The sequence below is a fragment of the Xanthobacter albus genome (genome assembly GCF_043194895.2).
Lineage (GTDB): Bacteria > Pseudomonadota > Alphaproteobacteria > Rhizobiales > Xanthobacteraceae > Xanthobacter.
The window spans coordinates 2,444,704-2,502,374 of sequence record NZ_CM195532.1 but is presented as its reverse complement, the minus strand read 5'-3'; the positions used below and the strand labels follow the sequence as shown (position 1 = coordinate 2,502,374).

42 protein-coding genes, 1 tRNA gene and 1 CRISPR repeat array (2 of these 44 only partly in view) are annotated in these 57,671 nt (G+C 69.3%); of the genes, 20 read left to right on the top strand and 23 right to left on the bottom strand.

Annotated features, from left to right (window positions below):
• Together cas1c and cas2 are read left to right on the top strand one after the other, a co-directional pair.
• Window positions 1-199 carry the 3' end of a type I-C CRISPR-associated endonuclease Cas1c gene (cas1c, locus tag V5F75_RS11045; protein WP_394034899.1) on the top strand. It extends 836 nt beyond the left edge of the window, so the window shows 199 of its 1,035 coding nt (coding positions 837-1,035); its start codon lies beyond the left edge, outside the window; the stop codon is at window positions 197-199.
• A 27-nt stretch (window positions 200-226) separates the two neighbouring features.
• Window positions 227-517 (top strand): CRISPR-associated endonuclease Cas2, encoded by a 291-nt coding sequence (gene cas2, locus V5F75_RS11040; protein WP_394034898.1) that lies wholly within the window; start codon window positions 227-229, stop codon window positions 515-517.
• A gap of 38 nt (window positions 518-555) precedes the next feature.
• A CRISPR array of direct repeats spans window positions 556-1,323; the repeat unit is 32 nt; unit sequence GTTTCTACCCACGCCTCCGCGCGGGAGGCGAC.
• 372 nt (window positions 1,324-1,695) lie between these two features.
• Here cas2 and V5F75_RS11035 read toward each other — a convergent pair.
• A complete protein-coding gene (locus V5F75_RS11035) occupies window positions 1,696-3,426 on the bottom strand; it encodes a Na/Pi cotransporter family protein (protein ID WP_394034897.1) in 1,731 nt (576 codons plus the stop codon).
• Window positions 3,427-3,647: 221 nt separating this feature from the next.
• On the opposite strand from V5F75_RS11035, the gene V5F75_RS11030 reads away from it, so the two are divergent.
• The gene (locus tag V5F75_RS11030) at window positions 3,648-5,678 is read left to right on the top strand and encodes a YgiQ family radical SAM protein (RefSeq protein WP_394034896.1); all 2,031 of its coding nucleotides are present in this window, start codon (window positions 3,648-3,650) and stop codon (window positions 5,676-5,678) included.
• A 40-nt stretch (window positions 5,679-5,718) separates the two neighbouring features.
• On the opposite strand, the gene V5F75_RS11025 is transcribed toward V5F75_RS11030, so the two are convergent.
• On the bottom strand, window positions 5,719-7,224 hold the full coding sequence (locus V5F75_RS11025) for an RsmB/NOP family class I SAM-dependent RNA methyltransferase (protein WP_394034895.1): 1,506 nt from the start codon (window positions 7,222-7,224) through the stop codon (window positions 5,719-5,721).
• 270 nt (window positions 7,225-7,494) lie between these two features.
• On the opposite strand from V5F75_RS11025, the gene V5F75_RS11020 reads away from it, so the two are divergent.
• Together V5F75_RS11020 and V5F75_RS11015 are read left to right on the top strand one after the other, a co-directional pair.
• Window positions 7,495-15,885, top strand: a complete 8,391-nt coding sequence (locus V5F75_RS11020) for an MBG domain-containing protein (protein ID WP_509212058.1) — start codon at window positions 7,495-7,497, stop codon at window positions 15,883-15,885.
• A gap of 4 nt (window positions 15,886-15,889) precedes the next feature.
• A complete protein-coding gene (locus V5F75_RS11015; protein WP_394036214.1) occupies window positions 15,890-17,698 on the top strand; it encodes a ShlB/FhaC/HecB family hemolysin secretion/activation protein in 1,809 nt (602 codons plus the stop codon).
• Between the two features lie 369 nt (window positions 17,699-18,067).
• Here the strand turns inward: V5F75_RS11015 and V5F75_RS11010 are convergent, their stop codons facing one another.
• The 5 genes from V5F75_RS11010 to V5F75_RS10990 all read right to left on the bottom strand — a co-directional run bounded on the left by V5F75_RS11010 (window position 18,068) and on the right by V5F75_RS10990 (window position 22,627).
• On the bottom strand, window positions 18,068-19,078 hold the full coding sequence (locus tag V5F75_RS11010; protein WP_394036212.1) for an ABC transporter substrate-binding protein: 1,011 nt from the start codon (window positions 19,076-19,078) through the stop codon (window positions 18,068-18,070).
• A gap of 23 nt (window positions 19,079-19,101) precedes the next feature.
• Window positions 19,102-20,262, bottom strand: coding sequence for an FMNH2-dependent alkanesulfonate monooxygenase (gene ssuD, locus V5F75_RS11005; RefSeq protein ID WP_394036210.1), 1,161 nt, complete (start codon window positions 20,260-20,262; stop codon window positions 19,102-19,104).
• Between the two features lie 126 nt (window positions 20,263-20,388).
• Window positions 20,389-20,835, bottom strand: a complete 447-nt coding sequence (locus V5F75_RS11000) for an RrF2 family transcriptional regulator (protein WP_394036208.1) — start codon at window positions 20,833-20,835, stop codon at window positions 20,389-20,391.
• Window positions 20,836-21,005: 170 nt separating this feature from the next.
• Window positions 21,006-22,241, bottom strand: coding sequence for an acyl-CoA dehydrogenase family protein (locus V5F75_RS10995; protein ID WP_394036206.1), 1,236 nt, complete (start codon window positions 22,239-22,241; stop codon window positions 21,006-21,008).
• Window positions 22,242-22,282: 41 nt separating this feature from the next.
• A complete protein-coding gene (locus V5F75_RS10990; RefSeq protein ID WP_394036204.1) occupies window positions 22,283-22,627 on the bottom strand; it encodes a DUF3088 domain-containing protein in 345 nt (114 codons plus the stop codon).
• 260 nt (window positions 22,628-22,887) lie between these two features.
• Between V5F75_RS10990 and V5F75_RS10985 the strand changes: the two genes are divergently transcribed.
• From V5F75_RS10985 to V5F75_RS10955, 7 genes are all read left to right on the top strand, one after another.
• The gene (locus V5F75_RS10985) at window positions 22,888-24,540 is read left to right on the top strand and encodes an ABC transporter substrate-binding protein (RefSeq protein ID WP_394036202.1); all 1,653 of its coding nucleotides are present in this window, start codon (window positions 22,888-22,890) and stop codon (window positions 24,538-24,540) included.
• 59 nt (window positions 24,541-24,599) lie between these two features.
• On the top strand, window positions 24,600-25,586 hold the full coding sequence (locus tag V5F75_RS10980; RefSeq protein ID WP_394036200.1) for an ABC transporter permease: 987 nt from the start codon (window positions 24,600-24,602) through the stop codon (window positions 25,584-25,586).
• Window positions 25,586-26,584: an ABC transporter permease gene (locus V5F75_RS10975; RefSeq protein WP_394036198.1), complete on the top strand. Its 999-nt coding sequence runs from the start codon at window positions 25,586-25,588 to the stop codon at window positions 26,582-26,584. Before V5F75_RS10980 ends, V5F75_RS10975 begins: the two co-directional genes overlap by 1 nt.
• A 1-nt stretch (window position 26,585) precedes the next feature.
• A complete protein-coding gene (locus V5F75_RS10970) occupies window positions 26,586-27,587 on the top strand; it encodes an ABC transporter ATP-binding protein (RefSeq protein WP_394036196.1) in 1,002 nt (333 codons plus the stop codon).
• Complete coding sequence (locus V5F75_RS10965; RefSeq protein ID WP_394036194.1) at window positions 27,568-28,518, top strand: ABC transporter ATP-binding protein; 951 nt, start codon at window positions 27,568-27,570, stop codon at window positions 28,516-28,518. Before V5F75_RS10970 ends, V5F75_RS10965 begins: the two co-directional genes overlap by 20 nt.
• Before the next feature lie 9 nt (window positions 28,519-28,527).
• Complete coding sequence (locus tag V5F75_RS10960; RefSeq protein ID WP_394036192.1) at window positions 28,528-29,616, top strand: aldo/keto reductase; 1,089 nt, start codon at window positions 28,528-28,530, stop codon at window positions 29,614-29,616.
• 124 nt (window positions 29,617-29,740) lie between these two features.
• The gene (locus tag V5F75_RS10955) at window positions 29,741-30,955 is read left to right on the top strand and encodes an LLM class flavin-dependent oxidoreductase (protein WP_394036190.1); all 1,215 of its coding nucleotides are present in this window, start codon (window positions 29,741-29,743) and stop codon (window positions 30,953-30,955) included.
• A 952-nt stretch (window positions 30,956-31,907) separates the two neighbouring features.
• On the opposite strand, the gene V5F75_RS10950 is transcribed toward V5F75_RS10955, so the two are convergent.
• The 7 genes from V5F75_RS10950 to V5F75_RS10920 all read right to left on the bottom strand — a co-directional run bounded on the left by V5F75_RS10950 (window position 31,908) and on the right by V5F75_RS10920 (window position 38,732).
• Window positions 31,908-31,999 (bottom strand) — tRNA-Ser (locus V5F75_RS10950).
• 209 nt (window positions 32,000-32,208) lie between these two features.
• A complete protein-coding gene (locus V5F75_RS10945) occupies window positions 32,209-34,338 on the bottom strand; it encodes a tetratricopeptide repeat protein (protein WP_394036188.1) in 2,130 nt (709 codons plus the stop codon).
• A gap of 150 nt (window positions 34,339-34,488) precedes the next feature.
• The gene (locus V5F75_RS10940) at window positions 34,489-35,202 is read right to left on the bottom strand and encodes a glutathione S-transferase N-terminal domain-containing protein (RefSeq protein ID WP_394036186.1); all 714 of its coding nucleotides are present in this window, start codon (window positions 35,200-35,202) and stop codon (window positions 34,489-34,491) included.
• Between the two features lie 243 nt (window positions 35,203-35,445).
• Window positions 35,446-35,847 carry a GNAT family N-acetyltransferase gene (locus V5F75_RS10935; protein WP_394036232.1) on the bottom strand — a complete coding sequence of 134 codons (402 nt, stop codon included), beginning with the start codon at window positions 35,845-35,847 and terminating at the stop codon, window positions 35,446-35,448.
• A gap of 65 nt (window positions 35,848-35,912) precedes the next feature.
• Entirely contained in the window at window positions 35,913-37,418 is a 1,506-nt protein-coding gene (locus tag V5F75_RS10930) for a glycosyltransferase family 39 protein (RefSeq protein ID WP_394036184.1), read from the bottom strand.
• Window positions 37,419-37,572: 154 nt separating this feature from the next.
• Window positions 37,573-37,875 carry an acylphosphatase gene (locus V5F75_RS10925; protein WP_394036182.1) on the bottom strand — a complete coding sequence of 101 codons (303 nt, stop codon included), beginning with the start codon at window positions 37,873-37,875 and terminating at the stop codon, window positions 37,573-37,575.
• Window positions 37,876-37,895: 20 nt separating this feature from the next.
• Window positions 37,896-38,732 carry an EipB family protein gene (locus V5F75_RS10920; RefSeq protein ID WP_394036181.1) on the bottom strand — a complete coding sequence of 279 codons (837 nt, stop codon included), beginning with the start codon at window positions 38,730-38,732 and terminating at the stop codon, window positions 37,896-37,898.
• A gap of 124 nt (window positions 38,733-38,856) precedes the next feature.
• Here V5F75_RS10920 and V5F75_RS10915 point away from each other — a divergent pair, with 124 nt between their 5' ends.
• The 4 genes from V5F75_RS10915 (at window position 38,857) to V5F75_RS10900 (ending at window position 42,251) form a co-directional block, all read left to right on the top strand.
• Complete coding sequence (locus tag V5F75_RS10915) at window positions 38,857-39,321, top strand: RidA family protein (protein ID WP_394036180.1); 465 nt, start codon at window positions 38,857-38,859, stop codon at window positions 39,319-39,321.
• Between the two features lie 23 nt (window positions 39,322-39,344).
• Complete coding sequence (locus V5F75_RS10910; RefSeq protein ID WP_394036179.1) at window positions 39,345-40,088, top strand: glycerophosphodiester phosphodiesterase family protein; 744 nt, start codon at window positions 39,345-39,347, stop codon at window positions 40,086-40,088.
• 73 nt (window positions 40,089-40,161) lie between these two features.
• Window positions 40,162-41,334, top strand: coding sequence for a GNAT family N-acetyltransferase (locus V5F75_RS10905; RefSeq protein ID WP_394036177.1), 1,173 nt, complete (start codon window positions 40,162-40,164; stop codon window positions 41,332-41,334).
• A gap of 131 nt (window positions 41,335-41,465) precedes the next feature.
• On the top strand, window positions 41,466-42,251 hold the full coding sequence (locus V5F75_RS10900; protein ID WP_394036230.1) for a proteasome-type protease: 786 nt from the start codon (window positions 41,466-41,468) through the stop codon (window positions 42,249-42,251).
• Window positions 42,252-42,365: 114 nt separating this feature from the next.
• Here the strand turns inward: V5F75_RS10900 and V5F75_RS10895 are convergent, their stop codons facing one another.
• The 6 genes from V5F75_RS10895 to ssb form a co-directional block, all read right to left on the bottom strand.
• The gene (locus tag V5F75_RS10895) at window positions 42,366-42,821 is read right to left on the bottom strand and encodes a peptidylprolyl isomerase (protein WP_393987280.1); all 456 of its coding nucleotides are present in this window, start codon (window positions 42,819-42,821) and stop codon (window positions 42,366-42,368) included.
• A gap of 84 nt (window positions 42,822-42,905) precedes the next feature.
• Entirely contained in the window at window positions 42,906-43,469 is a 564-nt protein-coding gene (locus tag V5F75_RS10890; protein WP_394036175.1) for a peptidylprolyl isomerase, read from the bottom strand.
• A 60-nt stretch (window positions 43,470-43,529) separates the two neighbouring features.
• Window positions 43,530-44,030 carry a pantetheine-phosphate adenylyltransferase gene (gene coaD / locus V5F75_RS10885; protein WP_394036173.1) on the bottom strand — a complete coding sequence of 167 codons (501 nt, stop codon included), beginning with the start codon at window positions 44,028-44,030 and terminating at the stop codon, window positions 43,530-43,532.
• A gap of 406 nt (window positions 44,031-44,436) precedes the next feature.
• Entirely contained in the window at window positions 44,437-45,048 is a 612-nt protein-coding gene (locus tag V5F75_RS10880; protein ID WP_394036171.1) for a LysE family translocator, read from the bottom strand.
• Window positions 45,045-47,798 carry a DNA gyrase subunit A gene (gene gyrA / locus V5F75_RS10875; RefSeq protein ID WP_394036169.1) on the bottom strand — a complete coding sequence of 918 codons (2,754 nt, stop codon included), beginning with the start codon at window positions 47,796-47,798 and terminating at the stop codon, window positions 45,045-45,047. The genes V5F75_RS10880 and gyrA overlap by 4 nt, the downstream gene beginning before the upstream one ends.
• A 207-nt stretch (window positions 47,799-48,005) precedes the next feature.
• A complete protein-coding gene (gene ssb / locus V5F75_RS10870; RefSeq protein ID WP_394036228.1) occupies window positions 48,006-48,566 on the bottom strand; it encodes a single-stranded DNA-binding protein in 561 nt (186 codons plus the stop codon).
• Window positions 48,567-49,051: 485 nt separating this feature from the next.
• Between ssb and uvrA the strand changes: the two genes are divergently transcribed.
• The 4 genes from uvrA (at window position 49,052) to V5F75_RS10850 (ending at window position 55,738) form a co-directional block, all read left to right on the top strand.
• Complete coding sequence (gene uvrA / locus V5F75_RS10865; protein WP_394036167.1) at window positions 49,052-52,162, top strand: excinuclease ABC subunit UvrA; 3,111 nt, start codon at window positions 49,052-49,054, stop codon at window positions 52,160-52,162.
• A 668-nt stretch (window positions 52,163-52,830) separates the two neighbouring features.
• A complete protein-coding gene (locus V5F75_RS10860; RefSeq protein WP_393987273.1) occupies window positions 52,831-52,995 on the top strand; it encodes a DUF1127 domain-containing protein in 165 nt (54 codons plus the stop codon).
• A gap of 229 nt (window positions 52,996-53,224) precedes the next feature.
• On the top strand, window positions 53,225-54,625 hold the full coding sequence (gene trmFO / locus V5F75_RS10855; protein ID WP_394036165.1) for a methylenetetrahydrofolate--tRNA-(uracil(54)-C(5))-methyltransferase (FADH(2)-oxidizing) TrmFO: 1,401 nt from the start codon (window positions 53,225-53,227) through the stop codon (window positions 54,623-54,625).
• A 9-nt stretch (window positions 54,626-54,634) separates the two neighbouring features.
• Window positions 54,635-55,738 (top strand): serine/threonine protein kinase, encoded by a 1,104-nt coding sequence (locus V5F75_RS10850; protein WP_394036163.1) that lies wholly within the window; start codon window positions 54,635-54,637, stop codon window positions 55,736-55,738.
• Between the two features lie 104 nt (window positions 55,739-55,842).
• Here the strand turns inward: V5F75_RS10850 and V5F75_RS10845 are convergent, their stop codons facing one another.
• The 3 genes from V5F75_RS10845 to secF all read right to left on the bottom strand — a co-directional run.
• Window positions 55,843-56,751 carry a phytoene/squalene synthase family protein gene (locus V5F75_RS10845; protein WP_394036161.1) on the bottom strand — a complete coding sequence of 303 codons (909 nt, stop codon included), beginning with the start codon at window positions 56,749-56,751 and terminating at the stop codon, window positions 55,843-55,845.
• Window positions 56,752-56,928: 177 nt separating this feature from the next.
• The gene (locus tag V5F75_RS10840; protein WP_394036159.1) at window positions 56,929-57,309 is read right to left on the bottom strand and encodes an Mth938-like domain-containing protein; all 381 of its coding nucleotides are present in this window, start codon (window positions 57,307-57,309) and stop codon (window positions 56,929-56,931) included.
• 75 nt (window positions 57,310-57,384) lie between these two features.
• A protein-coding gene (gene secF / locus V5F75_RS10835) for a protein translocase subunit SecF (RefSeq protein WP_394036157.1) crosses the window boundary here: on the bottom strand, window positions 57,385-57,671 show its end. 844 nt of this gene lie beyond the right edge of the window; 287 of the gene's 1,131 nt are visible here — the last part of the coding sequence; its start codon lies off the right edge, out of view — the gene reads right to left on this strand; the stop codon is at window positions 57,385-57,387.

Sequence of the window (57,671 nt, the reverse complement as noted above, 5' to 3'; positions counted from 1 at the left end):
GGGCGGCGCCGTCTTGCTCACGGATGAGGGCCGCCGCACGGTGCTGACCGCCTGGCAGGAGCGCAAGCGCGAGGCACGGCGCCATCCCTTCCTTGAGGAAGAGGCGCCCTTCGGCCTCGTGCCCCACCTGCAGGCGCAGCTCCTGGCGCGCCACCTGCGGGGGGATCTCGACGCCTATCCGCCCTGGATCTGGAAATAACCCCGCTATGCCTAGGGGAGGCCGCGCATGATGGTGCTGGTGACCTACGATGTGCGCACGAGCACGCCCGGGGGCGAACGCCGGCTGCGCCGCGTGGCCAAGGCGTGCCGGAATTTCGGCCAGCGGGTGCAGTATTCCGTGTTCGAGGTGGAGGTGGACCCCGCGCAGTGGACCACGCTGCGGGCCGAGCTGGAAAGCCTCATCGACCCCGCGCACGACAGCCTGCGCTATTATTTCCTCGGTGCCGAGTGGCGCCGACGCGTGGAGCACGTGGGTGCGAAGCCCGCCGTCGACCTGAACGGCCCGCTCGTGATCTGACCGGCGCGCCGGCCGGCACGCCTCCCCACGGCCGACATATGTCGCCCCACGCCTCCGCGCGGGAGGCGACATGTCACCGCGAGGCCGGCGCCAAGCGCGAGTGGTTTCTACCCACGCCTCCGCGCGGGAGGCGACCCGGGGCTGGACCCGGATGCGTTGCGGCGGGCCATGGTTTCTACCCACGCCTCCGCGCGGGAGGCGACTTGGATTCCGCGCTGGCCATCCACTTCGCGATGTTGTTTCTACCCACGCCTCCGCGCGGGAGGCGACCTCGCGGGCCTTGAGCATGTTGTGGGCAAGGTCCGGTTTCTACCCACGCCTCCGCGCGGGAGGCGACTCCTCGGCGCTGTTGTCGGACCCGTAAACGGCGGTTTCTACCCACGCCTCCGCGCGGGAGGCGACTGCCGCATGATCGTGGGATGATGTTCGGCCATCTTGTTTCTACCCACGCCTCCGCGCGGGAGGCGACTCGCAGGACGACTCACGAGAGTGCAGCACGCCGATGTTTCTACCCACGCCTCCGCGCGGGAGGCGACGGCGATCCGCACCGCCAATCAGAGTGACCTTCAGTTTCTACCCACGCCTCCGCGCGGGAGGCGACGGCGGGGATATCTCCCGCGCGAGCGCCACGAGGGCGTTTCTACCCACGCCTCCGCGCGGGAGGCGACGGATGCTTGGGCGCAAATCCACGATGACGCTCGTTGTTTCTACCCACGCCTCCGCGCGGGAGGCGACGGCCATCCGCGCCCTTCTGGCCACGCGTCCCGGGCGCACGTTTCTACCCACGCCTCCGCGCGGGAGGCGACCGCTTTCGGATAGCCGGTTCAGATCAGGTTGGAAATGGCGCTGTTTCCGCGAACCTTGGGTGCGGGGGCGTGTTTGATCGGTGGGGCTTCCAGGGGCGCGGGGCGGATTTCAGGCGTTCCAATGCTTCACGGGCTGGTGCGAACCCGCCGGGGGAAGCGGGATCGCTTCGGGTTCGCGCGGCGTCGGTCAGGGTCGCCTCCCCGTGCGGAGGCACGGATCGAACCCGACCTTGACCGCGGTCAAGGTTCCCGCCCCGCGCGGGCGTGGGGCCTCTCCTCTGGTGCACAGCAGGCATCGCTCAGAGGGCCCGGAAACAGAGCCGGACCCTATGGCCTGTCATCTAAAGCCGGCGCTCAAGGCAGCCCGGCGGCTCAAGGGGCGCGTTGGCCGCCCGGCCCGGGTGCATCTTCATTCCGCCCGCCTACGCCGTTCTCCGGCTGGGGCCACGGGGCCGCATCGCCACGCGCGCCGCAGCCGAGGAGATGCGCCGACGAACGCCAGGCATGATGCGCGATCCGGTCGAGCCGCCGGGCGGCGTCGATCCGCGCGAAGGCATCCGCGGCGGTCAGTTCTCCCGGAGCGACGGAGGCGAGGGTCGCGGCGCGATGATCTTTCTGGAGAGCGTGGAGGTCTCGCGTCGCGTCCTCCATCTCGGAGAGCGCGGCGGCGACCTCGGGCGAAACGCTCCAGGCAATGGGCGCGGCCTGCGTGCCGAGAGCGGATTCGGACGTGATCGAGCCGCACACCGTCCGGGCCCCGCGCATCGCCAGCCGGCACAGCTCGACGGCGCGAAAGCCATGGGGATCGGACGGCGGGCTTCCGAAGCCGCCGTCCGCCAGGGTGTCCACAAGCCGGGCGGCATGATCGAGCGCGTGCAGCGTGCTGGTCATGCGGAGCCGCTCAGCCTCCGTTTCGGGCGGCTCCTTCAATTCGGAGAGGAAATCCTGCACCTCCGCGAGTGCCGCCGCCGCGGGGGCCGGAGTGGCGGGGCCGGCCTCGCCCGACAGCGCGGAGGACACTGCGGCGGCGGTCCTCCCGAGGACATCGGCGACAACGCGCCGGGCGGTTTCGACCGCGATGACCGGATTGACGAGCGCGCTCGGATCGAGGGCGCGCTCGAGCGCCGTCTCCCTGGAAGGCAGGAGCCGCTCGACGATCCCGGTGAACCACCGCGTCGCGGGCAGCAGCACAGCGACCCCCACGACATTGTAGGCCGTATGGTAGGCGGCAAGGAGCGTCATCCCGTCGACGGAGACGGCGAAGGACTTCATCAGCTCCGTGGTGAAGGGAAAGGCGACGACCGCGATGATCGCCGCAATGACCTTGAACAGCACATAAGCAAGGGCGAGGCGCTTGGCCGTCACGCTCGCGCCGATGGCCGCCAATGCGGAGCTCGTCGCCGTCCCGATATTCTGCCCGATGATCAGCGCCGCGCCCTGCTCCAGGCTCACCGCACCGGCATAGAAGGCGGAGATGGTGACGGCGATGGCCGCCGTCGAGGATTGCATGACCGCGGTCATGGCCAGGCCGACGACGATCAGGGTCGCGAGGCCGCCCGCCCCCGCGATCCAGCCGACCCCCGGCATGCCCACCACCGCGGGCAGGTCGGAGGGATGCAGGCTCTCCGCGAGGCCGCCCATGCCCTGCTGAAGGGTCGTCAGCCCATAGAGCACCAGCGCGAAGCCCGCCAGCGCGCCGCCCGCGGCGGCGATCCGCCCGCTTCCCAGAAGCCTGGCAAGCGCGCCGGCGAAGATCATCGGCAGCGCGTAGGTCGAAAGCGAGACGCGCACGCCGATCAGCGCCACGAGCCAGCCCGTGCCCGTGGTGCCGACATTGGCTCCGAACACCAGGCCCAGCCCCTGCGGAAAGGTCAGCAACCCGGCGCTGACGAGACCGATCGTCGTCATCGTCACCGCGCTCGACGACTGCACGAGCAAGGTGACGATCGCGCCCCAGAAGGCACCCGAGAGCGGCGAGGCCGCCGCCTTGCCGAGAACGGTGCGCAAGGCCGACCCCGCCAGCGCCTTCAGGCCGTCGGTCATGACGGTCATGCCGAGCAGGAACAGCCCGACGCCGCCGAGAATGGCTATTGCTATCGACATGGGTCCTACCCCGCCTGCGCTTCGGGCTCGCCGTAGTCATAGCGCCGGCGGGCCCCTTGCCGATAGCCTCTGCCTGCGCCGCGGATGAGCCGGAGGCACCTTGGCGCGCGCATCCGGCGCCTCGGCGCGAAGCCGCCGTCCGGTCACGGTCGAGGGCATGTGTCCAGGGCCGGGGCCGGTTGAGTTGAATTTGCCGCAGTGGGGTCTTATGCGTGGAGCCCATGGATGCCCCAGCCACCGAAAAACCCTTGAATTCACTGCCCTGCCGCCGACCCCCTTCCGGCAAGGCGGCGCCGTTCCTGCCCATGAGCCGCGCCGAGATGGCGGCGCTCGGCTGGGACGCGTGCGACATCGTGCTGGTGACGGGCGACGCCTATGTGGACCATCCCAGCTTCGGCATGGCCATCATCGGCCGCCTGCTGGAGGCCCAGGGCTTCAGGGTCGGCATCATCGCGCAGCCCGACTGGCAGTCGGCGGAACCGTTCAAGGCGCTGGGCAGGCCGAAGCTGTTCTTCGGCGTCACCGGCGGCAACATGGACTCCATGGTCAACCGCTACACGGCCGACCGCCGGCTGCGCCACGACGACGCCTATACCCCCGATGGGGAAGGCGGCCGGCGGCCGGACCGCTCGACCATCGTCTACACGCAGCGCTGCCGCGAGGCGTTCAAGGACGTGCCGGTGGTGCTCGGCGGCATCGAGGCCTCGCTGCGGCGCATCGCCCATTACGACTACTGGTCCGACAAGGTGCGCCGCTCGATCCTGGCGGATGCCAAGGCGGACCTGCTCGTCTACGGCAATGCCGAGCGCGCCATCATCGAGGTGGCGAACCGGATCGCCGCCGGCGAGGCGCCGCGCGATCTCGATTCCATCCGGGGTGTCGCGCTGTTCCGACGCGTGCCCGCGGGTTACACCGAGCTGCACGCCGACGATCTCGACGCGGCTGACGAAGGCGCCGCGCGCCGCCCCGGCGATGTCGTGATCCGCCTGCCGGCCTACGAGCAGGTGGAGCAGGATCCTGAAGCCTATGCCCGCGCCTCGCGCGTGCTGCACCGGGAGAGCAACCCCGGCAACGCCCGCCCGCTGGTCCAGCGCCACGGCGACCGCGACATCTGGCTGAATCCGCCGCCCATCCCGCTGACCAGCGAAGAGATGGATTCGGTCTACGATTTGCCCTACGCCCGCGCGCCGCACCCCGCCTATGGCGAGGCGAAGATCCCCGCCTGGGACATGATCAAGTTCTCGGTGACCATCATGCGCGGCTGCTTCGGCGGCTGCACCTTCTGCTCCATCACCGAGCACGAGGGGCGCATCATCCAGAACCGCTCGGAAGGCTCGATCCTGCGCGAGATCGAGCTGATCCGGGACAAGACTCCGGGCTTCACGGGCGTGATCTCGGACATCGGCGGGCCCACCGCCAACATGTACCGGATGGCCTGCAAGGACCCGAAGATCGAGGCCGCGTGCCGGCGGCCGTCCTGCGTCTTCCCGGACATCTGCCCGAACCTGAACACCTCGCACGACGACCTGATCCGCCTCTATCGCAAGGTGCGCGAGGTGGAGGGCGTGAAGCGGGTGATGGTCGCCTCCGGCGTGCGCTATGATCTGGCGGTGAAGAGCCCGGAATATATCAAGGAGCTGGTGACCCATCACGTCGGCGGCTACCTGAAAATCGCGCCCGAGCACACCGAGCGCGGCCCGCTCGACAAGATGATGAAGCCGGGAATAGGAGCCTACGACCGCTTCAAGGAGATGTTCGACGCGGCCGTGAAGCAGGCCGGCAAGAAATACTATCTCATTCCGTATTTCATCGCCGCGCATCCGGGCACGACCGACGAGGACATGATGAACCTCGCGCTTTGGCTCAAGAAGAACCGCTATCGCGCCGATCAGGTGCAGACGTTCCTGCCCTCGCCCATGGCCACGGCCACCGCCATGTACCACACCGGCGTCAATCCGCTGCGCGGCGTGCGGCACGGGGCAAGCGACAAGGTGGTGACGGTGAAGGGGCTGCGGCAGCGCCGGCTGCACAAGGCATTCCTGCGCTACCACGACCCCGACAATTGGCCGCTGCTGCGCGAGGCCCTGAGGGAGATGGGCCGCGCCGACCTCATCGGCTCGCGCCCCGACCAGCTCGTGCCGGCGCACCAGCCGCCCGGCACCGGCAAGGCCGCGGGCACGCCGCGACCCGTGCGCCGCCCCGGCGGGACGCAGCGCTTCACCACGAAGGGCGTTCCCATGAAGAAGAAGTGAGCGGGCAGGCGGGGTGCCCCGCCCTCCCCCGCGCCCGGACTTACTCGGACGATGGCGTGTCTTCGGCCGATGGCGCGGCTTCCCGCTGCATGACGGCGGCGAAGAAGCCATCCATATCGTGCTGCGCGGGCGTCAGCGCCAGGTAATCCGGATGCGCCGAACCGGTTAGCTGCGGCGCGACCTCGCGCAGCGGCACCACATGGAATGCAGGATGCGCCGCCAGGAAGGCGGCCACCTGCTCCTCGTTCTCCTCAGCCAGCATGGAGCAGGTGGCATAGACGAGCCGCCCGCCGGGCTTCACCAGCCGCGCCGCGCTTGCAAGAATACGGGCCTGAAGCGGCAGGAGATTCTCAAGCCCCGGCCCCAGCACGCGCCAGCGCGCATCGGGATTGCGCCGCCACGTGCCGGTGCCGCTGCACGGCGCGTCGACCAGCACGCGATCGAAACCGCCCTTGTGGCGCTTCACCCAGCGATCCGTCTCGCTGGTCAGGGGCCGCGTCTCGATATTGTGCAGCCCGGCCCGCCGGAACCGCTCGGCGGCGCGCTTCAAGCGGGTGGCGAGGACGTCGCAGGCGATGACATGGCCCTTGTTCGCCATCTGCGCGGCGATGGCCAGCGTCTTGCCGCCGGCGCCGGCGCAGAAATCCACCACACGCTCCCCCGGCCGCGCGTCCACCACCATGGCGACAAGCTGCGAGCCCTCGTCCTGAATCTCGACCTCGCCGCTTTTCAGCATGGTCAGGCGGGCCAGTGAGGGGCGCTCATGCACGCGAATGCCGTAGGGCGCCATGGAGGACATCTCGGCCTCGAGGCCGAGATCCCGCAGCGCCCGCAGCATGGCCTCGCGCGTGGACTTGATCGGGTTGACGCGCAGATCGAGCGGGGCGCCCGTCAGAAGCGCGTCCATCTCGCGCCCGAAGGAATCCTGGAAACGCCGCCGCAAAGGCGCGGCGGCCCAGGATGGACACTCGAAGCGCACGTCGTCCGGCATGGCCGGATGGTCGATGGCGCAGCCCTGCAGCTTCACCAGCAGCGCGCGCTCGTGGTCCTTCAGGATGGCCGGCGCGAATCTTCCGCCGTTGAACAGGCCCTGGACCTGATCCGGCGTCTTGCCGCCATCGAGCGCGAGCCATGCCAGCAGCCGGTTGCGCGGCGTGTCCGGGCGTCCGTGCTTCGCCAGCCACCAGCCCAGCCGCGCGTAATGCCGGAGCAGGGTGTAGAGCAGTTCGGAAATACGGCCCCGATCCGCCTCACCGAGGTCGCGGTGGGCCCGAAACCAAGCCGAGACGACAGCATCGGCGGGGCGCGCGACACTTTCGACTTCATGCATCAGATCGAGAATAGCTTGCAGGCGTGCGGCAGGGGTCACGGAGAGGCGATCAGGCTGGGAAAAGGGGCGGCACCATAGAGGACGGCGCGGCTTTTGACCATTGGCTCGCAGTCTCGCCGGTTTCCCCAGCAAAGGGCACCACCGCGTGGACTTCCTCCGCGCAGCTCGCCAATCCGCCTCGCGCGACGATGGAGGGGGAAACGACCGATGGGGCACGCCCTCAACTCAACCTCAGGGTATCCCTCTACACGCGCTAGGGGAATGGCCACTCTAAATTGCGTCAGCTAAGGTATGAATCCTTACCATCCGGGGGATGGCGCGCGCATCGGGGGACAGGATGGTCGGCAGGGGGCCCGACGGTCGGGCATGTCGCGACGGCGCAGTGGCGCCGTTTCGTGTTTCTGGCACGCGCCCTGGCGCCGCCTGCCGGACGAAGCCCCGGCCTCGCGGCACGCGGCCCCTGGTCGAATCGGCACGAGACCTGACATGATCGGCATCACTTTTTTCGTGCCGGGCCCGGCACGCGTGATCCGCCGCCGGACCCTGGCACTGCTGTCGGGTTCGGCACTGGCCGTCGCCGCGCCCCACGCCTTCGCGCAGAGCGTTCTCCCCAGCGGCGGCGCGGTGGTTTCGGGCCGCGCGGCGATCTCGTCACCCTCCGCCTCCAGCCTGCTGATTACCCAGTCGTCGCGCAACGCCATCATCAACTGGGGCTCCTTCTCCCTCGGCGCGGGCACCGACGTGCGCTTCGAGAACGGCACCGGCGCCACCCTCAACCGCGTCACCGGCTTTTCCCCGTCGCAGATCGACGGCAGCCTTTCCGCCTCCGGCAGCCTCTATCTCGTCAATCCCAACGGCATCACCGTCGGCCCCACCGGGCAGGTGACCACCGGCGGCAGCTTCGTCGCCTCCACCCTTGATGTCTCCGGCGCCGAGTTCAATGCCGGCGGAGCCATGACCTTCCGCGGATCGAGCCCCGCGAGCGTGATCAATTACGGCACCATCGGCGCGCTGGGCGGTGACGTGGCGCTGATCGCGCGCCAGGTCGAGAACGCGGGCACCATCACCGCGCCCAACGGCACGGTGGGCCTCGCGGCCGGCTATGAGGTGCTGGTGCGGGACGCCGCCCTCTCCGACGGCAAGTTCGTGGTGAAGGTGGGCGGAGCGGACACCAGGGCCAAGACCTCCGGCGTCATCAAGGCGGCGGAAGTGGAGCTGAAGGCCAACGGCGGCAATGTCTATGCGCTGGCCGGCAATACGGACAGCATCACCAAGGCGACCGGCGTTTCCAGCAAGGGCGGGCGCATCTTCTTGACCGCCGGCGACGGCGGCACCGTCACCGTCGGCCAGAAGGTGTCGGCGCGGGCGGCGGCGTCCGGTGGCAAGGCGAAGGGCGGCCAGATCCGGGTTTCCGGCGGCACGGCGAAGGTGTCGGGAAAGCTCGATGCGGCCGGCGAGGGCGATGCCGGCGGCACCATCGTGGTGACGGGCCGGGACATCACGCTCGCCTCCGGCGCGAGCCTCGATGCGAGCGGCACCACGGGCGGAACCGTGCTGGTGGGCGGCGACTACCAGGGCGGTTATGACGCCACGACGAAGTATCTCGCCGAGGACGTGGCGACCGCGCAGACGGTAAGCGTGGACGCGGGCGCGGCGATCCACGTGGACGGCACGGCGGGCGCGGGCGGGCGCGCCGTGGTGTGGTCGGATGCGGGGACCATCTTCAACGGCACCATCACGGCCACCGGGGCGGGGAGCGGAAATGGCGGGCAGGTGGAAACCTCCGGCCATGTGCTTTCGCTCGGTTCCGAGGTGTTCATATCAACGCTGGCGGAGAAGGGCGCGACCGGGACGTGGCTGATCGATCCCTACAACGTGCTCATATCGACCGGCGCGAGCAGCAATGTCAGCGACAACCAGACCGGCTCCACCTCCACCTGGACGCCGATCGCCAGCGGCAGCACTATCAACACGAACAATCTGGAAATTGACCTAGCCACCTCCAATGTCATCGTGCAGACGAACGGCGCCGGGTCCGAAGCCGGCAACATCTTCGTCGTCGCGCCGATCACCTGGGGCAGCGGCAATACCCTTACGCTCAACGCCGACGCCACGAGCGGTGGCATCGTCATCGACGCTTCCATCCGCGGCCTGAACTCGGCCAGCAGCCTCGTGCTCAGCGCCGGTGCCGGAGGCATCTTCCAAACCGCGGCCATATCGGCCGGCACGGTGACCGCCACGGCCACGAACGGCGGCTCGGTCCATCTGGCCAACGGCGCCAACCTCGTCTCCACGCTCGGGGCCTCCGGCGCCGCGGGGTCGTTCGCCTTCACCAGCGGGCGGGCGCTGACCGTCTCGGGGCCGATCACGAGCGACGGCACGCTGTCGCTCACCACCACCTCGGGCGACCTCACCGTCAATGTGGCGCTCGCCGACAGCCACGCGAATTCCAGCCTCACGCTGTCGGCCGCCGGCAGCCTGATCATCGCCAGGGACATCACCCAGAGCGGCAGCGGCGCCGCCCTCAGCCTTTCCTCCGGCAGCGGCTATGCGCTGACGAACGGCGCGCGGGTGTCCCTGCCGGACAGCGGCGCCTCGCTCACGGTCAACGGCCAAGCCTACACGCTCATTCACGATGCCTCCGCGCTGCAGAGCCTGGGCGCTTCGGGCTTCTACGCGCTCGGCAACGACATCGACGCGTCGGCCACCGCGAGCTGGAACGGCGGCGCCGGCTTCGCCCCCGTGGGCACGCTTGCGACGCCATTCTCCGGCACATTCGCGGGCCTCGGCCATTTCATCGACAGCCTCGCCATCAATCGCCCCGGCACCAATGTGATCGGGCTGTTCGGCGCCGCGAATGGCGCCATCCTGCGGGATTTCACCCTGTCCAACATTGCCGTCACCGGGCAGGCGCGGGTCGGCGCGGTGGTGGGCGATGCCTTCAACTCGAATCTGAGCAACATCCACGTCACGGGCCGGGTCACCGCATTCCAGGAGGCTGGCGGCATCACCGGCTGGCTTGGGGATTCGACGCTCTCAAATTCGTCTTCGGCGGCATCGGTCTCGGCGACGGGAGACAGTATCGGCGGACTTGCGGGCTACGCCTATTATGCTTCGACGATCAGCAATTCTTATGCTACCGGCGCGGTGAGCGGCGCCAACAACGTGGGGGGTCTCATCGGCAGGAGCCTCGCGGGTTCTCCGCTCGCACTGACGAACGTGTACGCCAGCGGCCACGTCACCGGGACCAGCGGCGTGGGGGGATTCATCGGGGAAATCGACTCGGGCTCGGTGAACCTCGCCAATGCCTATTGGGATTCGAACTCCAGCGGGCAGCCCTACGGCATTGGCAGCGTTCCGGGTGCAACGGTGTCCGGCACCCTCACGGACATCGCCAGCGCGCCACGAACGCAAAGCAGCTACAACGGTTTCGATTTCGCCAGCACCTGGGTGCTGATCGCGGGCGAGACGCGGCCCATGCTGCGCAGCGAATATTCAACGGTGATCGCCACCCCGGCGGCGCTGCAACTGATGTCGCAGGACCTTTCCGCCAGCTACACCCTGGGCGCCAACCTCGACATGGCAAGCGCCCTCGCCGCGGGCGCCGGCGGCTATTATGGCGGACTCTGGGGGGCCTCGGGCTTTGTCCCGGTCGGCGACGGCGGCTCACAGTTCGCCGGCAGCTTCAATGGCCAGGGCCATGCCATCGCCGGCCTCGCCATCAATCGCGGCGGCACCGATTATGTCGGCCTGTTCGGCTACACGAGCGGCGCCACCGTCGGCAACGTGACGCTCTCCGGCGGCAGCATCATCGGTCGTGACGATGTGGGGCCGCTTATCGGCTACATGATGGGCGGCTCGGTGTCCTCCGCCTCGGCCAGCGCGACAGTGTCCGGGCAGGCCACGGGCGAGGCCAATACGGGCGGGCTCATCGGCGCCGTGAATGGCGGCGCCGTCAGCGGATCGTCCGCAAGCGGCAGCGTGACCGGCGCCGGATACCAGATCGGCGGCCTGGTCGGTTATCTGACCAATGGCGGCACCATCATCCAGTCCCATGCCACCGGCAGTGTGACCGGCACTTCCACGAGCGCCGGCAATGGCTATGTCGGCGGCCTCGTGGGCGCCAACGGCTTCAGCGGAGACGGCGGAACCATCTCGCAGTCCTACGCCGCAGGAACGGTCACCGGCATCTCGGGCCCAATCGGCGGCTTTGTGGGACATAACGAAGGAACGATCACCGATTCCTATGCCACAGGGCGCGTGATCGGCCTTGGGACCGCGAGCAATATCGGCGGCTTCGTCGGTGTGAATTACGTCAACGGTATCATCAGCAACGCCTATTCCACGGGCTATGTGACCGGCACCGCGACGGCCGGTGGCTTCGCCGGCTACAACAACAACAGTGCCTCGGCGATCACCAACGCCTATTGGGACACGCAGACCAGCGGCCAGTCGACCGGCATCGCAGGCGGCTCCGGCAGCGCCACCGCCCGCACCACGGCCCAGTTGCAGGGCAGCCTGCCGGCAGGCTTCTCATCCTCCATCTGGGGAACCGGCACCAACCTCTATCCTTACTTCACGTGGCGCTATTCCACGACGCCGGTGGCGATTTCCGGCATCGCCTATTGGGACACGGGAACGACAGCCCTGGCGGGAACGACGGTAACCGGCCTGTCCGCGGGCAGCGCGCTCGGCAGCGCGGTGTCGGGCGCCAACGGCTATTATTACATCCTCGCCCCGGCTTCGGCGCTCGCGGCCACTGGCGTGATGACCTATCTGGACAACGGCGCCGCCAAGGGGGCCGCCTTCTCCGACATCATCGGCACCAATGGCGTCCAGAACGTCTCCATCCATGGAACGGCCGTCCATGTCATCACCGGCGCGACGACGCTGACGGCGACGCAGGCCAATTACCTGGCGGCGCGCGGCAGCTATGCGGACAGCGATCTGTCGTTCCTCTCGTCCGCGTCGTTCGCGCCGCTGACCCTGAGCGCCGGCTACGGTGTTTATCTCAATGCCGCCGGCAACTATGCGCTCGACGCCAATCTCGGCGCCTCGGGCCCGCTGACCATCGACAGCGGCGGCGCGTTCAGCGTCAGCGGCGCGGTCACCCTGTCGGCCGCCGGCGCCCTCACGGTCGTGGATGCGGTGTCCTGGTCCGACGCATCGAGCCTGACTCTCTCCACCACCGGCGGCGGCAACATCAGCCTCGGGGGCGCCGTCAGCGGCACGGCGGGCTCGCTCGTCATCGCGGGGTCGGGCACGGCGACCTCGTCGAGCGCGGTCGATGTGAGCGTCTTCCGGCTCACCGGTGGCACATGGAGCCAGGTCGCGGCCACCCTGCCCGCTTTCGCCGCCACCAATTTCGCCCTCGGCAGCGGCGCCACCTTCCTGCGCGCCACGGGCGGCGACGGCGCGGCGGCGACGCCTTACCAGATCGCGGACCTCTACGGCCTGCAGGGCCTCGCCTCCAGCGGCCTGCTGGCGCAGAATTTCGTGCTGGTGGACGACATCAACGCGGCGCCGTCGTCCGGCTGGAACGCCGGCGCGGGTTTCCTCTCCATCGGCGACGCCACCACCGCATTCACCGGCAGCCTCGACGGCGCTGGGCACACCATCAGCGGCCTCGCCGTCAATCGGCCGACCATCTCGGCCGGCCTGTTCGGCACCATCGGCGGCGGCGGCAGCGTGAGCAACCTTACGGTAGCGGGCGCGGTGAGCGGCCTCGACGCGGGCCTGCTCGCCGGCACCAATGGCGGCACCGTCAGCAACGTCGCGACATCGGGCAGCGTCGACAATGACGGCGCGGCGAGCGCGGGCGCGCTGGGCGGCATCGCCGGCACGAACAGCGGCACCATCACCGGCTCTTCCTCCTCGGCTACGGTGAGCACCACGGACGCCAGCGCGGCCGGCGGCCTCGTCGGCACCAACACCGGCACGGTGAGCGCCTCCTTTGCGCAAGGCGTGGTGCAGGTGGGGGATGACGGGCGCGCGGGCGGCCTCGTGGGCTACAATTCCGCCGGCACCATCAGCGGCTCCCTCGCCACCGGCGCCGTCACGGCGGGCTTCGGCATCACCGGGACGGCCGGCGGCCTCGTCGGCGTCAATTCCGCTGCCATCACAAATAGCTACGCCACCGGCAACATCACCGGCGGGGCCACCGCGGGCGGCCTCGTGGGCGTGAACAGCGGCACGGTGGCGAACAGCTACGCGTCCGGCACCCTGCCCTCGGCCGCGGCGCCCTACGGCGGGCTCATCGGCAACAATGCCGGCACCGTGACGGCAAGCTTCTGGAACATGACCACCTCGGGCACCGGCCTTGGCGTGGGCGTGGGCTCGGCCAGCGGCGCCACCGGCCTCTCCTCCACCCAGATGACCTCACTCTCCACCTTCACCGCCGCCGGCTGGGATGTGGACGACGCGGGCGGAACATCCGCCGTCTGGCGCATCTATGACGGCTTCACCGCGCCGCTGCTGCGCGGCTTCATGGCCGGCCTGACGGTCACCGGCGGCAACGGCACCAAGACCTATGATGGCTCGGCCACCTCCACGGATGTCGGCACGCTCGTCTACAGCCCGGCGGGCTACACCACGGCCCTGGTGTCCGGCACGGCCGCCTACACCGCCTCCAGCGCCGATGCGGGCACCTATTCCGGCGCGGGGCTGAAGCTCTCGGGGCTGTATTCGAGCCAGTTCGGCTACGACATGTCCTTCGTATCCGGCACGCTCGTCGTCACCAGGGCGGCGCTTACCGTCACCGCCAACGACGCCGGCAAGGCCTTTGATGGCGCCGCCTATTCCGGCGGCAACGGCGTGACCTACAGCGGCTTCGTGGGCAGCGATACGGCGGCGAGCCTCGGCGGCACGCTGGCCTATGGCGGCACGGCCCAGGGCGCGGTGAACGTGGGCAGCTATTCCATCACGGTCTCGGGCCTGACCTCCGCCAACTACAGCATCGCCTACGCGCCCGGCGCGCTGACCATCTCTCCGGCCGCGCTCACGGTGACGGCGAGTGCACAGACGATGCATTATGGCAACGCCGTGCCGACGCCCACCTATGGGATCACCAGCGGGGCGCTCTATGGCGGCGATACCCTGACCGGAGCGCTGGCGACGCCTGCCTCGTCCACGTCCGACGTCGGCACCTACGCCATCACCCAAGGCACGCTCGCGGCATCTTCCAATTATGCGCTGACCTATGTCGGCGCGAACGTCACTGTCACGCCACGGCCGATCACCGTCACCGCCGACGCCAAGTCCATGATCTATGGCGACGCGGTGCCCGCGCTCACCTATGCGGTCGGCGGATCGGGCTTCGTGAACGGCGACACCCTCTCGGGCGCGCTGGCGACAGCCGCATCGTCCGCCGCCAGCGTGGGGGCCTATGCCATCACGCAGGGCTCGCTCGCGGCATCCTCCAACTATGCGCTGACCTATGTCGGCGCGAACGTCACTGTCACGCCACGGCCGATCACCGTCACCGCCGACGCCAAGTCCATGATCTATGGCGACGCGGTGCCCGCGCTCACCTATGCGGTCGGCGGATCGGGCTTCGTGAACGGCGACACCCTCTCGGGCGCGCTGGCGACAGCCGCATCGTCCGCCGCCAGCGTGGGGACCTATGCCATCACGCAGGGCTCGCTCGCGGCATCGTCCAACTATGCGCTCACCTATGTGGGCGCGAACGTTGCCATCGCCGCGCGTCCCATCACCATCGCCGCCGATGCGAAGAACATGATCTATGGCGACGCGGTGCCGGCGCTCACCTACACGGTCGGCGGATCGGGCCTCGTGAACGGCGACACGCTCTCGGGCGCGCTGGCGACAGCCGCATCGTCCGCCGCCAGCGTGGGGACCTATGCCATCACGCAGGGCTCGCTCGCGGCATCCTCCAACTATGCGCTCACCTATGTGGGCGCGAACGTCGCCATCGCCGCGCGTCCCATCACCATCGCCGCCGATGCAAGGAACATGATCTATGGCGACGCGGTGCCGGCGCTCACCTACACGGTCGGCGGATCGGGCCTCGTGAATGGCGATGCCCTCACGGGGGTGCTGGCGACAGCCGCATCGTCCGCCACCAGCGTGGGCGCCTACACCATCACCCAAGGCACGCTGGCGGCATCGTCCAACTATGTGCTGACCTATGTCGGCGCGAACGTCGCCATCGCCGCGCGTCCCATCACCATCGCTGCCGATGCGAGGAACATGATCTATGGCGACGCGGTGCCGGCGCTCACCTACACGGTCGGCGGATCGGGCCTCGTGAATGGCGATGCCCTCACGGGGGTGCTGGCGACAGCCGCATCGTCCGCCACCAGCGTGGGCGCCTACACCATCACCCAAGGCACGCTCGCGGCATCGTCTAATTATACGCTGACCTATGCGGGCAACTCCGTGACGGTGAACCCGCGCCCGCTTGTCGTGACCGCCGACAACCAGAGCCGGCGCGAGGGGGCCGGGAACCCGGTCTTCACCTACGAGCTGGGCGGCCTGGGCCTCGTCAATGGCGATGTGCTCACGGGCGCGCTCACGAGCCCCGCGGACGACACTTCGGCTGCCGGGCGCTACCCCATCCTGCAGGGCAGCCTTTCGGCGTCCGCGAACTATGCTTTGACCTATGTGCCCGGCACCTTGACGGTGGTCGGCACCACCGCGCCGACGCAGGCCCGGCCGGATTTCGTGGAGACGAGCGTGGCCGACCAGTATGTGGAGACGCTCGACACCTGGAGCCTGATCTCCGTCCTGGATCATCCGCAGCAGGGGCCGCAGCCATTGGCCTCGTGTGGCGGCTCGTCATCGGGCAACCCATGCGCCTTCCTGCCGACGCCGGACAATCTACCGGCCGGCCCGTGGCTGAGCTTCGGGGGGCGCTGAGCCGATGGCCGTTTCCGCACGCAAGATGAAGAGGCCCGGCGCGCTCGGCATGCTGGCCCTCGGCGGCATCTCCCTCAGCGCTCCCGCCCTCGCGCAGGTGATCGCGCCGGTGGAGCGCAACCTGCCGCCGGTGATGTCCGGCCAGGGGCGCCTCATCATCGGGCCGCAGGATCTCGCCGGCAGCCCCGACGATACACCCCTCGGCGTCGCCCTCTCCGGCATCAGCCTCATCGGGCCGAAGGAAAGCGTCGCCGGCAGGGCCGGGCGCGGCATCCGCATCGGCGCCGTCGGCGACATCGACCGCGTCGCGCTCGAGACGGCGCTCGCCCCCTTCATCGGCCAGCCCCTGTCGCGCAAACGCATCTCCGACATCCAGGCGGCCATCGCCAAGGTCTACCGGGCCGCGGGCTATCCCTTCGTCTCCGTCACCCTGCCGCCGCAGGAGGTCACCGGCGGCGTCCTCACGCTGCGGGTGGTGGAGTTCCGCACCGGATCGGTGAAGGTATCGGGCGCGGAACCAGGCACCGAGGCGGGCCTTGCCGCCCGCGTGCGCGCGGCACCGGGCCAGCGCATCGCCGCCGAAGCCCTGGATGAGGATCTCGCCTGGCTCAACCGCTATCCCTATCGCGCGGTCAATGGCGTGTTCGCGCCGGGTGATGAGCTGGGCCTCAGCACGCTCACCCTGGAGGTGACACCGCAAAAACCCTGGCAGGTGTTCGCCGGCTGGTCCAATACCGGCACCCACACCACCGGCTTCGACCGCTATTACGCTGGCTTCGGCGCCGCCGTGTTCGGCGTGCCGGAGAGCTTCCTGTCCTATCAGGTTACTGGCAGCCCCAATTTCTGGAGCGATCCCGCCTCGGTGGGCACCGGGCCGGACCAGCCCAGCTATTACAGTCAGGCGGCGCGCTTCGTCGTCTCCACCGGCGCACGCCAGGGCATCGAGATCGTGCCGAACTATGTGGCCACGCGCCAGAACGGTTCCGCCGGCCTCTTCGCCTATGACAACACCACGCTGGAGATCCCGGTCTATTACCGCACGGCGATCTCCAATCTCGCGCCCGGCCTCTATGCGGGCGACCTGATCCTGGGGGCCGCCGGCAAGACGGTATCGCGCACCAGCTATTTCACCGGCGAGAATATCGGCGGGGCGGACGCGGAGCTGTTCGAGCTGATCGCCGGCTGGTCCATCTCGCGCGCGGACCCCTACGGCACGACGAGCCTTGACCTGAAGCTCATCGGCAATCCGGGCGGGGTGATCGGCGGCAACACCGGCGCGAACTGGAGCCGCTATAGCGGCGGGCGCGTCACCGACGTGACCTATCTCTACGGCACCGGCGACCTCAACCGGGTGACGCGGCTGCCCGCCGGGTTCAACTGGGTGAGCGAGCTCTTCGGAACCGCGGCCGGCCAGCCCTTGCCGGATACGGAGCAATTGAGCCTCGGCGGGCTTTACGCGACGCGCGGCTACACGCTGGACGATGCCACGGTGGACACCGGCCTCGTGTGGCGCAACGAGCTGCGCGCGCCCACCTTCGCGCTGCTGTCCACCTTCGGCGCCGCGGGCGTCGGCGACCAGGTCTCGCCTTATGCCTTCGTGGACCTCGGCTGGGGCCGCGCCTATGGCTATGAGGGCGTGCTGGGGCCGGTTCCGCGGAACGACTATTCGCTGGCGGGCATCGGCCTTGGCGTGGACTACACGCTGGGCCGCAATTTCACCGCAACCCTCGTCGGCGGCGTCGCCCTCACCGACGCCACCTACACCCAGGCCGGCGACTTCACCTTCCAGGCGAGGCTCTACGCCAGCTATTGAGGGCGACCTGCCGGGACGCCCCGCGCATTTTCATCCGCGCGGCCGGCACCCGGCGGATGAGACGACCGCCCACCTGTTCCATATCGTCCAGCAGGCGCCGCAACGCGACGCCTTGAGCGCAAGCCCCTGATGGTCCGCCTTGTGGCGGCATCGCAGGGGCCGTGTCCGAGGCACAGCGCCCACGTCGCGCTTGCCCGCTCCAGCCGAGGCAGATCCCCCGGCCGTGGGGTGCAGCTCACTGTGCGTTTTTCGGGGCCACCTCACCTGCCCTCCTCCTCCACCGCCCCCCGCGTCGCCATGTCATCAAGCGTGCGGCCGCGCGTGGCGAACCCCGGAGGGCGTGGACTGCGGGCATTGATGAGGTGGGCCTCACGAGCCGGAGGCAGCGTGCAGGTCCGGGAAGGTGAAGTCCTTGAAGCTTTCAGGCTTCGCCTTGATGGCGCCGATGCTGTTCATGAAGTCCGCGAACTTCAGCGTGCCGAGCGGAACGAGAGTGTAGCGTGTATCCGGGTCCGACAGCACTTCCGTGACGAAGGCAGGGTCGAGCTTGGATTGCTCCGCCTTCACGTAGATCTCGGCGGCTTCGGCCTTGTGCTCCTCCACCCATTTCGTCGCCTCGGTGAAGGCATCGAAGAAAGCCTTGTAGGTCTTCGGATTGGCTTCGCGGAATTTCACCGTCGTGTAGGCGACGGTCGGCGTGATCGGGCCGCCGAAGATATCGTAGGAGGAGAAGACCTTGTGGACCTTGGGGTCCTTCAGCGCGCGGTTCTGGAACGGCGGATTGGACAGGTGCGCGGTGATCTCCGTGCCGCCGGCGATGAGCGCGGCGGTGGCGTCGGGATGAGGCAGGGTCACCATCAGGGGATCGAGCTTCCGGGCGTTGCCGGGGCCGAACGCCTGCTCCGCGGCAAGCTGGAGGATGCGCGCCTGCACGGAGACGCCGGCGGCCGGCGTCGCGATCTTGTCCTTCTCGGTGAAGTCCTTGATGGTCTTCACATTGGGATTGTTGGTGATGAGGAAGTTGGGCTGGGCTCCGAAGGCGCCGATGATCTTCACCTCGTTGGCGGTGCCGCGGGTGCGATCCCACAAGGTGAGGAAGGGGCCGATGCCGGCCGAGGCGACGTCGATGGCGCCGGAGAGCAGAGCGTCGTTCACGGCCGAGCCGCCCGAAAGGCGGGTCCAGTCCACCGTGATGTCGATGCCGAGCGCCTTGCCGTGCTTTTCGATGAGGCCCTTCTCTTTCATGACATGGAAGGGCGTGTAGAGGGTGCCGAACTGCTGGGCGATGCGCAGGGTGCCTTCGGCCACGGCCGGAACGGCCGAGACACCGAGGGCAAGGGCGAGCGCGACGAGACGGCCGAAGGCGCGGCGGGTGGTCATGGCGGGAATCCTTCTTCCGGTGCTCAGGAGGCGGCTGCGAGGTGCGGCTCTGCGCCGTGCGAGCCGACGGCGAATTCGTTGACGATGTTGTCGGAGACCTTGCGGCGGCGGCCGTCGATGCCAAGCTCGGGGAACAGCAGCTCCGCCGTGCGGTAGGCTTCCTCAAGGTGGGGATAGCCCGAGCCGATGAAGGTCTCGATGCCGATCTCCTGATATTCGCGAATACGGGCGGCGACGCTTTTCGGGTCGCCCACCAGGGCGGTGCCGGCGCCGCGCCGGACCAGGCCGACGCCCGCCCACAGGTTGGGCGCCACCTCCAGTTTCCTGCGGTCGCCCGGCTGGAGGGCGGCCATGCGGGCCTGCCCCACCGAATCCATCTCCTCCTTGAAGCGCTTCTGGGCGTTTTCGATCTGTGCATCGGAGACACGCGAGATGAGCTTCTCGGCCGCGGCCCACGCCTCGGACTCCGTCTCGCGCACGATGAAGTGCACCCGCAGCCCGAACTTGAGCGTGCGGCCCCGTGCGGCGGCGCGGGCGCGCACGTCGGCAAGCTTGTCCTTCAGCAGATGCGGCGGCTCGCCCCAGCTGAGGTAGACGCCGACATGCTCCGCGGCCACCTCGTGGCCCGCCGGCGAGGAGCCGCCGAACCACAGCGGGGGATGGGGCTGCTGCACCACGGGGAAGTCGAGCCGGCCGTGCTCGACCCGATAGTAGCGCCCGGTGAAGTCGACCTTCTTCCCGCCGACGAGATCGCGCCAGATGGTCAGGAATTCCGCCGCCTGGGCATAGCGGGCATCGTGGTCGAGGAAGATGCCGTCGGCGGCGAGCTCGGCCGGGTGGCCGCCGACCACCACGTTCAACAGGAGGCGACCGTCGGAAAGGCGGTCGAGCGCCGCAGCCTGCCGCGCGGCGAAGGCGGGAGAGGTGACGCCGGGCCGCAGGGCCACCAGGAACCGAAGGCGCTCTGTGGTGGTGGCGAGGCCGGCGGCGGTGATCCAGCTGTCTTCACAGCTCTGGCCGGTGGGCAGCAGGACGCCCTTGTAGCCGAGCCGGTCCACCGCCTGGGCGACCTCCCGGAAATAGGCGAATTCCGGCGGCCGCTGCCGCGTCTCCGAGCCGAGATAGGCGCCGTCGCCGTGGGTGGGAATGAACCAGAAGAAATCCGGGCTCTGGGAAACGCTCATGGGGGCAACCTCCGACCCTGGCGAGGATGCCGGCCTGAGGCGCATTATGTCAATTTATTTTATAGATATACTATATTCTATATCGATGCAGCCCTCTCCCTCCCGACGGAAGCCGGCGCCGCGCGATCAGATGTAGTCCACGAAGGCGGCCAGGGCCTCGTGGGAGAGGTCGCGCATCTGGGCGAGGGTGGTGGTGTCGAGCACGGTGCCGACGGCGTCGCGCACCTGCACCATCAAGAGGCGAACCTCGCAGCCCTCGACGTCGCAATCGGCGCACCGCTCGTAGGCGTCCCGGCTGGCGCAGGGGAATGCGGCGAGCGGGCCATCGAGCGTGCGGATCATGGCGCCCACGATGATCGTTTCGGGCGCCAGCGCGAGGCGATAGCCGCCGAGCTTGCCCTTGCGCGAGGCCAGGAAGCCCGCGTGTCGCAGCTCGCTCAGGATCACGTCGAGGAATTTCTTCGGGATGCGGTTGGCTCCGGCGATGTCGGAAACCTGCGTGAACACGCCCGGCGGCAGCCGCGCGAGATGAACGGCGGCCTTCAGGCCGTACTTGCCTTTCTTCGTCAGCATGCCGCGCTCCTTTCTCGTCCGTCGCAGCGGGGCCGCGGCGCGGGCGTTGCGGGCCCGATGCCGCAGGCGCCCGCGGCGCAGCCGATGGTTCGGCGGGCGACGGGGCGGGAGGCTGGGCACGGAAGGCGCGGACGCCCGGCCGGAGGCATGGGGGCTCTCTCCCGCCGGCGTCAGCTGCCTGCTGGCGCCGGGGCACCCACGCGGTAGGGCGCCGGTGGCGCGGCGCCGTTCACCGCGAAGTCACCGACGATGCGTTCGCGATAGATGCGCGGATTGTGGGAGGAGAGGGTGCGGGCATTGCGCCAGTGCCGGTCGAGACCGACGCCGCGCTTGGCGGACGATGCGCCGAGGGCGTCGAACAGAAGCGTCGTCGCGTCCAGGATGAGGGAGGTCACCACGGTCACGGCCTGGTTCACCTCCAGGTCGGCCACGGCGACGGCGGCATGGGGCCCCTCCGTCGCCTCATCCTGCCGCGTCTCATAGACACGCTGCAGGGCCTCGGCCGCCCTGAGCACGGCAGCGCCGGCACCGTAGGCGTTGGCGCGCACGCGGCCCACGACCTGCAGGATCTGCGGATCGTCGCTGACGCGGGCGGCATTGCCGTGGCTGAACACGCGCGTGCGGGCGCGGACCAGCCGGGCCACGTCGCCCGCCGCCGCGCGGCCGATGCCGGCGAGGGTCGCGAGGTGGACGAGCTGGTAGAAGGCCACGGAATAGCCGAAGCGCTGGCGCTGCGGGTTCACGTGATCGTCGGAGAGAAGCACGTCCTTGAATCGCGCGGTGCCGGACGCGGTAAGCTGCTGGCCGAAGCCGTCCCAGTCGTCGACGATGGTGACGCCGGGGGCGTCGGTGGGCACCTGGGCGAGGATGAAATCGCCATTCTCGTCGTCGGCGCCGAGATTGATCCAGTCGGCGAAGAGCGAGCCGGTCGTGTAGTATTTCTCGCCGTTGAGACGCCATGCGCCGTTCTCGCGCACGAGGCGGGTGGAGAAATGCCCCACCACGTTCTCCGCCTCCGAAAAACCGCTGCCGGCGGTTTCGCCGGCCGCGATGCGCCGGACCCAGCGGTCACGGTAGTCCTGGAAGGGCGAATTCAGCACCTCCTCGGTGAAGCCGAAATGGGCGCGCAGCGCATTGGTGACATTGGGATCGGCCTCGCCAAGCTCGATCAGCAGGTTGAACAGCTCCGGCAGGGTGGCCCCGAAGCCGCCCTCGGACTGGGGCAGGCGCAGGGTGGTGAAGCCGGCCGCCTTCAGCGCGGCGATCTCCGCGTGCGGCAGGCGGTGGGCCTGCTCGCGCTCCACCGCGCTCTCGCGGATGGTGCGGAAGAGGGGACGGAAGCGGCCCGCCAGTTCCTCGTAGCGCACCGAGGGGCCGGCGCCCCATGCCTCGTCGATCTGGGTCATGGTCTGGTCCTTCTGGGTGGGGCGGGCACCGAAATCCGGCGTCAGTGGGGGAAGGGCACGCCGTGTCGCTCGGCGATCACTTCCAGAATGCGGCGGGTATCGGCGACGAAGCGCAGCGCGCCATGGCTGAGGGCGTCGTCCGGCGGCGGCGCGCTGTCGCCGAGGAGCAGCACCGGCAGGCTCTGATTCTCTTCCCCGATGAGCGCCACGACCGGCGCACGCGGCCGGGCGAACGGCACGCGCACGACCTCGATCGCCTCGGCCAGCGCGGGATGGGAGGCAAGCACCCCCTCCACTGCGTTGCAGTGCGGGCAGAAGTAGGCACGGCCGGGATGGGCGGGGTCCTCGAAGCCGGGGGAGATCAGGAACAGGCGGTCGCGGCTCATGTCTGTGTCATGCCTTCGCGTGCGCGCCGGCATGGCGCACGCGCCCGCCGGACGGAGGAAAGAGCCGGACCCGCCTGCGGGCGGGGTCGGCACGAGGGGCCCGGTGGCGCGCCGCGGCGGCTGTCTCCGAACCGCGCGATCCAACGAACGCCTCATAAATACACTTAATGTATCGATTTTATATAAAATAAATTGACGAAATGGCCCGAGGTCCTATCGTCGGGGCTGTGATCCACCGCCGATGGAGATGGCGAATGCCCATGCCGACCCGTTCCGTGGAGCCCGATACGCCCCTTGGTGGCAACGGCGGAATTGCCCGTCGCTCGGTGCTCCTGGGCGCCGCTGCGCTGCTGCTGGGCGCCGGGCACCGGCCCGCGTGGGCGGCCGAGGCCGCGCCGGGCCCGGCCTCGGGGCCGGTGAGGGGCGGTGTCCTGCGCTTCCTGGTGGAGCACGAGCCCTCGACGCTGGTCACCATCGCCCACACCGCCGGGCCGACGCAGCGCGTCTCGCCGAAAGTGACGGAGGGCCTGCTCACCTACGATCTCGACTTCAACCCCCGGCCCGCATTGGCGACCGAGTGGAGCGTGAGCCCGGACGGCCTCAGCTACGTCTTCAAGCTGCGCGAGGGGGTGCGCTGGCACGACGGCCAACCCTTCACCGCCGAGGACGTGGCCTATTCCATCAAGCTGCTCAAGGAGGTTCATCCCCGCGGCCGCGGCACCTTCGCCGCCGTCACTGCGGTGGAGACGCCCGATCCCCACACCGCCGTCATCCGCCTTTCAAAGCCGGCGCCCTACCTTCTCACGGCACTCGATGCCAATGAATCGCCCATCGTGGCGAAGCACATCTACGAAGGCACGGACCCGCTCACCAACAAGAACGGCTCCGCGCCTGTCGGAACCGGCCCCTTCATCTTCCGGGAATGGGTGCGGGGCAGCCACATCATCCTTGATCGGAACCCCGATTATTGGGACGCGGGCAAGCCCTATCTCGACCGGGTGGTGCTGCGCTTCATCGCCGACCAGAGCGCGCGCTCGGCTGCGTTCGAGGCGGGCGAGCTGGACCTGGCGGGTGGCCCGCCGGTGCCCTATGCGGACCTGGCGCGCGTGTCGGCGCTTCCGGGCCTCGGGGCGGAGAAGCGCGGCTACGAATACGCCGCGCGGATGACCCAGCTCTACTTCAATTTCGAGCGGCCCCAGTTGCAGGACCGGCGGGTGCGTCTCGCCATCGCCCATGCCATCGACCTTCAGAAGCTGCTGGACGTCGTGTATTTCGGCTACGGCGAGGTCGCGGCCTCGGTCATCAGCCCCAATCTGAAGGCGTTCGTCGATCCGTCGATCAAGCCCTACGGCTACGACCTGAAGGCCGCGAACCGCCTGCTCGACGAGGCCGGCTATCCGCGCAAGGCGGATGGCACGCGCTTTCCGCTGCGCCTGTATGCCAACCCCTTCAACACGCAGGCGGCGGGCGATTTCGTGAAGCAGTCCCTGGCCAAGGTCGGGATACCGGTGGACTTCCAGTTCTTCGATTTCTCCACTTACATCCAGAAGGCCTATACCGGGCGCGACTTCGACATCACGCTGGAGTCCCTCCAGAACATCTTCGATCCCACCCTGGGCGTGCAGCGCACCCTGTGGTCGAAGAATTTCCGCGTGGGCCTGCCGTTCTCGAACGTCTCCCACTACGGCAATCCGGAGGTGGACCGCCTGCTGGAGGCGGCGGCGGTGGAGCCTGATCCGCAGGCGCGCCGGCAGCTCTGGTTCGACTTCCAGCGGGTGGTGCACGACGACGTCGCCGCCCTCGGGCTCATCGCCCCCGACGGCGTGACCGTCTACAACGCGAAGGTGAAGAACCACACCATCGGCGTGACCGGCGTCGATGCCTCCTTCGCCGACGTCTACATCGAGGCGTGAGCCATGACCCGCGACGCAGATCCCCGGCGCGGATGGCGGCCGGCCCGGCGGAGGCGGCCATGAGGCGGCTGCCACGCTTCCTGAGGGCCGTGCGCCGCACGGCGCTCCAGGCGGTGCCGACCGTCGTCGGCATCCTCATCCTCAATTTCTTCCTGCTGCGCCTCGCGCCCGGCGACGCGGCCGACGTGCTGGCGGGAGAGGCCGGCGCCGCCACCGTGGAGACGCTGTCGGCGCTGAAGGCGAAGTTCGGCTTCGATCTGCCGGTGTTGCAGCAGCTCGCCGCCTATCTCTCCAGCCTCGCCCATTTCAGCCTCGGGGTCTCGCCGCGCTTCAACCAGCCGGTGGCGGACCTCGTGGCCGCCCGCCTGCCGAACACGCTGAGCCTGATGGGCGTCGCCCTGGGCTTCGCGCTCCTCGCCGGCATCACCTTAGGCGCGGTGATGGCGAGCTTCGCAGGGCGGGTGCCGGACCGGGTGCTGAGCGTGCTTTCACTGCTGTTCTATTCCATCCCGAGCTTCTGGATCGGCCTGATGCTCATCGTCCTGTTCTCGGTGAAGCTCGGCTGGCTGCCGAGCGGCGGGGCGCAGACCATCGGCGCCGGCCTCACCGGCTTCGCCGCGCTCTGGGACCACGTGCGCCATCTCGTGCTGCCGGCGCTCTCCCTGGGGCTGTTCTACGTGGCCATCTATGCCCGCCTCACCCGCGGCGAGATGCTGGAGGTGCGTGCCCAGGACCATGTGCGCACCGCCCGCGCCAAGGGGCTTTCCCCGCTCGCCGTCACCACGCGCCATGTGCTGCGCAACGCGCTGATCCCGGTCACCACCATGGCCGGCATCCACCTCGCCGGCCTCATGGGCGGGGCGGTGGTGGTGGAAACCGTCTACAGCTGGCCGGGGCTCGGGCGCCTCGCCTATGAAGCGGTGCTGGGGCGCGATTTCCATGTGCTGCTCGGCATCCTCCTGCTGTCGTCGCTGCTGGTGGTGGCCATCAACGCGGCCATCGACATTCTCCAGGCCGCGCTCGACCCGCGGATCGAGGTGCGCTGATGCACGGCACCGATGCCCTCGCCTCCGCAGGCGCGCCCGCGCGGACCCATGCGCCGGATCTCCCGACGGCCCCCGCGGAGCCCGCGATCTGGCCGAATGTCCATGCGCCCGATGCCGCCCGCGCCGCGGCCGATGAGGTGCTGCGCCTCGCGCCGGCGGGCCGGCGCCGCGCGCTGCAGGCCTTCCTCGCCAACCCGACGGCGGCCGCCGGCCTCGCCATCCTCGCGCTGGTGCTGGCGGCCGCCCTCGCGGCGCCGCTCCTCTTCCCCGACGACCCGCTGGAGATGGCGGGCCGCCCGCTGCTGTGGCCGGGCCAGGACCCGCGCTTTCCCCTCGGAACCGACGCGCTGGGGCGCGATGTGCTCGCCGGCCTCGTCCACGGGGCGCGGGTGAGCCTGCTCATCGGCGCCGCCGCCACGCTGGCGGGGCTTTTCGCCGGCATCCTCGTGGGCGCGGCGGCGGGCTATTTCGGCGGCGCGGTGGACGATGTGCTGAGCAAGCTGGTGGAGATCTTCCAGACCATCCCCGGCTTCATCCTGCTGATCGTCCTGGTGGCGATCGCGGAACCGTCGGTTCCCGCCATCGCGCTCGCCATCGGCGCGGTGTCGTGGCCGCAGGTGGCGCGGCTGGTGCGGGCGCAGTTCCGGACGCTGCGGGAGAAGGAGTTCGTCGCGGCCGCCCGCGCGCTCGGCTACGGGCACGGGCGCATCATCTTCCGCGAGATCCTGCCCAATGCGCTGCCGCCGGTGATCGTGCTCGCCTCGGTGACGGTGGCGACCGCGATCCTCATGGAGAGCGCCCTGTCGTTCATGGGGCTCGGCGACCCCAACGTGGTGAGCTGGGGGTCGATGATCGGCGCGGGGCGCGAGCTGCTGCGCACCGCCTGGTATCTCTCGGCCATTCCGGGCCTTGCCATCGTGCTCACCGTGCTCGCGCTGAACCTGATCGGCGACGGGCTGAACGATGCACTCAACCCGCGTCTTTCGGCGGAGGCCTGAGATGAGCGCCCTCCTCGACGTGCGCGAGCTCACCATCGCCTTTCCGAAGGCGAGCCCGGTGCGTGGGCTCTCCCTCTCGGTCGAGGCCGGGGAGACCCTGGCGCTGGTGGGCGAGAGCGGTTCCGGCAAGTCGCTCACCGCCCTCGCCCTGCTGCGCCTGCTGCCCGAACGGGCGCGCATCGCCGGCGGCGAGATCCTGCTCGGCGGGCGCGACCTTGCCCGCCTCGATGACCGCGCGCTGCGGGACGTGCGCGGGCGCGACATCGCCATGGTGTTCCAGGAGCCGATGACCTCCCTCAACCCGGTGCTGAGCGTGGGCGAGCAGATCGCCGAGGTGGTGCGCCTGCACCAGGGGCTCTCGCGGCGGGCGGCGCGGGCGCGGGCGGTGGAGCTGCTCGACCTCGTGCGCATCCCGGAGCCGCAGCGGCGGGTCGACGATTATCCTCACGAGCTTTCCGGCGGCATGCGCCAGCGGGTGATGATCGCCATCGCGGTGGCCTGCTCGCCGCGCCTGCTCATCGCCGACGAGCCCACCACCGCCCTCGACGTGACCATCCAGGCCCAGGTGCTGGACCTGCTGGATGCGCTGAGGCGGGATCTGTCCATGGGGCTGCTGCTCATCACCCACGATCTCGGCGTGGTCGCCGAATGGGCGGACCGCGTGGCGGTGATGTATGCCGGCCGCAAGGTGGAGGAAGCCCCCTTCGCCCCCCTGTTCGCGGCGCCGCTCCACCCCTACACGCGCGGGCTGCTCGCGGCCTCGCCGCGGCTCGATGCGGGCCAGCATGCCTCACGCGGGCCGCTGAGCGAGATCCGCGGTTCCATCGCCTCTGCCGCCGGGCAGGAGGGCTGCGCCTTTGCGCCCCGCTGCCCGCTGGCGCAGGCCGCCTGCCGGGCGCAGGTGCCAGAGCTCGCGCGCGTCGCGCCCGGCCATTTCGCCGCCTGCCCGGTCACCACGCCCGTGCCCACGCCGGAGATCCGCCATGCCGCTGCTGTCGGTTGAGAACCTTCACGCCGCCTACGGCGCGGGCGGCAGCCGGCTGCGCGCGGTGGACGGGATCTCCTTCGAGGTCGAGCCGGGCGAGACGGTGGGGCTCGTCGGAGAGTCCGGCTGCGGCAAGTCCACCCTCGCCAAGGTGCTTCTGCGCCTGGTGGAGCCTTCCTCCGGCCGCATCGTCTTCGACGGCGCCGAGGTGGGCGGGCTGGCGGGCGCGGCGCTGAAGGGCTACCGCCGGCAGGCGCAGATGGTGTTCCAGGACCCCTTCGCTTCCCTCAACCCACGCCACACGGTGGCGGAGATCCTGACCGGCCCGCTGGAGGTGCACGGCATCGGCGACCGCGCGGCACGCAGGACGGCGGCCGAGGCGGCCATCCTGCGCGTGGGGCTCCCGCGCGAAGCTCTCGGCCGCTATCCGCATGAATTCTCCGGCGGACAGCGCCAGCGCCTCGGCATCGCGCGGGCGCTGATCCTGAAGCCGCGCCTCGTCATCTGCGACGAGCCCGTATCGGCGCTCGACCTGTCGATCCAGGCGCAGATCCTCAACCTGCTGTCGCGGATGAAGGCGGAGCTTGGCCTGTCCTACCTGTTCATCTCCCACGACCTTTCGGTGGTCCGCTATTTCGCGGACCGGGTGCTGGTCATGTATCTCGGCCGCATCGTCGAGGCCGGGAGCTGGCGGGAGATCTTCAGCCGTCCGCTGCATCCCTACACCCGCGCGCTGATGGAGGCCGTGCCCACGCCGGGGCGCCGGCGCCATGCCGCGCCGCTCTCCGGCGACCTGCCGAGCGCACGCAACGTGCCGGGCGGATGCCGCTTTCACCCCCGCTGCCCGCTCGCCACTCCCCTGTGCACGGAGGCCGACCCGGCCCTGCGCCCGGCCGGGGGCGGCCAGCAGGTGGCCTGCCACCACGCCCTGGAAGGCGCGCTGCAATAGAGGCCTCGCATGACCACTCCCGACTACCGGTATCTCGGCCGCAGCGCGCTCGCGGTGCCGCAGCTCGCGCTGGGCACCATGATGTTCGGCGGCCCCACCGACGAGGCCACCGCCCATCGCATCATCCACAAGGCGAAGGACGCGGGCTTCTTCTTCCTCGACACCGCCGACGTCTACCAGAAGGGCGCGACCGAGGAAGTGGTGGGCCGCGCCGTGCGGGCCGATCGCGACGCTTATGTGCTCGCAACCAAGCTCGCCAATCCGGGCGGAGAGGGGCCGAACCGCCAGGGGCTCTCCCGCAAGTGGGTGATCGAGGCGGCGGAAGCGAGCCTGCGCCGCCTGGGGACGGATTATATCGACATCCTCTATTTCCATCGCGCCATCTTCGATGCGCCGCTGGGCGAGGCGGTGCGGGCGGCGGCCGATCTCATCCACGCCGGCAAGGTGCGCTATTTCGCGGTCTCCAACTTCCGCGGCTGGCGCATCGGCGAGGTGGCCCATCTCGCCGACCAGCTCGGCATCGACCGGCCGATCGCCAGCCAGCCGCTCTACAATATCGCCGACCGCACGGCCGAGGTGGAGCAGCTTCCCGCCGCCGCCTTCCATGGGCTCGGCGTCGTCTCCTACTCGCCGCTGGCGCGCGGGGTGCTGACCGGCAAGTACCTGCCCGGCGCCCCGCCCGCCGCCGAGAGCCGGGCGGGACGCGGCGACCGGCGCATCCTCGAGACCGAATGGCGGGAGGCGTCCCTGGTCGTGGCGCAGAAGGTTGCCCGTCACGCGGCGGAGCGAGGCACAGACAGCGCCGCCTTCGCCCTGTCCTGGGTTCTGAACAACCGCCTCGTCACCGCCGCCATCGCCGGCCCACGCACGGAACAGCAATGGGATAACTACGTGGCGGCACTCGGCTATCGCTTCACGGCGGAAGACGAGGCGTTCGTGGACGCGCTCGTGCCCGAGGGGCATGCCTCGACCCAGTTCTACACCGATCCGAGCCACCCGGTAGAAGGCCGGACGCCGCGCACCGGTGGCGGCGACGCCGCCCTGCGGGTTGCCGCGCGGGCTCAGGACCGCGCCGCGGAGCGCTCCTCCGCCGCCTGAGGCGCCGCGTCCTTGAGCGGCCGCCTGCCTTCGCGCCCGCTCCGGGCCCGGCGCGCACCCGCCTTCCGTCCCGCCCCGCCGGGGGGAGGCGGGGCCTTCCATCGATCCAGTCACGAGGTTCGCCATGTCCGCAGGAGCCGCCGTTTCCACCCCTGACGTCACGATCAGCCCCGGCGCGGTCGCCGCCCCGGCGGCGGGGCCGGCGCTTCGCGGCCCGCTCGATTTCCCCGACAGCCCGCTCTCGCGCTCCGCCCGCCAGCCGCTCATGCTGGGGCTGTTCCTGAACCTCCAGGACATCCACTTCTCAGACCACCCCACGAGCAACAGCTGGACGTTCGACTATAACGCGGCCCTGGTGCGCAAGGCGGACGCGCTGGGCTTCGACATCGCCTTCTCCCGCACCCAATGGCTGCCGAAGGGCGGCTATGACGGGGAGGCTTCGCTGGACAGCTTCGTCGCCCTCGGGGCGATGGCCGCCCAGACCAGCAACATCCTGCTGATCTCCACCCTGCACGTGCTCTACGGCCCGTGGCATCCGCTGCACATCGCCAAGATCGGCGCCACCTTCGACCACATCTCGAAGGGCCGATGGGGCATCAACATCGTCACCGGCCACCGGGCGGTGGAGCATGAGATGTTTGGCTGGAACCGCATCGACCACGACCGGCGCTACGAAATGACGGCCGAGCTGTTCGAGGTGCTCCATCGCCTGTGGAGCGACACCGAGAACTACTCCCACGACGGGCGGCTGAACCCCTGGAAGATCGTGAACGGCTACATCACGCCCAAGCCGAATTTCGGGCGGCCCATCCTCGTCACCGCCACCGGCTCGCCGGCGGGCATCGATTTCGCCGCCGGCCACTCGGACCTCGTGTTCATCACCTCGCCGGGCGGCGCCCATATCGACAGCGCGCTGGAGACGCTGCCGCAGCACATCGCGGACATCAAGGCCCGCGCGCGGGCGAGGGGGCGCGAGGTGAAGACCATCATCAACCCCATCGTCGTGAGCCGCGACAGCGAGGCCGAGGCCTGGGCCTATGCACGCGCCATCGCCGAGGGGGTCCCCGCGCCCACCCACACCTCCTTCGGCCACCGCGGCTACGACAGCGATGCCGTGGCCTGGCGCGGGCGCAACGACCCCACGCAGAAGCAGGGGCTGAATCTCGGCGGCAACATCGAGATCATCGGCACACCGGAGCAGGTGGTGGACCAGCTCGCGGCGCTGAAGGCGACCGGCATAGACGGGGTGCAGCTCAACTTCTACGATTTCGCCGCGGATCTCGACCATTTCGCCGCCACCACCCTCCCGCTGCTGAAGCAGGCCGGCCTGCGGCTGTGACCTTCATGAGTCCGCTCCCGCGAAGGCCGCGGCGCGGCACAGGAGCGGATGGCGGTTCACGCTGGTGGAAGCGCCGGCTGCCGACGCATGCCGCAGAAGGTCGCCACCGCGTCATCCACGCCTCTGCTGCACCTCGTTCCGAGGTCGTGGGTGCAGGCGGTCAGGGTGACGTCCCGCAGGGCGCCGGCGCGTCAGTTAAAGTCCCGCCACGCCGTGGCAACGTCCAGCTCCCGCTTTGGTCGGCACCCATGCCAGCTTTTGCGAGCTTCGCAGGAGTGTTCGACGTGCACACGGCGTCTTCCGCTTTCCGGGCGAGGTCGTCGTCGATCGTAGAGGACAGGGAAAGAGGGCGTCGCCGGCGCGGGCGCAGGAACCGGTGACGAAGCCGCATCGGCTATCGGACGCGCGCCATGCACCCTGGCAAGCTGGGCCACGATGCGAACGTGGGGTCGTCCGTTCCGCCTCCCAAGCGGCTCCATGCGGAGCCCGCGCCACGCCCGAGCGTTTGTCGCGGGGCGCGAGACGAATCCCAATCGCTCCGCAGCGGCGGCCCGATGGCGCTCGTCCAGGGCCAGGTTCAGGCTCGGTGTCATCCGAGAACGGCCCCGGCAAGACGCCCACGCCCGAGGATTCCGCCTTGCGAAGAGCCACCAGTTCCGCGGCAAGCGACGCGAGGCTCCGCCTCATGAGGTCCCGATCGCTCCCCTGCCCCCAACATCTCCGTCGCCCGGCCCGCGAGGATACGAGCGCGACGGCGGGCTTCAAGGGCTTGCAGTCGACCAAGGAGAACACGGATCGGCGTCGGGCCGAGCCGGGCCACGAATCCCTTCGGCACATGGAATTGAAAGGTCCACGCCCCACCCCGCCGCCAGAAGTTCCCCATGTGTCGAGCAAGGTGTCGAACAGGGTCGGCGACAGAAAATTAATCCAGCAAAGTCAATGGCTTAAGGAGTGGCGGAGACGGAGGGATTCGAACCCTCGAGACCCTTTTGGGGGTCTGCTCATTTAGCAAACGAGTGCCTTCAGCCTCTCGGCCACGTCTCCCGCTCGCACTCCTATGCCGAACCAGAGGCGGCTTTGCAAGGCGGCAGAGCGCGTTTTCCAGCGAAACCGTCTCCGCAATCCGGCCGCCTGCCGCCACGCGGGCCGCGCCGGATCCGCATCTCACCGGCCGCGGCAGGGTTGATCCAGCGAGCGCCGGATGGCGCCGGGCCACCTGGCGCGGCGGCGGGTGAAATGACCGGCCTGCGGGCTTACGATGCCTCTTTCATCCGCAGCAGGTCTTCCACCGCCCCGGCGATGCGGGCGAAGACTTCGTCCCATTCGCCCGGCTTGCGCTGACGGAACAGGCGGACGCTCGGGTAAAGGGCGGCGCGCTCCCCCACGCGGCCCCAGCGCCAGTCGGGCACCACGCGCAGGGCGAGGAAGGCGGGGCGCCCACGGGCGCCGGCGAGGTGGACGAGCGCGCTGTCGCCGCTCACCACGAGGTCGAGGTGCTGCAGGATGCCGGCGGTATCCACGAAGGTACCGTCCGCGTCCCTGTCGGCCGCGAGACGAACAACGCCGACGCCGAAAGGCACGGCATCGAGCTGTTTCTCTGCCGCTCCGCCCTGCAGGCTCACCAGTTCCACATCCTCCAGCTCCGCCAGGGGCGCAAAGGCGGAGAGCGGGAGCGCGCGGCCGGGGTCCGCCGCAGGTTGGGAATCGTCCTGCCAGGCGATGCCGATGCGCAGGCGCGGCGGCCGGGGCGCGGGCGCTTCCTCCGGGGCCGGCTCGCCCCCCGCCGCGGAGAGGTCAGCTCCCGGTGGAGGGGGGGTGCCCTCCGGCTCCTGAGGCGCAATGGCGTCCGCGTCCGCCGGATCTGGTTCCGGCGGGGCCGGCGGCTCCGCGAGGCGCCATGTGCGCCAGCGCCCGACCCGTCCCGGATCGGCGGTGAGGTATGGCGGCTGCGGCCATGTGGCCGGATCGGGCGCCAAAAGGCCCGGCAGGCTCGCGAGCGGCACCCAGCGCAGGCCGGGCCGGGCAGGATCGAGCCCATGGAGATCGCTCACCACCCGCACCCGCGCGTCGATCCGCGCCAGCAGCGGCACATGTCCCGCCTGCGTGAGAAGACGGACGCGCAGCCCCCGGTCCGCCAGCACGCGCAGCAGCCGTCCGAAGTGGAGGAGGTCATCCATGCCCCGCTCGCCGAGCACGACCAGTTCCTCCACCGGCTCCTTCCCGTCCCAGCGCGGGAACGGCGGGAGCGGATGGACGGGCGGCAGCAGCCCTGCGCGGGCCTCGTAGAGATCCCAACCCTCGGCCCACCGCCCGTGGGCGAGATGCTCCATGCCGGCAAGGTAGCGGGCAGGCGGAAAGCCGGCGTCCGCGGCCAGAGCGGACGCGCGGGCGGCGGCGGCGCCCTCGGCATCGCCAAGGTCGAGCTTCAGCAGCGCGAGCGTTACCTGGGCGGCGGCCAGGGCGGGATCGAGGGCCGCGGCGGCCTCGGCATCCGCCAGCGCGCCGGAAAGGTCGCCCAGGGCGCGCCGCGCCTCGGCGCGTTCCTGCATCACGGCGGCGCAGGCGGGATCGCGCGCCAGGGCGGTGTCGCACACCGCCAGCGCTTCCTCCGGCTCGCCCTGATGGCGCAGCGCCCGCGCGAGATGGGCCGCCAGGGCAACCCGATCGGGCGCAGCCGCGAGCGCCGCGCCGAAGGCGAAGCGGGCCCCCGCCATGTCGGCACGGCCGAGACAGGCCTGTCCACGCAGGAAATGGGCATCCGCCGAGCCCGGATCGAGGCGAAGGGCCTCCGCGACCACCGCGCCCGCTTCGTCGAAACGGCCGAGTTCAAGCAGGGCGCTGGCCCGAGACAGCCAATGGCGCGGCTCCCACGGCTGCATGGCGGTCAGCGCCTCGCAGTCGCGCAGCGCATCATGCAGGCGCCCCTCGCGCGAGAGGGCGGCGGCGCGGTTGGAGAGGGCCTCCGCCGCGCGCGGGTCGAGCGCCAGCACGGCATCGAAGCGGGCCACCGCCTCCGCGTGGCGGCCCAGGGCCACCAGCACGTTGCCGGCGAGGTATTGGGCCTCGGCGAGGGCGGGATCCAGCGCGGCGGCGGCCTCATAGGCCGCGAGCGCCTTGTCCCAGGTGCGGCTCGCCTGGAAGGCCGCGCCCAGGAGCACATGGGCCCCGGCGAGAGCCGGAAAAGCCTCGCACGCGCGGCGCGCTGCCGCCAACGCATCCTTGAAGCGGCGCGTCTGCAGCAGAGCGAACACCAGGAGCCGCTGCACCTCGAACGCCGGGGTGGACTTGGCGAGCCGGCGGTAGATCTCTATGGCCTCGTCAAGCTTGCCCTGGCGATGGAGCTCGGTCGCCCGGCTGAAGGCAGCGCGTGCATCGGTCGACATGGCTCGGCGGCTCCAGACGGTGCGTGTGCGCGACTGTCTTAGAGCACCTTCCGGTTGGATGGAAACGCTATCCGCGCGTGGTCCCGCGGCCTCCGCCCGCGCCCCGGCGCGAGCGGCAGCGGGATGCAACCGGCTGCGGCGGGGGCGGCCTCAGCCGCGGGCGCGCTGGCCGAACAGGACCGCCTGGGCGTCCTTGTCCTTTGAGAGGTCGAAGCTGCCGCGCTCCTCCGCGCTCAGGGAGAGGCCGCGCTGCACCGCCGGACGCTCCAGCACGCGCGCGAGCCAAGCCTTGAAGTGAGGGAATTCCTCGATGTTCTGGCCCTGCCGTTCCCACAGCTTGGCCCAGCCCACGCAGGCGATGTCGGCGATGGAGTATGCGCCGGCCAGGAAGTCCCGGTCCTTGAGGCGGGTGTTCATCACGCCGTAGAGCCGGTGCACCTCATGGGTGTAGCGCTCGATGGCGTAGGGGATCTTCTCGGGCGCGTAGATGCGGAAATGGTGCGCCTGCCCCGCCATGGGGCCGAGGCCGCCCATCTGCCAGAACAGCCACTGGTCCACCTCCACCCGGGCGCGCTCGTCCGTGGGGTAGAAAAGGCCGGTCTTGCGGCCGAGATACTGGAGGATCGCGCCCGATTCGAACACCGAGATGGGCTGTCCGTCCGGCCCCTGCGGGTCGACGATGGCCGGCATCTTGTTGTTGGGCGAGATGGCCAGGAACTCGGGCTTGAACTGGTCGCCCTTGCCGATGTTGACGAGCCTCACCTCGTAAGGCAGCCCGCACTCCTCCAGCATGATGGAGATCTTCCAGCCGTTGGGCGTGGGCCAGTAATGGAACTCGATGGGCTGGGTCTGGACCTGTGCCACGATTCGCTCCCCGAAACTCTGTCGTTCCGGCCGATCATCGCGGCCGAGGGACGTGATCCGACGGCGATCGGGCGGAAGCCGCCATCTCGCCGGCTGCGTCTCGATCCTTCAAATCGGGACCTGCGCCCCTGGTTCCGGCTTTCCATCCTGCCGGCGGCGCATGGTTAAGACCTAACCATACCGCGCGAAATCGGCAAGAGCGGCGCGGTTGCGCGCAGACAGGCCGGGAAGCGGCGCCCGCCTTCAGAGATCGATCTTGAAGCCGAGGTGGGAGGGGGCGAAGCCCAGCTTCTCATAGAAGCGATGGGCGTCCACCCGCCGCTTGCTGGAGGTGAGGGCCAGCGTCACGGCGCCGGCGGCGCGCGCCTCGGCCATGGCATGGCGCACCATGCGGGTGCCCAGGGTCTTGCCGCGCAGGTCCGGCGCCACCTGCACCCCCTCGATGAGGGCGCGCGGAGCGCCCCGCCCCGGCAGGGCGCACACGAAGATAAGCTCGAACGTGCCCACCACCCGCTCCTGGAATTCCGCCACGTAGAGCCGGGTGGAGGGATTGGCGCTGATGGCGCGGAAGGCCTCCAGATAGGCGCCGTAGGCTTCCGGATCGGTGGTGTCGCCGTGGCCGCCCACGTCGTCGGCCGCGAACATGGCGATCACGGCCGGCAGGTCCCGTTCGCGGGCGAGGCGGAAGATCAGTCCGTCGGGATGCAGTCTTATCGGCACAGCGGGTCATCCGGAGGTAGCGGCGTGAACTGCCAGTCGCTCCAGCGATGGGGATTCATCAGGGGCGACGACCACTTCACGGACATTTCGATGGTGTTGCGGCCCGGCGGCGGCAGAAGGCGGAACGGCAGGCCGTTGGCGATGCCGGTGATGCGCGCGCAGCCGGTGCTGGGGCGCGCCGGCGGGCGATACTGCGATTCGCCCACCACCACCACGCGGGCATCGGGGATGGCGGCGCGCAGGCGGCCGGCGGAGGTGCGGTCGTCCGCCACCAGGGTCGGCGCGGGGCCGAGCGCCTGCATCACGGTGGGCGCCAGCCGGTGCAGCGGCTCGGCGGCCACGCAGCGCCCGCACAGGCGCGGGTCCGGCCACAGGGGTATGGCCACCCGCACCGCCAGCACCCCCACCGCGATGGCGAGCAGGATGCCGAGATAGGCCGCCACCCGCGGCCGCCACCCGCCCATGCGCTCCAGCTCGGCGAAGACATAGACCGGCAGCAGCAGCAGGAAGACGTGGAAATAGCGATCGCGCAGGTTGGTGGTGCCCACCGCGACCACCGCGATGAAGGCCGCCAGCAGGCCGATGATGATGACGTTGCGCAGCACCCGGCGGGCCGCGTCGCGGTGCCCATCCATGCCGACGCGCGCGCCTTCGCCCCGGTTCAGCGGCAGGAACACCAGCGCCGCGAGGGCGATGAAGGGCAGCGCATAGCCCACCAGCGCCACCACGTAGCTCTGCACCACGTCGTCCCAGGCGAAATCGGTGGCGCCGATGGTCTGGGCGGTGGCTTCCACCACGTCCTGACCCAGCACGTGCAGGGCAAGGCCGTAGACCGCGAGCGGCCCGGCCGCCACCAGCGCCGTGACGAGGATGCGCCTGTCGAGCAGCGCGCGGCGGTAAGAGGGCTCAAGCAGGCAGGAGACCACCAGCACCCCGAGGAAGGCCGCGAAGCCGAACTTCCCCAGCAGCCCCACCGCGATCCAGGCGCCCAGGCCCGCATAGAGCTTCGTGCTCGGCCGCCGCACGATGGCGATGAGCGTCAGCATCGCCCCGGCGATGGCCACGATCATCACGTTGGAATGGGTGAGGATGCGGTGGCTGTGGTAGCCGATCACCCACAGCGCCGAGAGCGAGTAGACCGCGGCCGCCTGGAGGCGGGGATCGCGGATGATCCGCTGCGCCACGCGATAGACCAGCGCCGCGCAGGCAAACAGCAGCGCATAGCGCAGGATGGCGAAGCCCAGCCGCCCCGGCCCCACGATGACCTGCAGGCCATAGAGCAGCCAGTCGAAGAACGGCGGGTTGCGCGGAACGTAGCTCAGCTCCAGCGACTGGACGAGATAGCTCTCGATGGCGTCATCGACATTGATGGCCGATTCGAGGAAGGCGCCGACGATGGCGTGCAGCACGCACCAGATGCCGACGATGACGAGAACGCTCTTCGGCCGCGCCCAGAACGGCAGCTTTCCCGCGCTGCCCGCAGGGCTATCATCCAAAGTCCCCGCGCCGGGGTCACGCGCTTGATTTTCCATCACGAGACTGACGCACTCCAGGAGACGGCGGCCTCGTTTCTATAAACAGCATTGGGCCCGCGGCGCCACCGAGGCGCCAGCCATCATGACGCATCGCGGCAAAGGTGGTGCAAACGGGTCACAGGGTGTCGAGGATGACGAAGGCCTCCTCGTCCCCGGCCGCCAGGGCGGCCTCGGAGGCGTCATGGATGAGCAGGTCGTCCACCCGTGCGCCAGGCGGGCCGGCGCGGCAGGCATCCACCATGGCGGCCACCAGCGCCTCGTCGCCCGCCACCACCGCTTCCACCGCGCCGTTGGCGCGATTGCGCACCCAGCCCCTGAGGCCGCGCACCTGCGCCTCGTAGGCGCACCAGGCCCGGTAGCCGACCCCCTGCACCCGGCCCCGCAGGGTGATGTGCACGACACGAAAGGCTTCGGCCATGGTTTCCTCCGGCGCTCCGCTCAGCGCTCGCAGGCCGCCGCGCCCGCCGGCAGCGCCTCGAACGAGGACATGCTGCCGATCAGCGCGAAGCGGCCGTAATCGATCTTCAGCTCGCCCACGACGCCGTTGTCATAGAGCGTGAAGCTCATGACATAGGCCGGTCCCTCGTCGATGGCGCCGCGGTCATAGTAGCTGACGGCCACCGGATAGGAGAGATGCCCGGCGAGGGCCGCCTCCGCCGCCGGGGCGAGGCGGGCGCCGCCGCTGCGCGCGCGGCCGATCACCGCCAGGGTGTCGTACACCTTCTGCGGGTCGCTGGAGCCGTCATAGACCTTGGCGGCGAGGGTGCCCTCCCCTGCCGCCGCGGCGGCGAGCACCTTCAGCACGTGCTGCGTGGGCATGAGGATGACGCCGTCGAGGGTGAAGGCGCGGTCATCGGGCTTCGTCACCGCCACGTTCAGGCGGTCCGCCCCTTCGCGGGTGACGGTCGCCTCCACCTCTGCTGTATCGTCGCCGGTCTCGGTGGTGCTCTCGAAGCGGTAGGATTCGCCGGAGCCCGCCTCCCACGACTTGGAGGTGACGGTCTGGGTCAAGGGCCCGTTCTGCCCGCCCCGGCTCTCGCTCGCCTGGCGGGTGAGCGTGCTGTAGCCGGCGCAGGCATCGCCGGTCATCTGGTATTCGATGCGCCCGCTCATGTCCTCGAGCTGGCCGGTGGGGCGCGAGCCGTCGAGGGTGAGGGTGTAGCTCGCGCGGTGGGGCAGCAGGGGAAAGGCCGCCGCCGGCCCGCAGAAGGCCGCCGCCAGGGCGATCTGCCCGCACGCGCCCAGGAGCGCGACCATGACCGATGGAAGCCTCATGCCCGCCTCTCCTCACCTCGCCGCCGCCTGCCCTGCCGCGTGGCGCTTGCGTCCCGCCCCGCCTTCGGCGAAGAGGAAGGCCCAATTGCGCACACCGTGTGGCAGGAACCCACAAGGACTTACCATGACCTCTTCCGTCGAACGCAAGCTCGCCGAACTCGGCATCACCCTGCCCACGCCCAACCCGCCGCTCGCAAATTACGTGCCCGTGGTGCGCACCGGCAACCTGCTGTTCATCTCCGGCCAGGTCTCCATCGACGCCGCCGGCAAGATCATCACCGGCAAGCTCGGCGGCGGGGTGGAGATCACCACCGGCCAGGACGCCGCGCGCCTGTGCGCCATCAACCTGCTGGCCCAGACCAAGGCCACCATCGGCGACCTCGACAAGGTGGTGCGGGTGGTGAAGCTCGTCGCGTTCGTGAACTCGACGCCGGATTTCGTGGACCAGCCCAAGGTGGTCAACGGCTGCTCGGACCTGCTGGTGGAGGTGCTGGGCGACAAGGGCCGCCACGCCCGTTCCGCCGTGGGCATCGCCGCCCTGCCGTTCGATGCGGCGGTGGAAGTGGAAGCGGTGATCGAGGTCGCCTGAGGCACCCCGCCGGAACTGCCCCTGTGAGCGACCTTTCCTGGCTCACGGCACGGCCGGTCGCCCACCGGGGCCTCCACGATGCCGCCTCCGGCATCGTGGAGAACACGCCCTCGGCGGTGGATGCGGCCGTGCGGGCGGGGTTCGCCATCGAGGTGGACCTCCAGCTTTCCGCCGACGGCGTGCCCATGGTGTTCCACGATTCGACCCTGGAACGCCTCACCACCGCCGAAGGCCCCCTGCGGGCGCGCACGGCGGCGCAGCTCCAGGCCCTGCCCTTCCGCGCCACCGCCGACCGCATGATGCGCCTCGACGACCTGCTGGCGCGCGTGGATGGACGGGTGCCCCTCGTCATCGAGCTGAAGAGCGCGCGCACGCCGGCAACCGCGCTGGCCGCCCGTGCCGCGGCGCGCGTCGCCGCCTATGGCGGGCCGGCGGCGCTCATGTCATTCGATCCGCGCCTGCTGGCCGTGGTGCGCCGGGAGGCGCCCGCCGTGCCGCGCGGCATCGTGGCGGAGCGGAACTTCGAGGGAGAGGACGAGCCCCCGCTCGGCGTGCTCCGGCGCCTCACCCTCGGCCACCTGCTCCATTGGCCGCGCTCGCGCTTCCAGTTCGTGGCCTACCGGGTGGCGGATCTCGACGCCCTCGGCCCGCGCATCGCCCGCCGGCTGGGCCTGCCGCTCCTCACCTGGACCGTGCGCACCGCAGCGGACCGCGCCCGCGCCGCCCGCCTCGCGGACCAGATGATCTTCGAGGGCTTCCGGCCCTGACCGGAGGGCGGCGAAGGGGTGCGACCGTCCGTCGCGCTTTTTGGGCGGCGGTGCGGTGCACACTGTAGGCTCCATGCCCGAAGCCCGCATTCGCATCCTCTCTTCCCTCTCCGAGATCCCGGCGGCCCGGTGGGATGCCTGCGCGGCGGGCGGGGCGGGGCGGCCGGAACCCTTCGTCAGCCACGCCTTCCTCTCCGCCCTGGAGGAGGCCCGCTGCGTCGCCGCCAAGACCGGCTGGATGCCCCAGCATCTGGTGCTCGACGGCACGGACGGCACGCCGCGCGCGGTGGCGCCGGCCTATCTCAAGAGCCACTCGCGCGGGGAATACGTCTTCGACCAGGGCTGGGCGGACGCCTATCAGCGTGCCGGCGGGCGCTATTACCCCAAGGTGCAGGTGGCGGTGCCGTTCACGCCCGTCACCGGCCGCCGCCTGCTGCTGCGCGACCCCGCCGACACCGAAGCCCGCGCCGCCCTCGCCGGCGGGCTGAAGGAGCTGGTGCGCCTGCGCGAAGCGTCCTCAGCCCATGTCACCTTCTCCACGGCAGAGGAATGGGAGAGCCTTGCCGCCCAGGGTTTCCTGCAGCGCACCGACCGGCAGTTCCACTGGACCAACACCGGCTACGGCAGCTACGACGATTTCCTCGGCGCCCTCGCCTCGCGCAAGCGCAAGGCCCTGAAGAAGGAGCGGCGGGAGGCGCTGGCCGCAGGCATCACCATCGAATGGCTCACCGGCCGCGACCTGACGGAAGAAGCCTGGGACGCCTTCTTCGCCTTCTACATGGATACCGGCGCCCGCAAATGGGGCTCGCCCTATCTCAACCGGGCCTTCTTCTCGCTCGCGTCCGAGCGGATGGCGGACCGCATCCTGCTGGTGATGGCGCGGCGCGCGGGGCGCTACATCGCCGGCGCGCTGAACTTCATCGGCGCGGAAACCCTCTACGGGCGCTATTGGGGCGCCGTCGAGGAGCACCCCTTCCTGCATTTCGAGGTCTGCTACCACCAGGCCATCGACTTCGCCATCGCGCGCGGGCTCAAGGTGGTGGAGGCGGGCGCCCAGGGGGAGCACAAGCTGGCGCGCGGCTACCTGCCCGCCACCACATATTCCGCCCACCACATCGTCCACCCCGGCCTGCGCGCGGCGGTGGCGCAGTATCTGGAGCACGAGCGCACCTATATGGAGGAGGATGCCGCCGTGCTCACGGACCTCGGCCCCTTCCGTCGCGGCGGCGAGGCCGAGCACGACTGAGCCGCCCCCGAAAAGCGCCCCCTGGCAGGAACGCCACACCTCTGATCCGAATGGCATTCCCGCCCCGCCCCACGTTGCGGGACGGGAGGGGCCATCGCTATAGTCCGGGCTCCCGCAACGAGGGGGTGGATATGACGTATTGTTGTGGAGTTCTCGTGCGCGACGGCCTGGTGCTGATCGCCGACACCCGGACCAACGCCGGACTCGACAACATCTCCACCTTCCGCAAGCTCCATATCTTCGAGGAACCGGGCCGGCATGCCCTCGGCATCGCCTCCGCCGGCAATCTCTCCGTCACCCAGTCGGTCATCAGCCTGCTGAACGAGGGGGTGGACGACGCCGAGACCGGCGAGCGCCACCAGCTGCGCGAGGCGCGCACCATGTTCCAGGCGGCGCAGCTCGTGGGCCGCGCCATCCGGCAGGTGCACCGCATGAACGGCACGGTGATGGAGCAGTCGAGCGCCATCAATTTCGATGTGTCCTTCCTGCTGGGCGGGCAGATCGTCGGCGGCCCCATGCGGCTCTACATGATCTACTCCGCCGGCAACTTCATCGAGTGCACGCAGGACACCCCCTTCCTCCAGATCGGTGAGCACAAGTACGGCAAGCCGGTGCTGGACCGCGCCGTCACCTACGAGATGGAGATCGCGGACGCGCTGAAGACCAGCCTCATCTCCATGGATTCGACCATGCGCTCGAACCTGGGCGTGGGCCTGCCCATCGATGTGATGGTGGTGTGCCCGGAGAAGCTCCAGGCCGAGCTGAAGTATCGCATCGAGCCCGGCGAGCCCTATTTCCACGACCTGCGCGAGCGCTGGTCGGCGGCGCTGCGGGCCGCGCACAGCTCCATCCCGCGCCCGCCCTACCTGAAGGACGTGCAGACCTACGTTCCGCCCAAGCCGACGGAAGAGGTCTGACACCCAGGCCGCGTGACGTGAGCGGTGCCGACGCGCCGGCAAGCGGGCCATGAACCGCACACATGAAAAGGGCGCCCCGCGGGGCGCCCTTCTTTTTCAACCGTCGCGGCCCGTTCAGGCCTTGGGCTCGAGCTTGGCGGAAATGATCTTGTCGGGATCCTTCACCGGCTCGCCGCGCTTGATCTTGTCCACATTCTCCATGCCCGAGATCACCTCGCCCCACACCGTGTACTGGCGGTCGAGGAAGCGGGCGTCCGCGAAGCAGATGAAGAACTGGCTGTCGCCGGAATCGGGATTCTGCGCGCGGGCCATGGAGACGGTGCCGCGCTTGTGCGGCACGTCGTTGAACTCGGCCTTCAGCTTCTTGCCCGAGCCCCCCATGCCGGTGCCGGTGGGATCACCGGTCTGGGCCATGAAGCCCTCGATGACGCGGTGGAACGGCACGCCGTTATAGAAGCCCTCGGACACCAGCTCCTTGATACGGGCCACATGGCCGGGCGCCGCATCGGCGCGGAAGGCGATGGTCACGGGGCCCTGCGTGGTCTCCAGGACCAGGATCTCTTCACTCACGGGGTCATCCTTTCAGTGGGTGAGGGGTGCGGCGACCCCGCCGGCTGCCGGCGGGGGCCGATCTCGGCGCGACGGGCGACGACCTCACTTGGCGTCGGCGGCCACCTGCATCTTCACGATGCGATCGGGGTTCGAAACCGTGCCATTGGCAGAGGCCGAGCCCTTCTTGATCTTGTCGACATACTCCATCCCGGAAACCACTTCGCCCACCACGGTGTACTGGCCGTTCAGGCTCGGGGTCTCGTCGAGCATGATGAAGAACTGCGAATTGGCGCTGTTCGGGCTGGAGGAGCGGGCCATGCCCACCACGCCGCGCTTGAACGGCACGTTGGAGAACTCGGCCGGCAGGTTCGGATACTTGGAGCCGCCGGTGCCGTTGCCATACTGCCCGTCGCCGGTCTGGGCCATGAAGCCGTCGATGACGCGGTGGAACGGCACATTGTTGTAGAAGCCGTCGCGGGTGAGCTGCTTCAGGCGCTCCGCGTGCTTGGGCGCGAGATCGGGCCGCAGCGCGATCACCACCCGGCCGTAGGGCGTGTCGAGATAAAGCGTGTTCTGCGGATCGCTCTTCGACTGCGCGGCCGCCGGCAGGGCGAAGGCGAGCGCGATGAGAAGTCCGGCACAGAGACGGCCGAAGACGCGCAGCATGAGGTTCTCCTCGAAATGGCCCCGGAAAAGGGCGGAAACTTCGGCGAAGGCCGGTTGGGCTCAGCGCTGGAAGCGCGCCCTGAGGCGCGCCAACACCGCCGCCGGCACGAAGGCGGAGACATCCCCGCCCATGGCCGCGATCTGCCGCACGAGCGTGGCGGTGATGGGGCGGACGGAAGGGGAAGCGGGAAGAAAGACGGTCTGGATCTCCGGCGCCATGGCGGCGTTCATGCCCGCCATCTGCATCTCGTAGTCGAGGTCCGTCCCATCGCGCAGCCCGCGGATGAGCAGGCTCGCCCCCACATCGCCCGCGGTGGTGACGATCAGCCCGTCGAAGGTGATCGCCTCGATGGCCGCACCTTCCGCCGCCGCCACCGGAGTGCAGACCTCCACCAGCATGGCGAGGCGCTCTTCCGGGGAAAACAACGGCGTCTTGCCGGGGTGGACCCCCACCGCGATCACCAGCCGGTCCGCCATCCGGCAGGCGGCGCGCACCACGTCGAGGTGCCCGTTGGTGAGCGGATCGAACGAGCCGCCGTAGATGGCCGTGCGGTCTTTCATGAGCGCCTGCCCCCAGTTCCTGCCCTATGAATGCTGCCGCGATCAGCGCCAATGGGGCGTGCGGCCTTGGTGGGGAAGGGTTAGCGGCCCCGCGCCCCCAACGCAACCGGGGCCGTCCGCCGCGCGGGCCGCCGCCCGCCGCGAGCCGATGAAAATGCTGATGTCGAGCCTGTCGCACCCTTTCCGCCAGGGGCGCCGCCCCCTTCGCGAAGCCGCCCTGCGAATCGCGCGCCGCGCGCCATCACCAACGCCTGCGTCACGACGCACGAACCAGCGTGCGACCGCGCGTCATGCGTCGAAGCGCAAGCCGAGGCATTGCCGAGGGCTCGACATGAGTGAAGCACCCATCTCCCCTGCACAGGGGGAGCACATGCACCGCGAGCACGGCCCGGAGACTCGCCCCGCCCTATCGGCGCCCCGCAGCCAGCAGCACCGCCGCGCCGCCCACCAGAATGCCCGCCGAAACCCGGTCCGCGATCTGTGCGAAGCGCCCCGACAGGGCCGCGCGCGCCCTGTCCGCCGCCAGCGCCCACAGGATGTCGCCCGCCAGGGCCACCGCCGCGAACACCACGGCGAGAACCGCAATCTGAGACAGGGGATTGGCCGTGTCGGTCACGAACTGCGGCAGGAAGGCCGCATGGAACAGCAAGGTCTTGGGATTGGCGAAAGCCACGGCGAGCCCCCGCCCGAAGGCCGCGTGGGCCGAAGGCGCGGAGGTGGCGGGCCCGGCGCCGGCGCTGCGCCACTGGCGAATGGCGAGCCACACCAGATAGGCCGCGCCCACATAGCGCACGAGGTCGAAATTGTGGGAAAAGGCCTCCACCAGATAGGCAAGACCCGCCGCCACGACTGCAAGCTGGGCGATGAGCCCCACATTGACCCCGGCGGCGGTAAGGATGCCCGCCCGGTGGCCGTATCTCAGGCTGGTGCCGACGATGAGCGCCACGTTCGGCCCCGGCGTCGCCGCCAGGGCGAGGCACGCCAGCACGAACAGCGCGAGGCTGTCGAGCGGGATCATGCCTCTGGCGCCCCGTCTTCGCCTTCATCCTCCCCGGCGACCGCGTCCTCGCCGGCGGTATCGTCGCTGATGTGCTCCACCGAGACCACCCGCTCGCGATCCGCCGTATTGAAGACGATGACGCCCTGGCTGGCGCGCCCGACGATGCGGATGCCGTCCACCGGGCAGCGGATGAGCTGGCCGCCATCGGTGACCAGCATGATCTGGTCCGCGTCCTCCACCGGGAAGGAGGCCACGAGGCGCCCGTTGCGCTCGTTCACCGCCATGGCGACGATGCCCTTTCCGCCACGCCCGGTCACCCGGTACTCGTAGGAAGAGGTGCGCTTGCCGTAGCCGTTCTCGGAGATGGTGAGGATGAACTGCTCCTTCGCGCTCATCTCCGCGTAGAGATCCTGGCCGAGCTGCCCGTTGCCGCTCGCGCCTTCCTCCTGGTCCGCCTCCACGCCCTCCGCCGATTCGCCGCGCAGGGCCCGGCGCATCTTGATGTAGGCGAGCCGGTCGTCGGCGCTCGCCTCCACGTGGCGGATGATGGCCATGGAGATGACGCGGTCATCCTCCTCCAGCCGCAAGCCGCGCACGCCCACGCTGTCACGCCCCTTGAACACGCGGACGTCCGTCGCCGGGAAACGGATGCAGGCACCACCGGCGGTGGTGAGCAGCACGTCGTCGTCCTCGGTGCAGAGTCCCACGTCGGCGATGGCCTCGCCCTCGCCCAGCTTCATGGCGATCTTGCCGTTGCGGTTCACCTGGGCAAAATCCGAGAGCGCGTTGCGCCGCACGGTGCCGGAGGTGGTCGCGAACATGATCTGCAGGCGCTCGTTCTCGGCCTCGTCCTCCGGCAGCAGCACCACGGAGGTGATGCGCTCGTCGGATTCGAGCGGCAGGATGTTGATGAGCGCCTTGCCCCGGCCCTGCGGCGCAGCCGCCGGGAGGCGCCACACCTTGAGCTTGTAGACCTGCCCCTTGGAGGAGAAAAACAGCACGGGCGCATGGGTGGAGGCCACGAACAGCCGGGTGACGAAATCCTCGTCGCGGGTCTGCATGGCCGAGCGGCCCTTGCCGCCGCGCCGCTGCGCCCGGTACGTGGAAAGCGGCACGCGCTTGATGTAGCCGGCGTGAGAGACGGTGACCACCATCTCCTCCCGCTGGATCAGGTCCTCGTCGTCGAGATCTCCGAAGCCTTCGACGATCTCCGTGCGGCGGGGGGTGCCGAACTCCGCCTTGATGGCCAGAAGCTCGTCGCGGATGATGCCGCGCATCCGCTCCCGGCTCGCCAGGATGTCGAGATAATCGGCGATCTCGGCGGCGAGCTTGTCGAGTTCGTCGGCGATCTCATCCCGCCCGAGAGCGGTGAGGCGCTGCAGGCGCAGATCCAGAATGGCGCGGGCCTGCTCCAGGGAAAGGCGATAGGTGCCGTCCTCCTGCAGCTTATGGCGTGGGTCCGCGATCAGGGCGATGAGCGGCGCCATGTCCTTCGCCGGCCAGTCCCGCCCCATCAGCGCCTCGCGGGCGCTGGCCGGGTCCGGCGCGGTACGGATGAGGCGGATCACCTCGTCGATATTCGCCACCGCGATGGCGAGACCCACCAACACATGAGCGCGGTCGCGCGCCTTGCGCAGCAGGAATTTCGTGCGCCGACTCACCACTTCTTCGCGGAAGGCGATAAAGGCGGTCAGCGTATCGTGCAGGGTCAGCACGCCAGGCTTGCCGCCCGAAAGCGCGACCATGTTCACGCCGAAGGAGGTCTGAAGCAGCGTCAGGCGGTAGAGATTGTTCAGCACCACGTCCGCCTGGGCGTCGCGCTTGATCTCGATCACCACGCGCAGGCCGTCGCGGTCGCTCTCATCGCGGATTTCGGAGATGCCCTCCACCCGCTTGTCCCGCACCAGCTCCGCGATCTTCTCGATCATCGTCGCCTTGTTCACCTGGTATGGGATCTCGGTGACGATGAGCGCCTCGCGATCCTTGCGCAGACTCTCGATGGCGACCTTCGCCCGCATCAGAATGGAACCGCGCCCGGTGAGATACGCCTGGCGGATGCCGCTGCGGCCGAGGATGAGCCCGCCCGTGGGAAAATCCGGCCCCGGCAGCAGATCCAGGAGCGCCTCGGGCTCCATGGCGGGATCGTCCATGAGCGCCACGGTGGAGTCGATCACTTCGCCCAGATTGTGCGGAGGAATGTTGGTCGCCATGCCGACGGCGATGCCGCCCGCGCCGTTCACCAGCAGGTTCGGAAACTTGGCGGGAAGAACGCTCGGCTCACGCTCGGTATTGTCATAGTTTTCCTGGAAGTCGACCGTGTCCTTGTCGAGATCGTCCAGCAGCGTGTTGGTGATCTTTTCGAGACGCACCTCGGTATAACGCATGGCCGCCGGCGCATCGCCGTCCACAGAGCCGAAATTGCCCTGGCCGTCCACCAGCGGCACCCGCATGGCGAAATCCTGCGCCATGCGCACCAGCGCATCATAAACCGACTGGTCGCCGTGCGGATGATACTTACCGATGACGTCGCCAACCACGCGGGCAGACTTACGATACTGCTTGTTCCACTCGTAGCCGTTCTCGTGCATCGAGAATAGGATACGCCGATGCACCGGCTTCAGGCCGTCGCGCACGTCGGGCAAAGCGCGCGCGACGATGACGCTCATGGCATAGTCGAGATAGGAGCGAGACAGCTCCTCGGTGATGGAAACCGGCGTGATGTCCGAAGGCAGCTCGCTGCCGGGCTTCGGCGTCTCGGGCTCAGCCAAAAGTCGATACTCTCGTGGTGATTTTCGCTACCGACTTTTAGCCGATTCACGCGCCCGACGCCAGCGAAACACCATCCCGAGAGTGATTTTTTACCTCTTTAAATCAATAACTTACAGAAGCCCTACGGGGCACTGGAGAACATTCAGCCCCTTTTGTGTCGAAATGGCCGCCCGCAGGCGGAATGCCGGAGCGGCCAAGACAGGACGTCAGAACGGGATTTCGTCGTCCAGATCGTTGGAGGGGCGCCCGCCACCCGAGCCGCCGCCGGAGCCGGAGCCGGAGCCGCCTCCGCCGGACCGTCGCGCACCGCCCCCGCCATAACCACCGCCGTAACCGCCTCCCGCGCCTCCGCCCATGGGGCCCTGGGAGCCGAAATCGGAGCCGCCACCACCGAAGTCCTCTCCCCCCTCGCCACCGGCGCGGCCATCCAGGAGCGTCAGCTCACCGCGGAAGGGGCGCAGCACCACCTCGGTCACATAGACGTCGCGGCCATCCTTCTCATATTTGCGGGTCTCAAGCTGGCCTTCGAGATAGACTTTCGAGCCCTTCTTCAGGAAGCGCTCGGCCACATTGACGAGATTTTCGTTATAGATGGCAACCGCGTGCCACTCGGTACGATCCTTCCGCTCGCCGGAAGCCTTGTCGCGCCAGCTCTCGGAGGTGGCGATACGCAGGTTGCAGACTCGGCCACCGCTCTGGAACGTGCGGATTTCCGGATCGCGTCCCAGATTGCCGATCAGGATCACCTTGTTGACACTGCCGGCCATCGCCTCGCCTCCTGCTTCTGCCTGCGCGCGTTGCACGCCCATCTTGCCGCGCACCCTAGCCGGCATGCCGCGACATGCGAGGCCCAACCCATGTTGTCCACCGCAAAGACTTGGCGCCACCTCAAGCCCCGAACCAGGAACCATACCCACAGCAGACCGGCGCGTCGACGCTTGTTCTTGTTACGTTCTATTCAACCAATCCCGCCCAGGCAAGCGTCATTTTTCACGCAGCCCTTGAATTTTTGACTCGCACCACATTTAAGTTCTCGATATGTTCCCTTCCGCAATGCAAACGCTGCACTAAATTCGAGCCGTGGCCATGAGTGAAACTCCCGAGGCGGAATGGGCGAGCGATACGCGCACACCTGAGGTTGCCGCCCGTTCTTCCGGTTTCTGTATGACCCTCACCCGCGTCTCGCCGATGGCGGTCGCCTCCCTGCCCTGAATGTTTCGCGCCGGCGCCTGGCCGCGCGTGGTTGGATTTCATGTCGGATCGCGCTTCTTCCCTCAGGGGTACGGCCCCTTCTGCATCGCCCGTGTCCGAGACCGCCGATCGGACAGCGGGGCGGCGGGACGCTCGCACGCTCTCCGTCCGCGGCGCGCGCGAGCACAATCTGAAGAATGTGGACCTAGACGTTCCGCGCGATGCGCTGGTGGTGTTCACCGGCCTGTCTGGCTCGGGCAAAAGCTCGCTCGCCTTTGACACCATCTATGCCGAGGGGCAGCGCCGCTATGTGGAGAGTCTTTCCGCATACGCCCGCCAGTTCCTGGAGATGATGCAGAAGCCGGACGTGGACCAGATCGACGGCCTCTCACCGGCCATCTCCATCGAGCAGAAGACCACCTCCAAGAATCCGCGCTCCACCGTGGGGACGGTCACCGAGATCTACGACTACATGCGCCTTTTGTGGGCGCGCACCGGCGTGCCCTACTCGCCGGCCACGGGCCTGCCCATCGAGAGCCAAACCGTGTCGCAGATGGTGGACCGCACGCTCGCTTTGCCCGAGGGCACGCGGCTCTTCCTGCTCGCGCCCGTGGTGCGCGGGCGCAAGGGCGAGTACCGCAAGGAACTCGCCGAGTGGATGAAAAAGGGCTTCCAGCGGGTCAAGATCGACGGCACCTTCCACGAGATCGCGGACGCGCCCGCCCTCGACAAGAAGTTCAAGCACGATATCGACGTGGTGATAGATCGCATCGTCGTGCGCGCGGATCTTGCCCAGCGCCTCGCCGACAGCTTCGAGACCGCCCTCGCCCTTGCCGACGGCATCGCGGTCGCCGAGTTCGCGGACGAGAAGGACGAGACGGGCGCGCCGCGGCGCATCCTGTTCTCGGAGAAGTTCGCGTGCCCCGTCTCCGGCTTCACCATTCCGGAGATCGAGCCGCGCCTGTTCTCCTTCAACAATCCGTTCGGCGCCTGCCCGGCCTGCGACGGGCTTGGCGTGGAACAGACCATCGACGCCGACCTCGTGGTGCCGGACAGGATGCGTTCATTGAAGCAGGGGGCCATCGCACCCTGGGCGAAATCCACATCTCCTTACTATGGGCAGACGCTGGACGCCCTTGCCAAGCACTACCAGTTCAAGCTCAACGTGCCGTGGTGCGACCTGCCGCAGAAGGCGCGGGACGTACTGCTCTACGGCTCCGAGGGTGAGAAGATCACCTTCTCCTACAATGACGGCATGCGCGCCTACGACACGGAGAAGTCCTTCGAGGGCGTGGTGCGCAACCTGGAGCGCCGCTGGAAGGAGACCGATAGCGACTGGGCGCGCGAGGAAATCTCCAAATATTTCTCCACGGTGCCCTGCTCCGCCTGCGGCGGCTACCGGCTGAAGCCGGAAGCGCTCGCGGTGAAGGTGGCCGGCAGGCACATCGGCCAGGTGGGCGAACTTTCAGTGAAGGCCGCGGCGCGCTGGTTCGAGGCGCTGCCGGGCGAGCTGACGGACAAGCAGAACGAGATCGCCGGGCGCATCCTGAAGGAGATCCGCGAGCGGTTGCGGTTCCTGCTGGACGTGGGCCTCGAATATCTCACCCTGGCGCGCGCCTCCGGCACGCTCTCGGGCGGGGAGAGCCAGCGCATCCGCCTCGCCTCACAGATCGGCTCGGGCCTCACCGGCGTGCTCTATGTGCTGGACGAGCCCTCCATCGGCCTCCACCAGCGCGACAATGCGCGCCTGCTGGAGACGCTCAAGCACCTGCGGGATCTCGGCAACACCGTGATCGTGGTGGAGCATGACGAGGATGCCATCCTCGCCGCCGACTATGTGGTGGATGTCGGACCCGGCGCCGGCATTCACGGCGGGCGCATCGTCTCCCAGGGCACGCCGGCGGAGATCCTCGCCGATCCCGCCTCGCTCACCGGACGCTATCTCTCCGGCGCGCTCAGCGTCGGCGTGCCGGCGCGGCGGGCGCCCGATCCCAAGCGGATGCTCCGTCTCGTGGGTGCGCGCGGGAACAACCTGAAGAACGTGACCGCCGAGATCCCGCTCGGCCTGTTCACGGCCATCACCGGCGTTTCCGGCGGCGGCAAGTCCACGCTGCTGCTGGAAACGCTCTACAAGGCGGTGGCCCGCCGCCTCAACGGCGCCAGCGAGGCTCCGGCCCCGTTCGACCGTCTGGAAGGGCTGGAGCACCTCGACAAGGTCATCGACATCGATCAGTCGCCCATCGGCCGCACGCCGCGCTCCAATCCCGCCACCTATACCGGAGCCTTCACGCCCATCCGCGAGTGGTTCGCCGGCCTGCCGGAGGCCAAGGCGCGCGGCTACGGGGCCGGGCGCTTCTCCTTCAATGTGAAGGGCGGACGCTGCGAGGCATGCCAGGGCGACGGCGTCATCAAGATCGAGATGCACTTCCTGCCGGATGTGTATGTCACCTGCGACGTCTGCAAGGGCAAGCGCTACAATCGCGAGACGCTGGAGGTCAGCTTCAAGAACAAGTCCATTGCCGACGTGCTGGACATGACGGTGGAAGAGGGCGCGCAGTTCTTCAAGGCGGTGCCTTCCGTGCGCGAGAAGCTGGAGACGCTGGAGCGCGTGGGCCTCGACTATGTGAAGGTCGGCCAGCAGGCGACCACTCTTTCCGGCGGTGAGGCGCAGCGGGTGAAGCTCTCCAAGGAGCTGTCCCGCCGCGCCACCGGGCGCACGCTCTACATCCTCGACGAGCCCACCACGGGTCTGCACTTCCATGACGTGAAGAAGCTGCTGGAGGTGCTGCACGAGCTGGTGGAGCAGGGCAACACAGTGGTGGTGATCGAGCACAATCTGGAGGTCATCAAGACCGCCGACTGGGTGATCGACCTCGGCCCCGAAGGGGGCGATGGCGGCGGCGAGATCGTCGCGGCCGGCACGCCCGAGGCGGTGGCCGCCAGCCCGCGCTCCCACACCGGGCGCTTCCTGGCCGAGGTGCTGGAGCGCCGCCCCAATCCCGATGCGGCGAAAGTGGTCACGGCGGCGACGCGCCCCGGCTCCAAGACGGCGGGCAAGCCGCGTGACACTGAGGCCAGGACCGATGCCGCACCGGCGGAAGCCACCGCTTCGGAGGATTCGGAGCAGGCGAGCGCCCGCCCCTCCCGGCGGCGCATCCGCCGGACATCATGAGGCGCCGGGCCCGCTGAGGACAAGACACACGGGAAGGCCTTCGGGAGGGGTTGGTGGCGCCGGCCAAGCCTGCCCGTGCGCCGCCTCTTGGCGACCATCATCGGGAAGGTCGGGCAAGCCGCCTTTTGCAGCGCCCTCCATCAAACTCGCCTCACCGGAAGGTTCACCTGATACCACCAGCTCCACGCCCTGACCGAAGCTGGGTGTGTATCATTCAAACGCCCGGCGGGCTTGAGCAAAGACCATGAGGCAGGCGCATAGGCCGTTGCCATGACCGCGTGCACGCGGTCGCCGCTTCGCTCGACTATGCCGTCAGATGGAAACCGCAGATTCACCATGGCGAGCTGCCCCCATGGGTGGGTGCGCATTCACGCCGGTGCCCGGCTTCGCCATTCCCTGAATGGGCCGAGCGCGGAAGCGGCAGGTGGCGGCAAGGCAGCGATCAAGATATGAGCATGACGCTCACATCATAGGCGCATATCACTGCAACACATTGCGCTTGCTGCATTCATGAAAAGGGCCGCACGACGACTTCTGCATGTGACTTACGCATTGCTGCAATGCAGCGTCCCCCATTTTCCGATGTGTGGACCGCGTCTATGTTCACGGCAACCATCGGGGCGCGCCCTGCGGCGCCAGCCCCGGAAGAGTATCCAAGGAGATCAATCATGTTTCTCTGGGGCCTTCTTGCGCGCCAGATCCGTCGTTGGCAGGTCTACAACCGCACCGTGACCGAGCTGTCCGAGCTCGATGACCGCAGTCTTGCCGACATCAATGTCGCCCGCAGCGAGATCCGCGCCCTGGCGCGCGAGGCATCTCTTCGCGCCGCCTGATCCGGCACGACACGTCGTTCCTGTCACGCAGATGGCCCCGCACCGGGGCCATTTTCGTTTTTGCAACCGTGCGCGAGGCCCATATTCGTGCCGCGCCGCCGCCCACGGTGTCTGTGGGCTTGAAGCCGGCTTCCCGCCTGTGGCACACACGCCGCTCTGCGTGCCCGCCGGCGGTTTTCCCTGCGACGGCGCGGCGCGCGTTTCCCGCCACGCAAAAGGAGAAGGGCGCATGGAAGCCGTTCATGTGATCGGCGCCGGGCTCGCCGGTTCGGAGGCCGCCTGGCAGCTGGCCCAGCGGGGCGTGCCGGTGGTGCTGCACGAGATGCGCCCCCTGCGCTCCACCGAGGCGCACCAGACCGACGGCTGCGCCGAGCTCGTCTGCTCCAACTCCTTCCGCTCCGACGATCCGCAGGGCAATGCCGTGGGCGTGCTCCACGCCGAGCTGCGCCGCGCCGGCTCGCTCATCCTTTCCGCCGCCGACGCCCACCAGGTGCCCGCCGGCGGCGCGCTGGCGGTGGACCGGGAAGGCTTCTCGCAGGCCGTCACCCGCGCCCTCGCCGAGCACCCCCTCATCGAGATGCGGCGCGAAGAGATCAGCGCCCTGCCGCCGGCCGAGTGGGACAAGGTCATCATCGCCACCGGCCCCCTCACCTCCCCGGATCTGGCTGCCGCGGTGCTGGAGCGCACGGGCGAGGATGCGCTCGCCTTTTTCGACGCCATCGCCCCCATCGTCCACTTCGATAGCATCGACATGGAGAAGGCGTGGTTCCAGTCCCGCTACGACAAGGTGGGCCCCGGCGGTACCGGCGCGGACTACATCAACTGCCCTCTCGACGAGGATGCGTACAACGCCTTCGTGGATGCGCTGCTCGCCGGCGAGAAGGCGCCCCTGCGCGATTTCGAGCGCAAGACCCCCTATTTCGACGGCTGCCTGCCCATCGAGGTCATGGCGGAGCGCGGGCGGGAAACCCTGCGCTTCGGCCCCATGAAGCCGGTGGGCCTCACCAATCCGCACACCCCCGGCGTGAAGCCCTATGCGGTGGTGCAGCTGCGCCAGGACAACAAGCTGGGCACACTTTATAATATGGTGGGCTTCCAGACGAAGCTGAAGCACGGCGAGCAGGCCCGCGTCTTTCGCACCATTCCCGGTCTGGAGCGGGCGGAGTTCGCGCGGCTGGGCGGCCTGCACCGCAACACCTATCTCAATTCCCCGCGCCTCCTGGACAAGACCCTGTGCCTGAAAGCGGAGCCGCGCCTGCGCTTCGCCGGGCAGATCACCGGGTGCGAGGGCTATGTGGAAAGCGCGGCCGTGGGGCTGCTGGCCGGGCGCTTCGCCGCCGCCGAACGGCGCGGCGAGAGCGTAGTGCCGCCGCCCCCCACGACGGCGCTGGGCGCGCTGCTCGGCCACATCACCGGTGGGCACCTGGAGGCGGAGGGCGAGGGCCCGCGCTCGTTCCAGCCCATGAATGTCAATTTCGGCCTGTTCCCGCCCCTGGCGGAGGCCCCGAAGGGCGAAGGCGGCAAGCGGCTGCGCGGCGCCGAGAAGGCGCTCGCCAAGAAGAAGGCGCTCGCGGCCCGCGCCCTCGCCGATGTGGCGGCGTGGCTCGACTCCACGGCCGCGGCGGCTTAAGAGGCGGACATGGCGCGCACCATTCGTCCCGTTCCGCCCGTGGAATACCATGCCGACCCGTCCCGCTTCGTGGTGGACACGGTGCTGAAGCGCGACGTGTTCTCCGTGGTGGAGCGCGGCACCTGGACCGACTCCGCCGGACGCGCATGGCCGGCCGTGCGCCGGTGCTGGAACGAGGTTTCGCCCTGGCTCGCGCTGCTGGCGCGCCAGCTTGCGCACCACGAGGTGAAGGCGCTGGAGCAGGTGACGCGCACCGGCGTCACCACGCCGCTGCTGGCGGTGGGCCACCGCTTCCTCGTGCGCGGGTGGATCGAGGGCGTGCCGCTGCAGATCGCCCGCCCTGTGGGTGACAGCCATTTCTTCCATTCCGCGCGCAAGGCGCTGCGCACCCTGAACGCCGCCGGCTATGTTCACAACGATCTCGCCAAGCAGCAGAACTGGCTGCGCGGGGCGGACGGCGAAGCCTGGCTCATGGACTTCCAGCTCGCCCTGCCCATCAGCCGGCGCTGGAAGCTCGGCCGTGTGCTCGCCTATGAGGACCTGCGCCACCTGCTGAAGCACAAGCGCACATATTGCCCCGACGAGCTGACCGCGCGCGAGAAGGCGATGCTCGCCAAGAAGAGCGTGCCCACCCGGGTGTGGATGGCCACCGGTAAGAAGGTGTACCGCTTCGTCACGCGGCGCCTGCTCTCTTATTCGGATACCGAGGGGCGCGGGCCGCGCGTGACGCAGGTGGGGCCGCGCATCATCGCCGCCTTGAAGGAGCATCCGGCGGTCGCCGACGCGCACATGGCCGATTTCCAGACCCTGGGCGGCAAGGTGGGCCTCTACGCCTTCGTGGAGCCACGCGGACCCGTGACTGTGGAGGATCTGCGCGCCCACCTCGCACGCGCGCTGCCGGACCGGCCCCACCTTGACCATCTCCAGATCGTACCGGCCCTGCCGCGGGCCGCCGATGGCGCCGTGCGCGACGACCTGCTGCTGCTGATCGCCCGCAACCAGATCGAGATGCTGGAGGCGCTCGCCGGCTCCCAGGCGATGAGCGCCCAGGTGGCGGAGATCGCTCGCGCGCGCCTCAACCTCACCGACCGCATCACCCGCCCCGCCGCCTGAGGGCGAGCGGAGGGCGGGTCCCTCATGAGGCGGGCCCCGCCCGCGCACGGAAGAGACTCCAAGGGTCCTCCGCACAGTGTCGGAGCGGGGCACCCGCCTTTTTGTCACGCGCCCTTCACCCAGCTTTTGCCTGCGGCCGCCCGCCGCGCTGCCCGCCACAGGGCGAAGGTTCGCCAAAGGGGCGCGAGGCCTGCGATCTCACGGAACGGGTCGCGCACCCGCCCCAGCGCCTTCAGGTCCCCCGGCACCAGAGCCAGCGGTAAGTAGGGCGCGGCGAGCGCCTTGCGCGCGACGGGTGACAGCCCCGCGAGCGCGCCGCCGGCGAGGGCCAGATGGCGCCCTGCCTCCGCGCGCAGGTCGGCAAGCACATGCCGCAGCCGCTGCAAATCCCGCGCGCCCAGAACCGCCTCCCGATCAAGCCCGTGACGCACGAGGAGATCAAGGGGCAGGAAGCACTGGCCCCGGCCCGCATGGATGGGAAAGGCGCGCATCAGCCCGGTGAACGCGACGGCGACCCCGCCGTGCCCCGAGGCTTCCGCCGCCGCGCCAGCCGCACCGGGCGCGAGCATCATGGCGGAAAGCTGAAGCAACGCCCCCGCCGTCTCGCCCGCATAGCCCTCCAGGTCGGTGAGGCTTGGCATGGGATCGTCGTAGAGATCGAAGATACGCGCATCGATGAGATTGATGAGGCTCGCTGTCGGCAGGCCGAAGCGCGAAACCGTATCGAGCAGCGCGTGGGCTACGGGGTGGGCCTCCACCGCGCCGCGCCCCTCGCCCGCGATGGTCTCGCGCCACCAGGCGAGACGTACCTCGCCCGGCAGTGGCTCGCGCACCAGCTCGCGCACCCGCGCCACATCGAGATTGAAGGCGTAGAGGGCGAGCAGATGCCGGCGCACCGGCTCCGGCGCGAACAGGGCGGCCAGGAACCGGTCGCGATCCTGGGCACGCACCAGATCGGCGCAGTGGGCATAGGCCGCGTCGAGGCGGCCGGCGGATGAGGCTTCGGCAGACATCGCCGTTGGATACGCCGAGAGACAGTCCGCCGCCAAGGGCGAATGGAACAGCTCGAAGCCGGCGGAGACGCGCCCTTCCAGATGACCTCGCCGTTGCGCCGAAGCGCCACGCACCAGCTGCAGCTTTCCGAAGCCGGCCAGAGAGCCCGCCGCCCGGTGCACCGGAAGCGCTGGCCGCTACAGTGCGATCAGCGCCGCACCCACCGGCCGCCCCTCTTCCAGGAGGACATTGTAGGTGGACGCCGCCGCGCCCGTGGGCATCAGCTCGAAGCGCAGGCCCGCGTCGCGCAGGAGCTGCTTCAATGACTCTCTCAAATGGGCAGGGTCGCGGCCGGTGCCGATAAAGAGCAGCTCGAAGGCGCCCGCCTCCGCGAGGATGGGCGCGAACGCCGCTGCATCCAGTTCTCCCCAGGTCTTCGCCGCCCAAGGCCGCAGCCCGGAGGGCAGCGCCAACAGCGAACCGGAATGGGACATACCTGCGAAATGAAAGAAGTTCGCCCCATATCCGTCTATGGGCACCTGCCGCGGGAGAAAGGGCTCATCCGGCCGCACGCTCATGGCTCAGCTCCCGATTGACCCGGCGCGCACCCGCCGCGCCGAGCCGCCATGGCCCGGTGAACGCGGCGGTGCGGCTTAGCCGCGCCGCCTGCCGCCCTTTGGACCGCTCTTGGCGCCGCCGCCCTTGCCAGCCCTGCCACCCGGCTTGCCGGAGGCCTGGCCCGGAGCTTTCGCCGGCACCGGGGCGGACTTGCCCTCCGCAGTCTCCTCCGCCTCGATGAACTCGGCCGCCTCTTCCACGTCGAGCACATCCTCCGGCTCCAGCGGGCCGGCGACAGCGGCAGGCTTCGCCTCCTCCTTCGGCTCCACCGTGCTCGCCCGCAGGCCCAGGTGGATGAGGATGGGCGCGGCGACGCAGATGG

Excerpts from the sequence above, each read along its gene's own strand:
- cas2 (WP_394034898.1), top strand. The coding sequence starts at position 227 with ATGATGGTGCTGGTGACCTACGATGTGCGCACGAGCACGCCCGGGGGC.
- V5F75_RS11035 (WP_394034897.1), bottom strand. The coding sequence starts at position 3,426 with ATGTCGATAGCAATAGCCATTCTCGGCGGCGTCGGGCTGTTCCTGCTC.
- V5F75_RS11030 (WP_394034896.1), top strand. The coding sequence starts at position 3,648 with ATGGATGCCCCAGCCACCGAAAAACCCTTGAATTCACTGCCCTGCCGC.
- V5F75_RS11020 (WP_509212058.1), top strand. The coding sequence starts at position 7,495 with ATGATCGGCATCACTTTTTTCGTGCCGGGCCCGGCACGCGTGATCCGC.
- V5F75_RS11015 (WP_394036214.1), top strand. The coding sequence starts at position 15,890 with ATGGCCGTTTCCGCACGCAAGATGAAGAGGCCCGGCGCGCTCGGCATG.
- V5F75_RS11010 (WP_394036212.1), bottom strand. The coding sequence starts at position 19,078 with ATGACCACCCGCCGCGCCTTCGGCCGTCTCGTCGCGCTCGCCCTTGCC.
- ssuD (WP_394036210.1), bottom strand. The coding sequence starts at position 20,262 with ATGAGCGTTTCCCAGAGCCCGGATTTCTTCTGGTTCATTCCCACCCAC.
- V5F75_RS11000 (WP_394036208.1), bottom strand. The coding sequence starts at position 20,835 with ATGCTGACGAAGAAAGGCAAGTACGGCCTGAAGGCCGCCGTTCATCTC.
- V5F75_RS10995 (WP_394036206.1), bottom strand. The coding sequence starts at position 22,241 with ATGACCCAGATCGACGAGGCATGGGGCGCCGGCCCCTCGGTGCGCTAC.
- V5F75_RS10990 (WP_394036204.1), bottom strand. The coding sequence starts at position 22,627 with ATGAGCCGCGACCGCCTGTTCCTGATCTCCCCCGGCTTCGAGGACCCC.
- V5F75_RS10985 (WP_394036202.1), top strand. The coding sequence starts at position 22,888 with ATGCCGACCCGTTCCGTGGAGCCCGATACGCCCCTTGGTGGCAACGGC.
- V5F75_RS10980 (WP_394036200.1), top strand. The coding sequence starts at position 24,600 with ATGAGGCGGCTGCCACGCTTCCTGAGGGCCGTGCGCCGCACGGCGCTC.
- V5F75_RS10975 (WP_394036198.1), top strand. The coding sequence starts at position 25,586 with ATGCACGGCACCGATGCCCTCGCCTCCGCAGGCGCGCCCGCGCGGACC.
- V5F75_RS10970 (WP_394036196.1), top strand. The coding sequence starts at position 26,586 with ATGAGCGCCCTCCTCGACGTGCGCGAGCTCACCATCGCCTTTCCGAAG.
- V5F75_RS10965 (WP_394036194.1), top strand. The coding sequence starts at position 27,568 with ATGCCGCTGCTGTCGGTTGAGAACCTTCACGCCGCCTACGGCGCGGGC.
- V5F75_RS10960 (WP_394036192.1), top strand. The coding sequence starts at position 28,528 with ATGACCACTCCCGACTACCGGTATCTCGGCCGCAGCGCGCTCGCGGTG.
- V5F75_RS10955 (WP_394036190.1), top strand. The coding sequence starts at position 29,741 with ATGTCCGCAGGAGCCGCCGTTTCCACCCCTGACGTCACGATCAGCCCC.
- V5F75_RS10945 (WP_394036188.1), bottom strand. The coding sequence starts at position 34,338 with ATGTCGACCGATGCACGCGCTGCCTTCAGCCGGGCGACCGAGCTCCAT.
- V5F75_RS10935 (WP_394036232.1), bottom strand. The coding sequence starts at position 35,847 with ATGTTCGCGGCCGACGACGTGGGCGGCCACGGCGACACCACCGATCCG.
- V5F75_RS10925 (WP_394036182.1), bottom strand. The coding sequence starts at position 37,875 with ATGGCCGAAGCCTTTCGTGTCGTGCACATCACCCTGCGGGGCCGGGTG.
- V5F75_RS10920 (WP_394036181.1), bottom strand. The coding sequence starts at position 38,732 with ATGAGGCTTCCATCGGTCATGGTCGCGCTCCTGGGCGCGTGCGGGCAG.
- V5F75_RS10915 (WP_394036180.1), top strand. The coding sequence starts at position 38,857 with ATGACCTCTTCCGTCGAACGCAAGCTCGCCGAACTCGGCATCACCCTG.
- V5F75_RS10905 (WP_394036177.1), top strand. The coding sequence starts at position 40,162 with ATGCCCGAAGCCCGCATTCGCATCCTCTCTTCCCTCTCCGAGATCCCG.
- V5F75_RS10900 (WP_394036230.1), top strand. The coding sequence starts at position 41,466 with ATGACGTATTGTTGTGGAGTTCTCGTGCGCGACGGCCTGGTGCTGATC.
- V5F75_RS10890 (WP_394036175.1), bottom strand. The coding sequence starts at position 43,469 with ATGCTGCGCGTCTTCGGCCGTCTCTGTGCCGGACTTCTCATCGCGCTC.
- coaD (WP_394036173.1), bottom strand. The coding sequence starts at position 44,030 with ATGAAAGACCGCACGGCCATCTACGGCGGCTCGTTCGATCCGCTCACC.
- V5F75_RS10880 (WP_394036171.1), bottom strand. The coding sequence starts at position 45,048 with ATGATCCCGCTCGACAGCCTCGCGCTGTTCGTGCTGGCGTGCCTCGCC.
- ssb (WP_394036228.1), bottom strand. The coding sequence starts at position 48,566 with ATGGCCGGCAGTGTCAACAAGGTGATCCTGATCGGCAATCTGGGACGC.
- uvrA (WP_394036167.1), top strand. The coding sequence starts at position 49,052 with ATGTCGGATCGCGCTTCTTCCCTCAGGGGTACGGCCCCTTCTGCATCG.
- V5F75_RS10860 (WP_393987273.1), top strand. The coding sequence starts at position 52,831 with ATGTTTCTCTGGGGCCTTCTTGCGCGCCAGATCCGTCGTTGGCAGGTC.
- trmFO (WP_394036165.1), top strand. The coding sequence starts at position 53,225 with ATGGAAGCCGTTCATGTGATCGGCGCCGGGCTCGCCGGTTCGGAGGCC.
- V5F75_RS10850 (WP_394036163.1), top strand. The coding sequence starts at position 54,635 with ATGGCGCGCACCATTCGTCCCGTTCCGCCCGTGGAATACCATGCCGAC.
- V5F75_RS10845 (WP_394036161.1), bottom strand. The coding sequence starts at position 56,751 with ATGTCTGCCGAAGCCTCATCCGCCGGCCGCCTCGACGCGGCCTATGCC.
- V5F75_RS10840 (WP_394036159.1), bottom strand. The coding sequence starts at position 57,309 with ATGAGCGTGCGGCCGGATGAGCCCTTTCTCCCGCGGCAGGTGCCCATA.